This is a genomic window from Polaromonas sp. AER18D-145 (assembly GCF_002379095.1).
Taxonomy (GTDB): domain Bacteria; phylum Pseudomonadota; class Gammaproteobacteria; order Burkholderiales; family Burkholderiaceae_C; genus Polaromonas.
On record NZ_NBZV01000035.1, the window covers coordinates 1 to 56,565 of the forward strand.

Sequence of the window (56,565 nt, forward strand, 5' to 3'; positions counted from 1 at the left end):
GGCAAGTCACGCACCGCCGAGCCGCTGTACCCAGGCTCGTCTGTAGGCAGGTGCCTTGTCCACGGCGGGCGGGATATCTAACCCACTGGAAAATCCATGTCGTTATCCCCAAACCCTCAGAAACTACCCACAGATTCCCCGGACGAGCCGTATTTCTTTTCCTTGCTGGCGGGCAATGGGCAGACCATTCTGGCCAGCGAGATGTACGACACCAAGGCCAGCGCCCTGGCAGGCATCGAATCCGTCAAGAAAAATGCCGCGGACGAAGCAAAGTATGTGCGCCTGGACGGCAAGGACGGATCGCCCTATTTCACCCTGCGCGCCGGCAACAACCAGGTGATCGGCCAGAGCCAGATGTACGCCAGTGCCGCCGCGCGCGACAGCGGCATCGCATCGTGCAAAACCAACGGGCCGGGTGCGGCAATCAGCGACCTGAGCGCCTGATCACCGCCAGCGGCGGCCGGTGTCTGGGGGCGTGGCCCGTCCAGGCGGACAGAAGCCTTGCGGGGGCGGGGCCGGGTCAGACTGCCTACAATGACCGCATGACCTCACTCAAATCCTCGCCGGCCTCGGCACGCAAGCCTGCCTTTACCGCCGCCCGCGCCGCCCGTCCCAACTCCGACGCCACGTCGGAGCGTCTGGCGATAGCGCAAAAGCTGCTGCTGGCGCCTTTCGGGCTCACCGAGGCCCATTTGAGCCGGGCCCTGGGGGAAATCACTTCGCACGGCGTCGATGACGCCGACCTGTATTTCCAGTACACGCGCAGTGAAGGCTGGAGCCTGGAAGAAGGCATCGTCAAGACCGGCTCCTTCAGCATCGACCAGGGCGTGGGCGTGCGCGCGGTCAGCGGTGAGAAAACCGCGTTTGCCTACTCCGACGACATCTCCGAGGCCTCGCTGCTCGACGCGGCGCGCACCGTGCGTACCATCTCGGCGGCCACCCGCGCCGGCCGTGTCAAGGTGCCGGCGCGCAAGGTCGCGCCCGGCCGCTCGCTGTACCAGGACATGGACCCGATCGCAACGCTGGGCAGCACGGCCAAGGTCAAGCTGCTCGAGCGCGTGGAAAAACTCGCCAAGGCCAAAGACCCGCGCATCGTGCAGGTCATGGCCGGCCTGGCCAGCGAATACGACGTGGTGATGGTCGCGCGTGCCGACGGCACGCTGGCCGCTGACGTGCGGCCGCTGGTGCGCCTGTCCGTGACGGTGATTGCCGAGAAAAAGGTCGCCGGCGTGAGCCGCCGCGAAATGGGTTCCGGCGGTGGCGGCGGGCGTTTCGGCCTGGCCTACTTCGACGAGGCGCAGATCAACGAATATGTCAATGACGCGGTGACCGCGGCCCTGTCCAACCTCGAGGCGCGTCCGGCCCCGGCCGGCGAAATGACCGTGGTGCTGGGCCCCGGCTGGCCCGGCATCCTGCTGCACGAGGCGATTGGCCACGGGCTGGAGGGCGACTTCAACCGCAAGGGTTCGAGCGCGTTCTCGGGCCGCATCGGGGAGCGTGTGGCCGCCAAAGGTGTCACCGTGCTGGACGACGGCACGATTGCCGACCGGCGTGGCTCGCTCAACGTCGATGACGAGGGCAACGCCAGCCAGCGCAATGTGCTGATCGAGGACGGCATCCTCAAGGGCTATATCCAGGACTCGCTCAATGCGCGCCTGTCCGGCGTCAAGCCCACCGGCAACGGCCGCCGCGAAAGTTATGCCCATGTGCCCATGCCGCGCATGACCAACACCTACATGCTCGGTGGCGACAAGGCGCCGGAAGAAATCGTCGCCAGCATCAAGAAAGGCCTGTACGCCACCAATTTCGGCGGCGGCCAGGTCGACATCACCTCGGGCAAGTTCGTGTTTTCCGCGAGCGAGGCGTTCTGGGTTGAAAACGGCAAGATCCTCTACCCGGTCAAGGGCGCGACGATTGTCGGCAACGGCCCGGACGCGCTGACCCGCGTCACCATGATGGGCAATGACCTGCAGCTCGACAGCGGTGTCGGCACCTGCGGCAAGGAAGGCCAGAGCGTGCCGGTGGGTGTCGGCCAGCCGACCCTGCGCATTGACGGCCTGACCGTGGGCGGCACCGCCTGATTTTCCTGCTTGGTTCAGTTCGCTGAAAGCAGGCGCTCGCGCAATTCTCGCTTGAGGAGTTTGCCGTTGGCGTTGCGGGGCAGCGGCGACGGCATGATGCTGATCGCATCGGGTACCTTGTAGTCCGCCAGGTCACGGCGGCACAGGTCCTTGAGCTCTTCCGCGAGCGCCTCGCCGGACACACCGGCGGCGCTGACATGCACAAACGCATGGACCCGTTCACCCAGAACCGGGCAGGGCACGCCGACGGTAGCGGCCTCCAGCACGCGGGGGTGTCCCATCAGGCAGTTTTCCACCTCGACCGAGAACACCTTGTAGCCGCCCCGGTTGATCATGTCTTTCTTGCGGTCGTGGATGCGCAGAAAGCCGTCCGCATCCAGGGTGCCGATATCGCCTGATTTCCAGTAACCGCCACAAAACGACAGCGCGGTGGCTTGCGGGTTGTTCCAGTAACGGGGAACCACCATCGGCCCGCCAATCCAGACTTCGCCGCTCTCGCCAGGCGGCATTTCGCGGCCTTCGTCGTCCATGATGCGGATGTCTGCGCAGGGCAGGGCGACGCCTACCGCGTCCAGCACCCGCGAGCCTGGCGGCGTGATGGTGGCCGGAGAGGTGGTTTCCGTGGCGCCGTAGGCATTGAAAAGCTGCACGGTCGGGCAGTGCTGTCCCAACTGCCCGATGGTGCTCACTGGCATGGGGGCGCCGCCGAACCCGCCCAGGCGCCAGGCGCTCAGATCGAGTGCGGCGAATCCGGGTTCGCGCAGGCACAGCGCATACATGGCCGGCACCATGAGGGTGTAACTCATGCGTTCGCGCGCGGCCAATTGCAGAAATGCCCCCGCCTTGAACTCGCGCAGGATGATCACACATCCCGCGACCGCGCCCATGGCCGCAACGATGGCAATGATGCCGGTCACATGCGAGCCGGGCACCGCCAGCACCGCGCGTTCGCCGGCCTCCAGGCCCAGGCAGGTCTGGTAGTGCAGGGCCGAGTGCACCACATTGAAGTGCGTGATGACCGCGCCTTTGGGCTGCCCCGTGGTCCCCGAGGTGTAGAGAATGATGGCGGGTGCTTCCTCGGCCTCACCCTCACCCTGCCATAAGGTGGCCAGGGGCGGATCCAGAAGGCTGTTCCACGCTGTTGACAGCATGGTCTTCGGGACTGCAGACCCGTCGGCGCCGGTGCACAGCACCTGAATGATCGGCGCGCCGTCGTCGAGTTGCGTTGGCAGCAGGCGCACCAGGTCGGCCTGCGCAATCACGGCCCGCGCCCCGCACTGATGGAGGATGAAGCCGATGCCTTTGGCCGAGTCCCGCGTGCTCATGGGTACCGCCACCGCACCGAGCTGCGCAATGCCATACAGCGCCAGCACGAACTCGGCCCGATTGCCCATCAGCAGCGCCACCCGGTCACCCGGGTTCACTCCCAGGCGCTGCAGGCCCTGGGCAATGCGCAGGCCGGCGTCTTCCAGCTGCCGCCAGGTCCAGCGCTGATCACCGTCCACCAACGCCTCGGCTTGCGGATGGCGCGCCGCGGCCTCATGCATCATCGTGGCAAGCCCCGGAGGGCGGGATGCGAAGCAGGCGACGACGCGTGAATCGAAATGGGCCTCGCGCCGCAACACCTGCGGGGCGTGCAGCTGCCAATGCGTCAGCGTGGTGCTGCGGTCGTCCACGGTTGCCGCCGCGGGTTCAATGCCCGTTTGCGCCACGCTCGATCACAATCTCAGTGTCGAGCAGGTGGCGCGAGTGGTTCAGGTCCGATTGACTGATCAGTACCGAGAGACCGCTGCCGCGCATTTTGCCCACGACCTCCGAGAGCCTTTGCGACAGGGCGGGTGCCACGCCCTCGAAGGGTTCGTCCAGCAGCAACAGGCGCGTGCCCACCGCCAGTGCACGGGCCAGCGCGACCAGCTTTTGCTGCCCGCCGGACAACAGCAGGGCTTTGCGCGTGCGCATTTCAACGAGTTCCGGCAAGACCGAGTAGACCAGTTCCAGGCGTTCGGAAACACGCAGGCTGGGTGACACCCAAAGCGGCAGGCAGATGTTTTCCTCAACCGTCAGCTCCGGCACCAGCCCGCGGTCTTCCGGCATGTAGCCAATACCCAGGGCGGCGCGCTCGTGGCTGGCCAGGGTGCTGAGGTCCACGTCGCCAAAGTGCAGAGTTCCTTCGCGCAGTGCGAGATGGCCCATGATGGTCCGCATGACACTGGTCTTGCCGGCGCCGTTGCGTCCGACCAGGCCGACCAGACTTCCGGGCTCCACCGTGATGGAAAACTGTCGCAGCACATCAACGTTCTGGATGGCCACGACGGCCTGCGAAAGCCGGATCATGCTGCAGCCTCCTCGGTAGGTCGCACGGAGCCGGTCACGTAGCGCTGCACCTCGGTGTCCCCCAGCACCGCCGACGAAGAGCCGTCAGCGATCACACGTCCGCTGTAAAAAGCAATCACACGCGAGGCATAACGCTCCACGATGTCCATGTCGTGTTCAACAAACACCACGGTCACCGGCCGGCCCTGCGCGCCGCGGTCAATCGCGTTCATGACTGTGTCCATGGTCATGAACTTTTCCTCGGCGCTGACGCCGCTGGTGGGCTCGTCAAGCATCAGGAGTTTGGGGTGTCCGGTCAGCGCCATCGCAATGTCCAGAAGTTTGCGCACGCCGCCCGGCAGTTCCATCACGGGCCGCGACGCGTGTTTTGCCAGGTCAAAACGCTCCAGCAGGCTGAGGCATTCGGCCACGGCGGAGGGCTCCCGGCCCGAGCGCAGAAACGAGCGTTCACCGCGACTGCAATGCAGCGATGCCAGCATGTTGTCCAGCACCGGCATGTGCATGCACAGCTGTGGAATCTGAAATGACCGGGCCACGCCCCGGCGCGTGATTTCCCGTGGGGCCAGCGCGGTGATGTCTTCGCCGTCCAGAACGATCTGCCCCGACGCCGGTTTCAGGTAACCGGTGATCATGTTGACGAACGTGGTCTTGCCGGCGCCGTTGCTGCCGATCAGGCACAGGCGCTCGCCGGTGGCAATGTCGATGGAGATGTCGGATGCCGCGACCACGGCACCGAAGCTGCGGTTCAGGTGTTGGGCGGACAACAGGGCTTGTTTGACGGGGTTCACGGCGACTCAGTCCTTGTTGTTGCGTTTGGGAAGCAGCCGGTACATCTGCGAGCCCAGTCCGTCGGGCAGAAAACGGATCACCAGCAACAGGAAGATGCCCAATGCCAGCTGCCAGGTGTTGGGGAAATAGGCACTGGAGAATGAACGCACCAGCTCCAGCAGCAAGGAGCTGACGAGCACGGCGGTCACGCTCTGGTAACCCGCCAGAATGGCCACGAAGACAAATTCGCCGGAGGTTGTCCAGTAGCTGAAGTTGGGGTCGATGTGGCCGAGTGCGAGCACGCTCAATGCGCCGCCCAGCCCCCCCAGAAACGCGGCCAGCAGGTAGTTCCACGCCACGATGTTGACGACCGACATGCCCAGGTATTCCACCCGCAGTTCGTTTTCCCGAACCGCCAGTGACAGCAGGCCGCGCGTGGAATCACAATAGAGGCGCGCCAGTCCGGCCATCAGGCAGGTGATGCCCGAGGTGACGCCCCACAGCAGCAGGGTGGATTGCGCCGCCTCGGGTTTGAAGCCGAACAGGGTCGGGCGCGTGACGTTGAAGCCGTCCGAGCCGCCCAGCGTGTCGGTTTTCATCAGAATCCCGTACAGCACCATCGACAGCGCCAGCGTCAGCATGGCAAAGAAAATGCCGCGGTAACGCGCCAGCAGGGGCGCAAAAGGCAGGGCGACAAAAAAGGCCGTCACCCCGCCCATCAAGGACAGTGCCAGTGCGTCGGTGATGCCCAGCCGGTTGAACAGCAGGGCGGCGGTGTAGCCGCCGGCTGCAAACACCAGTCCCTGGCCGAAGGGCACCGCGCCGCTGCGCATCATCAGCATGATGCCGAGCGACACCAGGCCATTGGCCAGGGCAATGGTGCCCAAAAAAACCAGCCACTTGGGCAGTACCAGCCCGAGCCCGAGCAGCAGCAGAAAGACCAGGACAGAAACCAGAAAAACGCGCTTGGCAGAAGAAACAATCAAGACAAAATCCTCCGGGCTTTATAGGGACGGCGGCTTGCCATCAAATCTTGCGGGCCTGGATGCGCTGGAACATTCCTTCGGGGCGGAACATCAGGATCACGGCCATCACGACGTAGATGCTGAACAGCTCGGCCGGCGGCCAGATGTGCACAGCCGTCGCTCGAGATAGCCCGACGATCAATGCACCTATGGCTGCCCCCTCGATGCTGCCAAGCCCGCCGATGATGACCACTGCAAACGACACGATGATCACGCCAACGCTCAAGCCTGGCTGCACTGAAATCATCGGTGCCGTGAGCGCTCCCCCGAGCGCCGCAAAAAACACGCCGCCCATGAAAGCCAGGGTGTAGATCCGCGACACGTTCACACCCATGCTGGACGCCACCTCCGCGCTGTGAATGACTGCCGTCACGATCTTGCCCTGACGCGTGCGGTTGAGCACCCACCATGTGAGCAGTCCGCATCCGATCGCGAGCCCGATCAACAGCACGTCATAGCCGACGTAGGATTGACCGGCAATATTGAGGATGCCGAAGGCCTGGTAGGTATCCGACACGTAATAGGGATTCACGCCCCACAGCAGTTTGGTGATGTCTTCCAGCATCAAGAACATCGCGTAGGTCACCAGCACCAGCAGCACTTCGTCTCGGCCATAAAACATTCTCAGAATGCCACGCTCCGTCAAGGGCGCCAGGAGGACGGAAACACCCACTGCCGCCGCAAACAATGCGACCACGGTGAAGGCCGGCGCCATCTGCATGGACAGCATCCAGCCCACCAGGCTGGCGCCAGCATATGCGCCCACGGCATAAAAGCTGCCGTGGGCGATGTTCAGGATTTTCAGCACGCCGAACACAAGCGTCAGCCCCAGCGCCACGATGAAAAGCCATGACGCATAGGTGATGCCGTCAAACAATATAGTGAGAAGCAGGTTCATGTGCAGCGTGCAGAAAATTGAATATCAGGGGGTCACGGGCCTCACGGGCACTTGGCGCCCGGGAAGCCGGCCTTGATCCAGTCTTCGCTCTTCATGTTGGCCGGCGGGTTGACGCAAGCAGCGCCGAACCGCTGGATGTCATCGAGCATCACCATCTTGCGGGCGGCGTCGTAACGGGTCTTGCCGATGGCGGTGTCCTGGATCGCCTGCTGGCCGTCGCCGAGCGCCATCCGGATGGTGCCGGCTGGGGATTCCCACTGGCTGCCTTTCAGTGCCGCGGCGAGCTGTTCCTGCGTCGGCTTTTTGCCGCCATTGGCCGCCATCGCCTTTTCTGCGGCAGCCTTGAGTCCGAACAGGGCCTGGGCCATGCGGTAGGGTGCCTGCACCGGGTACACGTTGTTGGCTTTCTCATACAGGCTGAACCACCAGTCGTTCAGGGCTGACTTCGGCGACATCAGGCCATAGGCACCACGCGCGCCGAGGATGACGCCATTGGGCATCTTGTCCCCCAGGGCGGGCAGCACGTGGTCTGCGGCTGAAAACACGCCCTGCTGCTTCTGGAACACGCCGCGGGCGTTGGCTTGCAGGATGAAGGCTTGCAGGTCGCCGCCCCAGAGGCTGGAGTGCAGAATGTCTGCCGGCTTGGTGGAAAGTGCGGAAATTTCGGTGCCATACTGGCCGGCGCCAAATTTCGGCAGCAGGTCGGCTTCGACTTTGGCACCCTTGTAGAGCTGCTCCATCGACAGCACGAAGTCCTTGCGCGAGTCCTGTCCCCAGGCGTAGTCCTGGTTGATCAGGTTGTAGCGTTCTACCTTGACATTGCGCATCTTCAGATAGCGGGCCAGCGCCACGTTGTCCATGGTCGCATGGGATGCCGTGCGGAACACGTACTGGTACTTGTTTTCCTCAAAGATACGGGGCGTGCCGCAGTCGTAGAGGATGAGAAACCGCTTCATCTCTTCAGCGACGGGGGCGACGGCCAGGCAGTCGCCGGACCCGACGTATCCCACAACGGCATCGACTTTCTCACGCTCGTACAGGTTGCGCATTTCCTGAACCTGCTTGGTCGCGCCGCCGGCTTCGTCGACATACACGGCTTCGATTTTCATCCCGGCAAAGCCGGGCTTGTTGTAGGGCGCGGGCGCCTGCCCCTTGTTGAAGGCATCAATGAGCACCTTGGCGCCATTGACCGCCGGCACGCCGAAGCTTTCCGCCGCCTGGCCGGAAAGAAAGCTGACGATGCCGATCTTGAAGGTTTCCTGTGCCAGTGCCGGCGCCGCCGCGATCGCCACGGCAGTCGCTAGAAGTGCATGACGCCACTGGGGCCGGAAGCGGCACTGCCATTTTTTTTCTGCGATTTCCATCGTTGTCTCCTATTGGTTGAACAGGTAAAAAAACCGGTCGGGCCAAGGCCTCGCCGTTACTCCAGGTGATGCGTCTCAATGGGCGTGTTCATCGGAATCCTGGCCAGCGTATAGCCACGCTGAAAATCAATCAAGTGCTTGCGCGTCCACTCCTGCGCCTGCCCGGCATCGCCCGCGGCAATGGCCTTGAAAATGCGCTTGTGGGCGTCAAGATTGCGTCGCTCCAACTGCGGCAAGACGGCCTGCAGCCTGGTCAGGGACGGACGGTAAAGCAGGTTGATGGGCTCCCGCGCCAGCATCAACACCCGGTTGCCGGAGGCGCGCGCCACGGTGGCATGAAACTCGATGTCGATCTGCGCGTGCTCCTGCATGGAGCCGCCATTTTTGTGGTGCGCCTTCAGGCGATCCACATTGGCCGCGAGCTGCTCGATGTCCGCGGCTGTTGCTGACTGGGCCGCCAGACGCGCGGCCTCGGGTTCGAGCACCACCGCAACCTGCCACAGTTCGGCAAAGGTGACCTGTTGCAGCATCAGCGAGCGCGCGGCGCGCGGGGCCGCGTCATAAATGCCGGGCATCGTGACCTGCAGGCGCTTGGAGCTGCGGCGCTCGACCAGACCCTCCTGCTCCAGCTGGCGGATGGCCTCGCGCACGGTGGAGCGGTTGACGCCGAACTGCTCAGCCAACTCGACCTCGGTCGGCAGCAGGGTGCCGGGCGACAGCTTCCCGCTCAGAATCTGCTTTTCCACGACCCCGGTAATCATCTGGTAGGCAGGCGTGACCTTGACCCGCTCAAACAGAGGTTCGCTGGATTCGGAGGCTACTTCGGCAAGCATGCAGGTGGCGGACATCATGAAGTTTGTCGGACAAACCAACTGTTGCATAAGCGGGCTGCGCCATTAATAAGTACTTTCCCTTGATCGCCAAAATCGCCCGTGACAAGGCTCATGCGCGCTGCTGGATTCGGCGGGTTGACGCGATCAAGACCCATCCCGTCTCCTTATCCTGAGGAGACAGCCATGCAGTTTCGGATTTTGTTCAGGCCAACGGATTGAAAAAGCTGGGCGTCGAAAAAATCCCCCCATTCGTGACGCGCGGCATCGTGCTGGACATGACGGCCTACTACGGCATACCCATGGTCAAGGAAGGTACCGCATTCAACCGCAAAGAGATCGATGAACAAGCCAAACGCCAGGGCCTTGAGATCAGAAAAGGTGATGTGGTGCTGTTCCATACCGGCTGGCAGGCGCTGGAAGGCAAGGACAACAAACGGTTTCTTGCGGGCGAGCCTGGTCTGGGCAAGGACGGCGCGCTCTACCTGGCTTCGAAAGAGGTGGTGGCAATCGGTGCCGACACCTGGGCGCTGGAAGCCATTCCCTTTGAAAAAGATGTGGGGGTGTTTGAAGTTCACCAGATTCTGCTGGCCAGAAACGGCATTTACATTCTGGAGAACATGAACACGGATCCTCTGGTGCTGGACAAGGCCTACGAATTCATGTTCGTGCTCGGCGCCTCCCGCATGACCGGTGGGTTGCAGGCAATCATCAACCCGGTGGCGATTCGTTGATGGCGTTTGGGCCGGTTGCGGCGGCCTTGTGCCGAGTGGGCGAAAATACAGGGAAATGAAACGACGTCTTTTCCCTTTTCCGCTTTCCGCCCGCTCTCTCTGCCTCGCCGGCTACGATCGCGGGTTTACCCATCCATACAGCCTCATGCCAGCGGGGCTGTCGGTGCATTTCCTGGCGGGACGGCTTGGGAGCGGGCCCTGCCGCCTGGCTGTTCCAGCGCGGCAGACGAGCACAAACATGCGTTCAAGCAAGTCATGAGTGCTGCTTCCAACTCGCGCCTTCCGATTGACCCGACCACGCTGCTTCCCAGCATCCAGAGTTTTGGTGAGCTCAGCCATTTCCTGCGTTCGGCGATGGCCGACGAGGAGTCGCTGCAGCTGGCTGACGGCATGGGCGGTCTGGCGGTGGGCATCGAAGCCGTGCTGTCAGGCCTGAAGCGCGAACCCGATTTGCAGGCGCTGGCCGCGCCCCTGATGGACCTGATGACCATCCTGCGCGAGCATCGTGCGCTGGTGATTGCCCTTTCGCCGGCATGGCGCGGCCTCTATGAATACGCGGCCTACCTGGCGGCGCTGAACAACTTTCGCGTGCTGATTGGCCAGTGGCTTCTGGCGGCCGGTCCCCAGGACAAGCCCGGTCCGCCGGAGCCGCAAGCCATCCATTTTGAGGACTTCGAACTGGTCGGATGGCGGACGCTTGGGGAGGGCATGCTGCTGATCGATATGTATGAACAGCTCAGCGGCCGGGAAACGGGCGAGTCCGGCGGTGCGGCGCTTGATGAGGCGCGGGTGGAGCGGGCCAGAACCTGGTGGGAACGTCTGCGCGGCTAGACTGGCCCCCACGGTCGCGCACTGCGTGTCGCTTCCTGCCCCCCGAGGGGGCCGCTGCGCCTGCCGGCCGGCAAAGCCGGACCCGCGGCCCCTGCTTGAAAGGAGATACCTTCCCGCGATCTCGGATGGTGTGGAGAAGGCCCGCGCGCTTGTTGTTTTGCCGCGTCGCGGCTTGTGCTACATTCCACCCATGACCTCCGCGAAATCTTATTTTGCTTACTTTTGGTTCTCAAGCGCCTCCGGCGGTAGAGAGATCCTCGCGTAAGCAGAAAAAGACGCAACAGATTCTTGAAAACCGCCGGGCTCCCGGCGGTTTTTTTTTGCCCATGCCATTTGCCGAATCGATTCTTGAACGTTCTAAAAGGAAGCCAGCCATGAATGCCAAAGCCACCCAAGCCAGCGATGCCTGGTATGCGAGTCCTGTCGACAAAACCAGCCAGACCGACGACGAACGCATCAAGGACATCACTGTGTTGCCACCTCCCGAGCATTTGATCCGCTTCTTCCCGATCAGCGGCACCCCGGTGGAGTCGCTGATCACCCAGACGCGCAAAAACATCCACAACATCATGGCCGGCAAGGACGACCGCTTGCTGGTGGTCATTGGCCCGTGTTCCATCCACGACCCGGCGGCGGCGCTCGACTACGCGCGCCGACTGGCCGAGCAGCGCAGGAAATACGCCGGCACGCTGGAGATCGTGATGCGTGTGTACTTCGAAAAACCGCGCACCACGGTCGGCTGGAAAGGCCTGATCAACGACCCTTACCTGGACGAGACCTACCGCATCGACGAAGGCCTGCGCATCGCACGCCAGTTGCTGATCGACATCAACCGCCTGGGCCTGCCGGCCGGCAGCGAGTTTCTGGACGTGATTTCGCCGCAGTACATCGGCGACCTGATCGCCTGGGGGGCCATCGGGGCGCGCACGACGGAAAGCCAGGTGCACCGCGAACTGGCGTCCGGCCTGTCGGCGCCCATCGGCTTCAAGAACGGCACCGACGGCAACATCCGCATCGCGACCGATGCGATCCAGGCGGCTGCCCGCGGCCACCATTTCCTGTCGGTGCACAAAAATGGCCAGGTGGCGATTGTGCAGACCAACGGCAACAAGGACTGCCATGTGATCCTGCGTGGCGGCAAGACGCCCAATTACGATGCCGCCAGTGTCGGTGCGGCCTGCAAGGAGCTGGAGGCGGCCAAACTGCCGGCCACGCTGATGGTCGACTGCAGCCACGCCAACAGCTCCAAGCAGCATGAGAAACAGCTGGAGGTGGCGCGCGAGATTGCCGCTCAGGTGGCAGGGGGCTCGCACCAGGTCTTCGGCCTGATGGTCGAGAGCCATCTGCAGCCGGGTGCACAGAAGTTCACGCCCGGCAAGGACGATGCCAAAAACCTGGAATACGGCAAAAGCATCACGGACGCCTGCCTGAGCTGGGAGGATTCGCTCAATTTGCTCGATGTGTTGTCCGAAGCCGTCAAGGCCAGACGCGCGCGTTGACGACGCCTCCCCCAATTGGGGGATGGCATGTTAAGCATTAGGTGCTAAATTTGGAACTTCTGGTTACACTTCCACCCCATGCCACGACAGCGGTTGTCACATGGAGGAACCGGTCGTCCAAGAAAGCGCCATGTCTTCCGAGCAACCTCTTCTCTGCCTGGGTCTGGCTGGTTTCACGCCCGAACAACGCGAGCGGCTCCATCTGCTGCTCGGCCAGTTGCCAACCCGGGGCGCGGTGTGGCGTGTCGGTCCGTTTGCAGAGGCTGATGCCTGGCTGGTCAGTGGTGAAAAATGCCGACTGGTGGCCGCCGACACCCTGAAAATTCTGGCCGGCCTGCCCACCGAGCGCACCGTGCAGCTCGATCTGGACGAGGTCGACCGCCCGATCGCCTTCTCGCTGCCGCTGTCCTCTGACGATTTTGATCCCAAGCACACCTTCGACCTCAGTGCGGGTGCCAGCCTGTCCGGGGTGTTGCAGCATTTCGAGGGCTGGTTGCGGCCTTTGCGTTCCCAGTTTGTGTTGGGCGGGCAACTGATCGCGCGCGAGAACGAGTTGCTGCCCGGCATTTATCACGTCAGCCACAGGGGCCAGCTGCTGGCGGTGATGGATTTCCACGAGTGGCGCATCGGCATTTTGCGCAAGGCCGACCCGGTCGATTTCGAACTGGCCCACTGGGACCGGCGTCCCCTCGAGGCGCACGACATCCCGAGCCATTTTCTGCGCAGCAGCCTGACCCATTTGCGCTGGATTTACGCACAGCGCACCGAGCGCGACGTGTTGCCTTCGCGCTACCGCAGCAAGCCGGTCTATTTTCGCCATGCGCCAGCCGTGCCCATGCGCTGGATCAGGGACTCGCAGCTGATCTTGTTGCGCGAACTGTCGCAGGCAGCGGGAGACTTTGACGCCCTGCTGCAGCGCACCGGGCTGACGCACGCCCAGCTGACGCGGGATCTGGCCAGCCTGTATTTCGCCGGTGCGGTCACCACGACACCCGACAAGGCCGGGACCGGCGCCTTCACGGGCGGGGAGGACAGCCTTCCCGGGAAAAGCCGCAACGGGCCGGCACAGGCGCTGCCGGGCGCACCTGCGGGGCCGCCGACCCTCCCCGTGCGCACGCATGACCTGACGGCGCCGGCGCAACTGGGCCGCAGATAAACCTGCGGGCGCCGCCTGCGCGGGTTTTAGCCGATTGCCGGACCGGACGGCGGCGTTCATGCTGGCGGGCATCCCGATTCGATACCGAGGAAACCATGTACAGCGAAGTCACCGTCACCTTCAAAAACAGCCCGCCCCTGCGGATAGACCTTAACGAGGTTCAGCCCATGCCACACGAGGCCGCCAGGGCCTGGCTCGATGAGCAGTTCACCCAGATGGGCTGCGAGCCACTGCGGCCCACCGGCAAGTTGCTGATGGCCGACAAGGTGCTGGTGGTGGCCCAGGCTGCGGGTCCGCAGCAGTTTGCCGACGCCGCCTGGGCTCAGGCCTTTGCACGTGCGGCCAGCGCCTCGCTGGCCAAACCGGTGATTCACATCGATGTGCCGGCGATGGCGATCAGCTACTGAACTTATGGATGATTTTGACCTGCAGCCCTTGAGGGGAAAGCGCAGGTAGCTATCAAAAAAGTAGCAAATCAGCCTGCCTGCAGCGCCTCCAGTAACCGGACGTGGATGCCACCAAAACCGCCGTTGCTCATGCACAGCAAATGGTCGCCGGGACGCGCGGCGGCTTTGACCTGCGCCAGCAACTGGTCGAGGTTGTCGGCCACCTGCGCGCGCGCGTCCATGGGCGCCAGCGCGGCCCGGGCGTCCCAGTCGAGTCCGCCAGCATGGCAAAACGCCAGGTCGGCCTGCTCCAGGCTCCAGGGCAGTTGCGCCGTCATGGTGCCCAGCTTCATGGTGTTGCTGCGCGGCTCGAAGATCGCCAGGATGCGCTGGGCCCCGCCCTGACCAGTCAGTTGACGGCGCAAGCCGTCTATGGTGGTGTGGATTGCCGTCGGGTGGTGCGCAAAGTCGTCATACACCGTGATGCTGCCGCCGGGGCGCGCCACCACGCCGCGCACTTCCATGCGGCGCCTGACGTTTTCAAAACTCGCCAGGGCCTCAGCCGCCAGCGCGGGCGCCACACCCACATGTTCGGCAGCAGCCATGGCGGCCAGCGCGTTGAGCTGGTTGTGTACGCCGCTGATGGCCCATTCGACACGCGCGACTTTCTGGCCGCGTGCCAGCACGTCAAAAGCATCTGGCTCGCCGTGCGCCGAAAACCCGCTGGATGGATCGCCGCCGAAGAGTACCTGCTCACTCCAGCAGCCCTGGGCCAGGACACGGGCCAGGCTTTCCTCCCGCGCGTTGACAACGATGCGGCCAGAGCCGGGCACGGTGCGCACCAGGTGGTGAAACTGCCGCTCAATCGCGGCCAGGTCGTCAAAGATGTCGGCGTGGTCAAACTCCAGGTTGTTCAAAATCGCGGTGCGGGGCCGGTAGTGCACAAACTTGCTGCGTTTGTCAAAAAACGCGGTGTCGTATTCATCGGCCTCAATCACAAAGGTGTTGCCTGTGCCCAGCCGGGCCGACACGCCAAAATTGAGCGGCACACCCCCCACCAGAAAACCGGGCTGCAGGCCGGCGCACTCCAGAATCCAGGCGAGCATGGCGGTGGTGGTGGTTTTGCCGTGGGTGCCGGCCACCGCCAGCACATGGCGCGGACCGGTGGGGTGGTGCGTCGGATGGTGCAGCACATGGCCGGACAGCCACTGCGGGCCGCTGGTGTAGGGCACGCCGGCGTCCAGAATGGCCTCCATCAGGGGGAATTTGGGCTTTCCGCTGGCGTCATGCGCGCGGGACACCACATTGCCGACCACAAAAACATCGGGCTGAAAGGCCATCTGGTCGGCGCCATAACCTTCAATCAGCTCGATCCCCAGTGCGCGCAGCTGATCGCTCATCGGGGGGTAGACGCCCGTGTCGCAACCCGTGACCTTGTGCCCGGCCTCGCGGGCCAGCGCGGCCAGGCCCCCCATGAAGGTGCCGCAGATTCCCAGAATATGTATGTGCATGCAGGTATTCTAGGAGCCTGTCGGACTTGGGAATCGTCGGCTGCAAATCGACCGCAGCGGTCCATTTTTCACCGCCTTTTTATCCCATAGCTGGGCTATGGGCCTGCAAATCTGGCAAAAACTGTCCTCGCTGGGGTCGATTTTCGCTTTCGACGCCCCAAGCCCGACAGACTCCTAGGAGGCCCGCGGCTGGTCGGGTGGTCCTGGCACGCAACTGTTTTTGGCTCGGAGTTTTTGACGAAACAGGGCGGTGGCCCAAACAGATCATGCGCAAGCAGCTATTTATTTCATAGCGCTGTGGGGTGTGTGGGCTTTGGCGGGAGGCTACCGTGCCCCTCGCATGCAACTTTATCGCCAGCGGGCGGGTCAACCCCATGCAGAATCCAGAGGCCGCCGATTTGCTGGCGGCCCATTGTCGAGAACCACACCGTGAACCCCCACACCCTGAAACTGGAAATTGCCGCCACCGCCGCAGCGCTGGTCGTGGAAGAAGGCCTGGAATACGGTCCGGCAAAACGCCGTGCCGTCAAGCAGATGGACCTGTCCGGCCGCAGTGAGCTGCCGGGCAACGACGAGGTCGAGGACGCGGTGCGCGAGCACATCGCGCTGTTCTGCGCGGACACCCAGCCGTTCGAGCTGGCCGCGCTGCGCGCGCTGGCCCTGACCTGGATGCAGCGCATGGCGCAGTTTCGCCCCTACCTGGGCGGCGCCGTCTGGCACGGCACGGCCACACGGCTGTCCGACATCTATATCCAGCTGTTCTGCGACGACCCGAAATCCGCCGAAATTGCGCTGATCGACCACGACGTGGACTACGAACCCCGTACCGTCACCGGCTTCACCGGCGACAGCGTCGAGGCGCTGAGCGTGCGCAGCCTGTGCAAGCCGCTGCAGGAAACGGTGGGCGTGCATCTGATGGTGTACGACCACGACCATCTGCGCGGTGCGCTGCGGCCCGATGCCAAAGGCCGCAAGCCGCGTGGGGATCTGGCCGACGTGCAAAAATTGCTGATGACCAGCCAGGAGCCCGATTCATGAACCGCAGGAAATTGATGTTGGGCGGGGTGGCAGCGGCCGCCGCTTTTGCCGGCGCGGGCGTGGCCTGGCGGCAGCTCCAGCCGCATGGTGCACCCGTCGCTGCGGGCGGGCAGGGCGCTGCGTTGGACCCGTTCTGGTCGCAGGCCTTTGACACGCCCGACGGTGCCAGCCTGACGCTGGCCAGTTTTTCCGGCAAACCCCTGCTGGTCAATTTTTGGGCCACCTGGTGTCCGCCGTGCATCGAGGAGTTGCCTCTGCTTGATAGCTTTTATCGGGAAAACAAGGCTAAAAGCTGGCAAGTTCTGGGTTTGGCCGTGGATCAACCCAGTGCGGTGCGGGCCTGGCTGCAGCGCAAACCGCTGGGTTTTCCGGTGGCCATGGCTGGTTTTTCCGGCACCGAGCTGAGCAAGTCCCTGGGCAACCTGTCCGGGGGGCTGCCATTCACCGTGGTGTTTGGGGCGTCCGGTCAGCTGCTGCATCGAAAAAGCGGCAAGGTGACGCCCGAGGATCTGGCCCAATGGGTGCAACTGGCCTGAGAGGCCGGGCCGAGTTGAGTCCTGGTCGGCGGGCGGATATCGGGTGGATATGGGGTAAAGTTCGGGCTTGCCCGGCGGCCGGCCGGAAAGGAGACAGCGTTGATGAGCATACTGGTATTGCATGGACCGAATCTGAACCTGCTGGGCACCCGCGAGCCGCAGGTTTACGGGGTGACGACGTTGGATCAAATTAACGAAGATTTGGTCAAATTCGCCGCAGATCGCGGCACATCGCTGCAAACTTTTCAAAGCAACCATGAGGGTGCCTTGGTAGACCGCATCCAGCTGGCGCGCACCGACGGCACGCAGTTCATCGTCATCAACCCGGCGGCCTTCACGCATACCAGCGTGGCCATCCGCGATGCCCTTGCCGGGGTGGCCATTCCGTTTGTGGAGGTGCATCTTTCCAACGTCCACCGGCGCGAAGCCTTTCGCCACCACTCCTATTTTTCGGACGTGGCTGAAGCCGTGATGGCGGGTTTTGGGCCGGCTGGTTACCGCTATGCGGTAGACTTCGCCCTTTCGCGTTTGGCTAAAATAGCCTGAATTAATAAAATTAGCTGATTTTTAGGAGCCGAAGGGTGTAAAAAGCGGAATTTAGGCGCAAACCTGCGCCGTCGCCCGCCAGTCACGCCGTCGGCAACATGAATATCAGAGGTGCCGCCTCTAGGCCCCCCACCGTCGTTGGAGAAACCATGGATTTAAGAAAACTCAAGACACTGATTGACCTCGTTTCCGAGTCCAATGTGTCCGAACTGGAAATCACCGAGGCCGAAGGCAAGGTTCGTATTGTCAAGTCGGGCGGCACGCCCATGGTGATGCAGGCCCCCGTGGCCATGATGCCGGCACCGGTGGCCGCCCCGGCGGCCGGCGTGCCGGCTGCGCCTGTCGAGCCGGCGGCGCCGGCCGGCCATGCGGTCAAGTCCCCGATGGTTGGTACCTTTTACCGCTCGTCCAGCCCCGGCGCCAAGGCCTACGTGGAAGTGGGCAGCCAGGTCAAGGAGGGCGAGACCATCTGCATCATCGAGGCGATGAAAATCCTCAATGAGATTGAAGCGGACAAATCCGGCACCATCACCCGCATCCTGTGCGAGAACGGTCAGGCGGTGGAGTACGGACAGCCGCTCTTCATGATCGAGTGACCGCCGCATGTTCAAAAAGATACTGATCGCCAACCGCGGCGAAATTGCGCTTCGCATCCAGCGCGCCTGCCGGGAACTCGGCGTCAAGGCCGTGATGGTGTACTCCGAAGCCGACCGAGAGGCCAAGTACATCAAGCTCGCGGACGAGTCGGTTTGCATCGGCCCGGCGCCGTCGGCGCTGAGCTACCTCAACATGCCGGCCATCATCTCGGCCGCCGAGGTGACGGACGCCGAGGCGATTCACCCCGGCTACGGTTTTCTGAGCGAAAACGCCGACTTTGCCGAACGGGTTGAAAAAAGCGGCTTCAAGTTCATTGGCCCGTCGCCCGAATCCATACGCATCATGGGCGACAAGGTCTCGGCCAAGCAGACCATGATCAAGGCCGGCGTGCCCTGTGTGCCGGGCTCCGAAGGCGCCTTGCCGGACGACGCGGCAATCATCAAGCGCACGGCCAAGCAGGTCGGTTACCCGGTCATCATCAAGGCGGCCGGTGGCGGTGGCGGGCGCGGCATGCGGGTGGTGCACACCGAGGCGGCGCTGCTGCACGCGGTGCAAACCACCAAGGCCGAAGCGGGCGCTGCCTTTGGCAATCCCGAGGTCTACATGGAGAAATTCCTGCAGAACCCGCGCCATATCGAAATCCAGATCCTCGCTGACCAGCACAAAAATGCGGTCTGGCTCGGCGAGCGGGACTGCTCCATGCAGCGCCGTCACCAGAAGGTGATTGAAGAGGCGCCGGCCCCGGGCATCCCGCGCAAGATCATCGAGCGCATCGGCGAGCGCTGCGTCGCAGCCGTCAAGAAGATCGGCTACCGCGGTGCGGGGACCTTCGAGTTCCTGTACGAAAACGGCGAGTTCTACTTCATCGAGATGAACACCCGGGTCCAGGTCGAGCACCCGGTGACCGAGTGGGTCACCGGCGTGGACATCGTCCGGTCGCAAATCCAGATAGCGGCCGGTGAAAAACTGCCTTTCACCCAGCGCCAGATCGAAATCAAGGGCCATGCGATCGAATGCCGCATCAACGCGGAAGACCCCTACAAGTTTGTTCCGTCGCCGGGACGCATCACCACCTGGCACATGCCTGGCGGGCCGGGTGTGCGGGTGGACTCGCACATCTACACGAACTACTTTGTGCCGCCGAATTACGACTCCATGGTCGGCAAGATCATTGTTCACGGCGACACCCGCGAGCAGGCCCTGGCCCGTATGCGCACCGCGCTGGCCGAAACCGTGGTCGAAGGCATCAACACCAACATTGCGCTGCACCGCGAACTGATGGTGGATGCCAAGTTCATGGACGGCGGCACCAACATCCATTACCTTGAAGAGTGGTTGTCACAACGTGACCGCTGAACCGGGCGCGCTCCAGCCCAAGAGCATGTTTGAACTGGTGTTGCTGGCCCCGGTGGACAGCGTGGAAACGCTGAGCGAGGCGCTCGATGCGCTGGACGCACTCAGTGTGTCGGTCGAGGATGCCGATGCACAGACGCCTGCCGAGCAGGCCCTGTTTGGCGAGCCCGGCATGCCGCCGCCCAAGGCCGGCTGGGAGCGTTCGCGCGTGGTGTCGCTTTTTTCGGATGAAGCCGGTGCGCGTGACGCCGCCAGCGTGCTGTCTGCGCAGGACTTTTTTGCCGGCTGCCAGCTGGTGGCCATTCAGGCGGTGCCCGAGCAGGACTGGGTGCGGTTGACGCAGTCGCAATTCACACCGGTGGAGATCACCCCCGAGTTCTGGATTGTCCCGACCTGGCACGAGCCGCCCGCGCAGGCCCGGCAGGTGATCCGGCTGGACCCGGGGCTGGCTTTTGGCACGGGCACCCACCCGACCACGCGCATGTGTTTGCGCTGGATTGCTGAAAATGGCGCTGCGGGCAAGTCCCTGGGTCGTGTGCTGGACTACGGCTGCGGCTCCGGCATTCTTGCCATTGGTGCGGCCAAGTTCGGTGCGTCCAGCATTGATGCGGTCGATATCGACGAGGCGGCCGTGCAGTCCACGCTGGCCAATGCCGAGGCGAACCATGTCAGTCTGCGCACCGGCCTGCCCGACAAGGCCGAAGGCACTTACCAGACCGTGCTGGCCAACATCCTGGCCACGCCGCTCAAGGTGCTGGCGCCCCTGTTGTGTGCGCGTGTGGTTCCCGGCGGCGCGCTGGTGCTGGCCGGCATTCTCGAGCGGCAGGCCGACGAGCTCAAGGCCGCTTATGCGCCTTACTGTCAGCTGCAGGTGGCGGACCAGGAAGACGGCTGGATACTGATGACCGCCCGGCTCTGAGCGGGCCCGCGCCCTGTCACGCCCCGTACAATAAGGCGCTAAATGAGCCTGATTACGCGCTGTTCTGCCTGCGGCACGATGTTCAAAGTCGTGGCCGACCAACTCAAGATTTCCCAGGGCTGGGTGCGCTGCGGGCACTGCTCCGAAGTTTTTGACGCAGCAGCCAATCTTCAGCCCTACGCACCCCAAGCAACCGCGTCGTCCACCGATGCTCCGGTGTCCCCTGCACCCGATGCCCTGCCTGACCTGCAGCAGGACAGCGGCGGGGCGGCATCCGTGGCCCCCATGCTGGTGGCGCCTTCTGCGGAGCCGGAGGCCGACTGGTCTGATCCCGTGCCGGCGCAAGAGGCAGCACCGGTTGCCGCGTCCGCATCGGTGCCGGAAGTCCAGGTGTCGCCGTCGCCAGACCTCGCCGCCGACGTGTTCGCCTTTTCGGTGAGCCCGGAGCCATCCGACTTTTCCGGAGCGGCGGCACCCGCAGCGCGAGCGGGCTACACGGAAAGTGCCTTTGGTGAATCAGCGTCGGAGATGCTTGAACCCGGTCATGTTCACGAGGTGTCATTTGTGCGTGAGGCCAGGCGCGATGCGTTCTGGCGCCGGCCCGCGGTGCGTGTGGCGCTTGGATTGGCGGCATCGGTGCTGCTGGCCGTCTTGCTGTTGCAGGTCGCCCTGTTCCAGAGACATACGCTGGCCGTGTCGCAGCCCTGGCTGCGTCCGGCCCTGTACACGCTGTGCGCCTCGCTGCATTGCGAGATCAGGCCGCCGCAGCAGATTGAATCGGTGGTGATCGAGAGTTCGACTTTTAACAAGCTGTCCGCCGACGCCTACCGGCTCAAGGTGGTGATCAGGAACGCAGGCGCGATCCCCTTGGCCTTGCCGTCGCTGGAGCTGACACTGACCGACACCCAGGACCAGGCGCAGCTGCGGCGTGTGCTGACCCCGGTGGAACTGGGCGCCACCGGCCCCACACTGGCGGCAGGCGCCGAATTTTCCGGCGTGCTGGCCATCAGAATTTTGAATTCCCCAGCCGACGCCAGCGCGTCCCAAACGCCGCCCGCGCGGCCTTCCGCGCCCTTGCGGATTGCCGGCTACCGGGTCCTTGCTTTTTATCCCTGACTGAATCGAGATCCATCCCATGCCTGCTGTAATTTGTGGTTCCCTGGCCTTTGACACCATCATGACGTTTGAGGGGCGCTTTGCCGAGCAGATCCTGCCCGACCAGCTGCACATCCTCAACGTGTCCTTTCTGGTGCCGGCCCTGCGCCGGGAGTTTGGCGGCTGCGCCGGCAACATCGCCTACAGCCTGCAGCAGCTGGGCGGAACGCCCTTGCCCATGGCGACCGTGGGTACCGATGGGGCCGAGTATGTGGCGCGCCTGAACACACTGGGCATCAGCACCGAGTTTGTCAGGGAGGTGGGAGACACCTACACCGCCCAGGCCATGATCATGACGGACCGCGACAACAACCAGATCACCGCCTTCCATCCCGGGGCGATGGGCCAGGCGCATACGACAAAAATTGCGCCGCGTGCCGATATCAGCATCGGCATCATCTCGCCGGACGGGCGCGACGCCATGCTGCAGCATGCCGAGCAGTTCAAGGCCGCCGGTATTCCTTTTGTGTTCGATCCCGGCCAGGGCCTGCCCATGTTTGACGGCCAGGACCTGGCCCATTTTGTCGAGCTGGCGAGCTGGGTCACGGTCAACGACTACGAAGCCAAACTGCTGTGCGACCGGACCGGTTTGTCCTGCGCCGAGATATCGAAGCGGGTGCAGGGCCTGGTGGTGACGCTGGGTGCACACGGTTGCGAGGTCTGGGTGGACGGCGACAAGACGCTGGTTGCGCCGGTGGTGGCCACGGAAGTGGTGGACCCGACCGGTTGCGGCGACGCTTTTCGCGGGGCCCTGTTGTTCGGCCTCGAAAAAGGCTGGTCGCTGGCCCGCTGCGCCGAACTGGGCAACCGCGTCGGCGCCCACAAGATTGCTTTCCGCGGCGGCCAGAACTACACACTCACGTCCGCTCAGACTGGCCTGTAAGCGCCGATTAAAAGCCAAAAAGGATTCCAGCCCATTTTTTATGGGTGGACTCAGCTACTGAATTTATAGCGAATGGGGGCGCCTTCAACGGGGCCGGCTGCCCTGAAGAAGGTGCACTCGGTGCCTTTCACCACACGCCGAAAGTAAAAAAGCCCGGCATCTTGCGATGTCGGGCTTCAGGCCAAGTGCCTTACTGGTTACGGCTTGCTGGCTGTCGGAAACGGCCAGGCAGCTTGCGGGTTCAGAGTTGTCTGAGCCGCAGGGGCAGCCGGTGCAGCAGGAGCTTTGGCAGCGGGTTTTTTCGCGGCTTTCTTCGCAGCGGGTTTTTTCGCTGCTTTCTTGGCTGCTGGCTTTTTGGCAGCGGCTTTCTTCGCAGCAGCTTTCTTCGCTGGCGCTTTTTTCGCTACTTTTTTCGCCGCAGGCTTTTTAGCTGCTGCTTTTTTTGCAGCAGGCTTTTTGGCCGCTACTTTCTTGGCCGGGGCTTTTTTCGCTGGCGCTTTTTTCGCAGGAGCTTTTTTAGCTGCTACTTTTTTCGCTGGCGCTTTTTTGGCCGGGGCTTTTTTCGCTGCTACTTTTTTCGCAGGGGCTTTTTTAGCCGCTACTTTTTTCGCAGGGGCTTTCTTCGGAGCAGCTTTTTTAGCCGCAGTTTTTTTCGCAGTTGCCATAGTTTTCTCCTTGATTACATTGCAAAGATCACTTCACGTCTGGAGTACGCGAAGCGATTCACGGCGTTGGGCTGTCGGCGAACCGGGCCCAGCGCCGCGAACACGGGAGCAAAGCCCAACGCGCGCACTTCTGCGGTGCGGTCACTGGTCAATGCAAGTCTGGAAATCATTGTTGTGTCGGCTTGTCTGTCAGTCCCAGGAGAGAGCGCCACCGGACTGGTACTCGATCACACGGGTTTCGAAGAAGTTGCGTTCCTTTTTCAGGTCGATCATTTCGCTCATCCAGGGGAACGGGTTTTCCTCGTTCGGGAACAGCGTCTCCAGGCCGATCTGCGTGGCCCGGCGGTTGGCGATGTAGCGCAGGTAACCCTTGAACATGGACGCGTTGAGGCCCAGCACGCCGCGCGGCATGGTGTCCTCGGCGTAGCGGTATTCGAGCTCGACCGCCTTCATGAACAGGGCCTTGATCTCGGCCTTGAACTCGGCGGTCCACAGCAGCGGGTTCTCGAGCTTGAGCTGGTTGATCAGGTCGATGCCGAAGTTGCAGTGCATGGACTCGTCGCGCAGGATGTACTGGTACTGCTCGGCGGCGCCGGTCATCTTGTTCTGGCGGCCCAGCGCCAGGATCTGCGTGAAGCCGACATAGAAGAACAGGCCTTCCATCAGGCAGGCGAACACGATCAGGGACTTCAGCAGGGTCTGGTCCGCTTCCTGGGTGCCGGTCTTGAAGTTGGGGTCCGAGATGGCATCGATGAAGGGAATCAGGAACTGGTCCTTGTCCCTGATCGACTGCACTTCGTTGTAGGCGTTGAAGATTTCGCTTTCATCCAGGCCCAGCGATTCGGTGATGTACTGGTAGGCGTGGGTGTGAATGGCTTCTTCAAACGCCTGGCGCAGCAAAAACTGGCGGCACTCGGGCGCCGTGATGTGCCGGTAAGTGCCCAGCACAATGTTGTTGGCGGCCAGCGAGTCGGCGGTGACGAAGAAACCGAGGTTGCGCTTGACCAGACGGCGTTCGTCTTCAGTCAGGCCGTTCGGGTCTTTCCAGAGCGCGATGTCGCGCGTCATGTTCACTTCCTGCGGCATCCAGTGGTTGGCGCAACTGGCCAGGTATTTTTCCCAGGCCCATTTGTACTTGAACGGAACCAGCTGGTTCACGTCGGTCTGGCCGTTGATGATGCGTTTGTCGGCGGCTTTGACGCGATGGGCGGTGGGTGCCACGGTGGCCGGTGCTGCACGCACGCCTGATGAAGTCAGGGCGCTGTCGTCGAGCATGCGGGCTGCAGCATGGGGCTGCAAAGAAAGAGGCGGAAGTTCCATCGAGCGGCCTTCGGGAAGGGCGCTGGCAAGAGGTTTTTGCAACGATGGTTTAGCTTCTTCGTCCCAGGTCAACATAGATGTTTCCAATAAGTTGGATTATGAAAGCAGCGATACAAAATGAAAAGTGTTCATTCACATCGCTCTGAATTAGTGTTGCTCAATTACATCGAATCAGGCGCCGGATTTTTCCGGCGCCGTGATCCGTTTTTTTATTGGCAGGCCTCACATCCTGGATCGTCGATCGCGCAAAACTTGATGTCCGTCGCAGGTGATGCGTTCATCTGCGCCTGCGCTGTGGCTGCTGCCGCATCGAGTGCGTTCATGCTGCCGGTGTCATCGGTGTTGCCGGAAGCCACGGCATTCATCTTGCCGGCTTTCACGGTGGACTTTTCTGCATGCGTCGCGCTCATGGTGCGCAGGTAGTAGGTGGTCTTCAGGCCGCGCAGCCATGCGAGCTTGTAGGTGTCGTCGAGCTTCTTGCCCGAGGCGCCGGCCATGTAGATGTTGAGCGACTGCGCCTGGTCGATCCACTTCTGGCGGCGCGACGCGGCTTCAACCAGCCAGGTCGCGTCGACTTCGAACGCCGTGGCGTACAGCGCCTTGATGTCCTGCGGCACGCGGTCGATGGGACGCAGCGAGCCGTCAAAGTGTTTGAGGTCCACCACCATCACGTCGTCCCACAAACCCAGGCGCTTGAGGTCGCGCACCAGGTAGTGGTTGATGACCGTGAATTCGCCGGACAGGTTGGACTTGACCGAGAGGTTGCCGAAGCAGGGCTCGATGCAGGCATCCACGCCGATGATGTTGGAGATGGTGGCGGTCGGGGCGATAGCCACACAGTTGGAGTTGCGCATGCCGTCCAGAGCGATCTTCTGGCGCAGCGCGTCCCAGTCCAGCGTCGCCGAGCGATCCACTTCCAGATAGCCGCCGCGCTGCTTGGCCAGCAGGTCCAGCGTGTCCAGCGGCAGGATGCCCTGGTCCCAGAGCGAGCCCTTGTAGCTGGTGTACTTGCCGCGCTCTTTGGCCAGTTCGGTCGAGGCCCAGTAGGCGTGGTAACACACCGCTTCCATGGACTTGTCGGCAAACTCGACCGCAGCATCCGACGCATACGGGATGCGCAGCTCGTACAGGCAGTCCTGGAAACCCATGATGCCCAGGCCGACCGGACGGTGGCGCATGTTGGAGTCGCGTGCCTTCTTGACGGCGTAGTAATTGATGTCGATCACGTTGTCCAGCATGCGCATGGCCGTGGTGATGGTCTTCTTGAGCTTCTCGTGGTCCACCGCGCCATCTTTCAGGTGCTGGACCAGGTTCACGGAGCCGAGGTTGCAGACCGCGGTTTCGGTGTCGCTGGTGTTGAGCGTGATCTCGGTGCACAGGTTGGACGAATGCACGACGCCGGCGTGTTGCTGGGGCGAACGCACATTGCAGGCATCCTTGAAGGTGATCCAGGGATGGCCGGTCTCGAACAGCATCGACAGCATCTTGCGCCACATGTCGATGGCCTGCAGTTTGCGCGCCGGCTTGATCTCGCCGCGCTCGGCCTTGGCTTCGTAGGCGGTGTAGGCCTTTTCGAACTCGATGCCGAACTTGTCGTGCAGGTCGGGCGTGTCCGATGGCGAGAACAGCGTCCAGCTGCCTTTTTCCATCACGCGGCGCATGAACAGGTCGGGAATCCAGTTGGCGGTGTTCATGTCATGCGTGCGGCGGCGGTCGTCGCCGGTGTTCTTGCGCAGTTCCAGGAACTCCTCGATGTCCAGGTGCCAGGTTTCCAGGTAGGCGCAGACGGCGCCCTTGCGCTTGCCGCCCTGATTGACCGCCACGGCGGTGTCGTTGACGACTTTCAGGAACGGCACCACACCCTGGGACTCGCCGTTGGTGCCCTTGATGTGGGCGCCGAGTGCGCGCACCGGCGTCCAGTCGTTGCCCAGGCCGCCGGCGAACTTCGACAGCAGCGCGTTTTCCTTGATGGCATCGTAAATGCCGCCCAGGTCATCGGCGACCGTGGTCAGGTAGCAGGACGACAGCTGCGAACGCAGCGTGCCGGCATTGAACAGCGTGGGTGTGCTCGACATGAAGTCGAACGAGGACATGATTTCGTAGAACTCGATGGCACGGGCTTCGCGGTCGATCTCGTCGAGCGAAAGGCCCATGGCCACACGCATGAAAAAAGCCTGGGGCAGCTCGATGCGCTGCTTGCGCACGTGCAGGAAGTAGCGGTCGAACAGGGTCTGCAGGCCGAGGTAGTCAAATTTCAGGTCGCGCTCGGGCTTGAGCGCAGCGCCCAGGCGCTCCAGGTCAAACTGCTGCAGTCTTTCGTCGAGCAGTTCGTTGGCCACACCCTTGGCAATGAACTGGGGGAAGTACTCGGCGTACCGGGTGCCCATGTCTTCCTGGGTAACTTCCTCACCCAGCACTTCGCGGCGGATCGTGTGCAGCAGCAGGCGCGCGGTGGCGTAGGTGTAGTCCGGGTCTTTTTCGATCAGGGTGCGGGCCGCCAGGATGGACGCCTTGTAGACCTCGTCGATCGGCACACCGTCGTACAGGTTGCGCATGGTTTCCTGCACGATCGGGTCGGGCTTGATTTCGGCGCCCAGGCCGGCGCAGGAGGCCTCGATCAGCGCCTGCAGCTTGCCGATGTCCAGCGTCACCTTCTTGCCGCCGTCCAACACGTGCAGCTGCGGCGCCTGGGTGGCTGGCGTCTGCGGCTGGCGCGCGCGTTCCTGCGTGCGTTTCTCGCGGTACAGCACATAGGCGCGGGCAATCTCGTGGTGGCCGCCGCGCATCAGGCCGAGCTCGACCTGGTCCTGCACGTCTTCTATATGAAAGGTGCCGCCGCCCGGGCGTGAGCGCATCAGGGCGCGCATGACGGCCTGGGTCAGGCCGTCCACGGTTTCGCGCACGCTGGCCGAGGCCGCGCCCTGGGTGCCGTGCACCGCCAGAAAGGCCTTCATCATCGCCACAGCGATCTTGTTCGGCTCAAACGGAACCACCGCGCCGTTGCGGCGGATGATCTGGTAGTGGGCCAGGGAACTGGCGTGGGCGCTGCTGGCAGGGGACTGGTGTGCGGCAGGCGCACCGGCGGGAGTGGGGGCTGCGTGTTGGGCTGTTTGCATGTTTTCCTCGTTGTGCTTTGTTGTTGGTGAGTTCGATGTGATTCAGGACAGGAAGAAGGGCTGACGGTTGCCTGTGGCTGGCTTGGTGGCGGGCTTTCCTTGGGCTGTTGGGCACCTGAATCCATCCATCGGTATTAGGGCTAAGACACTATACCTAGGGTCTGGAGTGATTTCAAGCACTACAGGTAGTGTATCGGTCCTGAATCGCTGCGTCACGTTCCGCTTACTTTTTGTGGCTTTTTTTTGCAGGAAAAAATGCACAAGCTTGGGTCCTCATGGGCGCCCCGAAGCTCGGCATCCATCGGCCGGACGCGTGCCGATCACGTGTTCACGCGCCTTGCAAGGCGATCAGTGGGGTCGATGGTCGCGGAGGTTCACGCACGGCGCCCAAGCCGGCACCGCCAGGGTGGTCAGGGGTTTGCGGGAAAACACTTGGCCGGCAAGCCCAGCGAATCCTGCAGCCGCGACCATTCGAAGCCGGGGCCCGGGTCCTGCTTGCGGCCGGGTGCGATGTGTTCATGACCGGTCAGGTGCATGACCGGGTACTGACGCAGCAGCGCCGCGCAGACGCTGGCCAGGGTTTCGTACTGGGCGGATTCGAACCGCCCGCCTTCCAGGCCCTCGAGTTCGATGCCGATCGAGTCGTCGTTGCAGTTGTTTTTGCCGCGGTAGCCGGACTCCCCGGCATGCCAGGCGCGCGCATCACAGCTGACAAACTGCCAGAGTTCCCCGGACCGGGTGATGAAAAAATGGGAAGACACCTGCAAGCCGCGTATCGACTGAAAATAGGGATGGGCGTCCCAGTCGAGTTGGTTGGTGAACAGGCGTTGCACCTGGCCATTGCCAAATTCACCCGGTGGCAGGCTGATGGAGTGGATGACGATCAGGTCGATGCAAGCCGACGCAGGTCGCGGACCGAAGTTCGGCGAGGTCAGTGCCCTGGCGTAGCGGTACCAGCCTTGCTGCCACAGTGCGGACACGGCCTCAGGAGGGCTCATCGGCCGCTTCATCGCCCTGGGGCGTCACGATGTTCAGGCGGGCAATCCGGTAACGGATCTGGCGCAGGCTGATGCCCAGCTTGGCGGCGGCCGCCGTGCGGTTGAAGCCGGTTTCCTGCAGGACCTTGGACAGGATGTTGCGCTCCTGCCCGTCAAGAAAGTCCTGCAGGTTTTCCGGCACAGCGACATATTCGGCCGGCGGCGACTCGAGATGCAGGTCACCGCCTTCCCCGAGGGCAATGGCCCGGTGCAACAGGTTCTCGAGTTCCCTGACGTTGCCGTTGAAGGGGTGTTGTTGCAAGGTGGCCAGGACCTGGCCGGAGAGGTCCGGCATGTGAAAGCCCGACTCCCGGCAAATCCTTCCAAGCAGGTCCCGGCACAGGGCGGGCAGGTCCTCGCGGCGCTCACGCAGCGGCGGGACGCTGATTTCAATGACGTTGAGCCGGTAGTACAAATCCTGGCGGAAGGTGCCGGCCGCCACTGCGGCGGCCAGATCCTTGTGGGTGGCGCTGACAACGCGCACATCCACCGTGTCCTCCTGGGTGGAGCCCAGCGGACGGACGACCCGCTCCTGGATGGCACGCAGCAGCTTGGACTGCATCGCCAGCGGCAGGTCGCCAATCTCGTCCAGGAAAAGGGTGCCGCCTTTGGCCGACTGAAAATAACCGAGCCTGTCCTGTGCCGAGCCGGTGTAGGCGCCTTTGCGGGCCCCGAAAAATTCGGCTTCCAGCAGGTTTTCCGGAATGGCGCCGCAGTTGACGGCGACAAAGGGACCTGCCGCGCGATGGCTGCAGTCGTGCACGGCCCGCGCCACCAGTTCCTTGCCGGTGCCGGACTCGCCCTGGATCAGCACCGGTGCCATGCTGCTGGCAACCTTGACGATGCGGGCCTTGACCGCCTGCATCACGGCCGATTCGCCGACCAGGCGCTGCAGTGTCAGTGAGGCATCCGCGGGCCGGGCGGCCCTGGAGGCGGCTGTTCCGTCCTCGCTGCCGGGCCTGCTGCGCTCCTGGATGGCCGTGGTGCTCGCCGGGCCCTGGATGGCCGACGCCACCACGCCGCGAAACTGCTTGAGGTCCACCGGTTTGGTCAGGTAGTCAAATGCGCCGGCCTTCAGCGCTTCCACTGCATTTTCGGCGGACCCGTGGGCGGTGATGACCACGCAGCGTTCGGGACGTTGCTGGGCGACCATCTCCCGCAGCAGTTCCAGGCCCAGCCCGTCGGGCAGGCGCATGTCGGTGATCACGGCATCAAAGCGTTTTTGCTGCAGCTGGGCGCGCGCCTGCGCCAGGTCGGCAGCGGCCTCGACCCGGTAGCCTTCGCGCAGCAGGGTCAGCTCGTAGAGGGTGCGCAGGTCGGGCTCATCGTCAATCACCAGTATGTGCGCTTGCGTCGGGAGAGTCATGGTGTTCCCTGGATGTCAGACCACATTGTGTCAAAACCCGTCTGGGACAAAGTTTGCGCGGCGACGGCTGGCCGGAAGAGGACAAAAAACTCGTTGCCTTCCACCGCGTTGTGGACGGCCCGCTGGTAGCCTATGAGTGCACCATGACGTTCGCAGAGCTCCCTGCATATATACAGGCCCAGCCCGCTGGAGCGGCTCTCTGAAGAGAAAAACGGCTCGAACAGATGCGACTGCACCGTTTTTTCGAGCGGTTGTCCGTCGCTCCAGACCGACAGCCGGGGCTGCCCGGTGGCGGTGATTTCGGTGGTGACCTGTATCGCATCGCCTGCAGCGCTGGCATAACGCAGGGCGTTGTCCAGCAGGTTGACCATCAGGCGCCGCAGGTGCTCGCTCTCGAACAACACGCCAGTCCGGCCGGCGCCTGCGCGCAGGCGCAGACGCTGGCCCGATGCTGTTTGCTGTGTCCAGTCCGAGCAGATGCGCTGCACCATGTCATCGAGCGGCAGGGCGCTTGTCTGCACCTGGGGAGCCTGCTCCTGAACGCGGGAGATGTTGAGGATTTCCTCGACGATCCTGGCCAGCCGCTGCGCGTTCTGGCTGACCATGCCTGTGAGCTGTCGCTGTCCGGGGTCCTGCAGGTCTTCTTCCAGCAGGGCATTGGCTTGCGTGATGGCCGCCAGCGGGTTCCTGATTTCATGGGCCACCGCGGCCGACATGCGCCCCATGGCCGCCATTTTTTCGGTGCGCACCCTGGCTTCCATTTCCCGCAAGTCTTCCAGGAACATCACGCACAGGCTCTCGTGCGAGCCGTCGCGCGAAGCGGCCAGCCGGGTACGCACCTGCAGGCGACGGGCGTGGCGCGAGGCATGCTCCAGGCTCACATCGGCCTGCTGCGGCTTGCGCTGCTCAAACGTCAGCTGTGCCAGCGCTGTCAGTGGTTGCCAGGCCGTCTCGGCGGCCAGCACAAAGGGGGCGGCGCGCGCCGCGTCCTGGATGGCCAGCAAACGCAGGGCGGCGGGGTTGGCCGCGCGCACGATGCCTTTGGTATCGATCACGAGCACGCCGTCGACCAGCGTGTCGATCACCAGTTCATTGACCTGGGTCTGCATGCGTGCGGCCGAGTGGCTGCGTTCTGCCCGCTTTTGTTCCCGCGACAGGCGCAGGGCCAGCTGGTTGGCCAGCAGGGCAATGATGAAAAAGCCCGAACCGCTCAGACCGGCCTGCAGAAAGCGCGCCGTGGCGTCGCCCGGCAATTGCAGCGAGGCCCACCAGGCATCGGCCAGCAGCAGCAGCGCCACGCTGGCGGCGGTACCGAGGGCCAGCAGGATGGGGCCCAGCACGGAAGCCAGCAGCACCGGCAGCGCGAACAGCGCCGTGTAGTTGATCGCTCCTGATTGCAGGAAATTGAGCGCCGAAAACGCCAGCACATCGACGCCGACCGTGGAGAGCCACTGGGCGTCGAAGGTACTCCCCGGTGGTTTCGGATGGGCCCAGACACGGACGACGAGCGCTGCAACAAAATAGGCCATGCACAGTGCGATCATGGCCTTGCCGACGGGCTGGCCCAGCGCATAAATGGAGGCTTGCAATGCAAGCAGCACACTGGCCAGCGTCACGCGCGCCGCCATGAACGCCCGCCACAGCCGGCCGAAGGACTCGCCGCCGGCGTCCGATTCCCAGACGCCGGATTTTTCTGCCGGTCCGAACCAGGAATTTCCGGAGTCCGGCGCCGCCCTGGTCATCAACCCTCGGCCTGGCGGCGATGCGCGTCGTTGCAGTAAAACCCCTTGCCGCCGGGCAGGGCGTCCGAACGGGGCAGATGCACGGCGCAGACGGCGCAGGCCACGACTTCGGTGGCCGGCTTGCCGGGTCGGCCGGCCGGCGGCGCGGGGGGCCGACCCGGCTGTCCGGTGCGCCGGTTGCTCCGCCAGAGCCAGAGGACCACCAGCGCCAGCACAATCACCAACAGGTATTTCATACGCGCTTCAAAATGACTTCAAGGACAAAACGCGAGCCCACATAACCGAGCAGCAGCAGACCCGAGCCCAGATACAGCACCCGCACCGCCTGCCGCCCGCGCCAGCCCAGGCGTGCCCGGCCGACCAGCAGGCCGGCGAAGGTGATCCAGGCCAGCACCGAGAAAATGGTCTTGTGGTTCCATTGTCCCGCCAGGCCCGGGCCGTACAGGGTTTCGGCAAACAGCCAGCCCACCAGCAGCGTGGCCGTCAGCAACACAAAACCGGCCTGTACAAAACGAAAGGTCAGCCGTTCCAGGGTCAGCAGAGGCACGCCGGTGTCGGGCTGCGTGGCAGAACGGATGGAGCGCTCGGAACGGTTCATCAGCCAGCCATGCACCACGGCGGCGGCAAACAGGCCGTAGGACGCAATACCGAGTGCCCAGTGCAAAGGCAGCCAGGGCGATGCAATCACGTGGTAGCTGGTACCGGGAAATACCACCGCCAGCAGGACGGCGGCGCTGCCCAGGCCGGCCAGCGTCCAGCGTGCCTTGAGCTGCGGAAACAGCCGGCTTTCCACCGCGTACACGCTCAGCACCAGCCAGACGGTCATGGACAGGGCCGGTGCAAACCCGAACCGCGGCGGTTCGCCGAGCAGTCCCTCGGCCAGGGCGAGCGCGTGCAGCAGCCAGGCCAGCAGAAGCACGCCACGCGTGGTGGTTTCGCTCAAACGCGCGGTGGCCAGCGCCAGGATGGCATAGGCCAGCGCGGCGCCGATGGCCGTGGCCAGACCCCACCAGGCGCTCAAAGTTAAAATCATGGCTACAGTTTAGCTTCTGCGCCAGACGCCTGGTCCTTCTTTCACTTCCTTTTCGCTCCAGTTGTGGAGCTTATTCATGGCCTCTGCCCTTACCGACAAACTATCCCGCCTCGTCCAGGAAATGCGCGGCCAGGCCCGCATCACCGAATCCAATGTGCAGGACATGCTGCGCGAGGTGCGCATGGCGCTGCTCGAAGCCGACGTGGCGTTGCCCGTGGTGCGCGACTTCATTGCCCGCGTCAAGGAGAAGGCGCTGGGCCAGGAGGTGATGAGTTCGCTGTCGCCGGGGCAGGTGCTGGTCAGCATCGTCAACCGGGAACTGGCCGCGACCATGGGCGAGGGCGTCAGCGACATCAACCTGGCGGCCCAGCCGCCGGCGGTGATCCTGATGGCCGGTCTGCAGGGCGCGGGCAAGACCACGACCACCGCCAAGCTGGCCAAACACCTGATCGAAAAACGCAAGAAGAAGGTGCTGACGGTCTCGGGCGACGTGTACCGCCCGGCAGCCATCGAGCAGCTCAAGACCGTCACGAAGCAGGCCGGCGCCGAATGGTTTCCGAGCACGGCCGACCAGAAGCCGGTGGACATCGCGCTGGCCGCGCTCGACTACGCGCGCAAGCATTTCTTCGATGTGCTGCTGGTCGACACCGCCGGCCGCCTGGCGATCGACGAAGCACTGATGGCCGAGATCAAGGCACTGCATGCGGCGCTGAACCCGGTTGAAACCCTGTTTGTCGTGGACGCGATGCAGGGCCAGGACGCGATCAACACGGCCAAGGCCTTCAAGGAAGCGCTGCCGCTGACCGGCATCATCCTGACCAAGACTGACGGCGACTCGCGCGGCGGCGCGGCATTGAGCGTGCGGCAGATCACCGGCGCACCGATCAAGTTTTCGGGCACCAGCGAAAAAATCGACGGGCTGGAAGTCTTCGATGCCCAGCGCCACGCGGGCCGCATTCTCGGCATGGGCGACATCGTCGCGCTGGTCGAGCAGGTCACGGCCGGCGTGGACATGGCGGCGGCGCAAAAGCTTGCCGCCAAGATGAAGGCCGGCAGCGGCTTCGACCTCAACGACTTTTTAAGCCAACTGCAGCAGATGAAAAGCATGGGCGGCCTGTCCAGCCTGCTCGACAAGCTGCCGGCGCAGATGGCGGCCAAGGCCGGCCAGGTCGACATGGACAAGGCCGAAAAAGACATCCGCCGCAAGGAAGGCATCATCCAGAGCATGACGCCGCTGGAGCGCCGCAAGCCCGAACTGATCAAGGCCACGCGCAAGCGCCGCATTGCCGCGGGCTCAGGTGTGCAGGTTCAGGAGGTCAACCGCCTGCTCAACGAGTTCGAGCAGATGCAGACCATGATGAAAAAGATGAAGGGCGGCGGCATGATGAAAATGATGAAGCGCATGGGCGGCATGAAGGGCATGCCGAAGTTCTGAGGTACACCTCGGTTCTTCATGAAAAATGCCATTTACCCAATAAGAACGGGCGCTATCAGCTATCAAAAAGATAGCTGATAGCGCCCGTTTGCTTTCACTGGCCTAAATGGCCCTGAGCCGTGGCCGCACCTGCTGGCTGGCATGCAGCCAGGCGCGACGCAAAACAGCCGGTGATTTTGTTTCTTCGGGAATCAGCAGATAGTTGTTGGTGCGCATGGCCATCCCTACGCCGACCTTGCTGGTCAGCACGGTCATCGGGATGGCCAGCAGCAAGGGCAGACCGACCGGCAGCAGCCAGACCAGCGCGCTGGCGTCAATCAGCGTGATGCCGGCGGCGAGCAGCACAATCACTGCGCTCATGGGGGCCAGCTGCTGCAGGGCAACACGCCAGGGTACGGCCGCCGCTTCGCGCGGAGGCGACTTCCATTCCAGCTTGAGCCCGGTCAGCGCGACCAGCACAAACAGCGAGTGCGCCAGCATGCGGATCGGCGCCTGCAGCAGGGCGATCAGCGTTTCCAGCAGGGCGCTGCGCAGCAGGCTGGCGGTGCCGCCGTAGGCCTGCTGCTGGCGGTTGATCAGTACCGCAGCAATGCCCAGCAGGCGCGGCAAAAACAGCATGGACAAGGTCCATGCCCACAAGGTCAGCAGTTCACCAGGCAGCAGCGCCCAGTCGCTGACCATGGGTGTGCCGGAGAGCCACAGCGCCGTTCCCAGCGTCAGGAAACACAGCCACAACGGTGCCGAGAGGTAGGCCATGGCACCCGTGCCGAACATCGAACGGTGCACCGGGTGAATGCCGGGCTCGGCGATCAAGCGCGAGTTTTGCAGGTTGCCCTGGCACCAGCGGCGATCGCGCTGCAGTTCGGCCAGCAGGTCGGGCGGCTGCTGTTCATAGCTGCCCACCAAGTCGGCCACCAGCCAGACGTGGTAACCGGCACGGCGCATCAGCGCGGCTTCCACAAAGTCGTGCGACATGATGCTGCCCGACATGCCGCCCGAGCCTTTGATATGCGCCAGCGCGCAGTGCTGCATGAAAGGCGCGATCCGGATGATGGCGTTGTGGCCCCAGTAGTGCGACTCGCCCATCTGCCAGAACTGCATGCCCAGCGTGAACAGGCGGCCCGTCACGCGCGAGGCGAATTGCTGCGCGCGCGCGTGCAGCGTCACATGGCCGATGGCCTGGGTGGCGGTCTGGATGATGCCGGCGGTCGGGTTGGCTTCCATCAGCTTGACCATGGCCACCAGGCAGTCACCGCTCATCACGCTGTCGGCATCAAGCACCACCATGTAGCGGTAGTCCTTGCCCCAGCGGCGGCAGAAGTCGGCCACGTTGCCGGCCTTGCGGTCGGTGCGGCGCTTGCGCAGTCGGTAGTAGACCTCGATCCGGGGCTGGTCGGGCTGGGCGGCCAACTGGGTGCGCAGGTCTTCCCAGGCGGCGCGTTCGGCCTTCTGGGTGGCCGGGTTGCTGGTGTCGGACAGCACAAACACGTCGAAGGCTTTCACATGGCCGGTCGCTGCGACGGATTCGCAGGTGGCACGCAGGCCCGCGAACACGGTGCGCACATCCTCGTTGCAGATCGGCATGATGATCGCCGTCCTCGTTGCGTCGTCCAGCGCATGGTGCTGGACGTTTTTCGCCGACAGGGCATGTTTGTCGCCGCGTATCGTCACGTAAAACCCCATCATCGCGGTCATGAACCCGGTGACCACCCAAGCGGACAGCAGCGCAAACAGCACGAGCTGGCCATACTGCAGCCAGGCACTGTCGTAGGCGGGCTGCATGTCGGCAAACAGGCTGGTGGCCAGCACGGTGCTGAGCAGCGTCAGCAGCACGAAGACGGCCCGGCGCCGCGCAGCAGCCTGTTGCCAGGGTGCGCGTGCCGGGAGGGGGGCAGGATGGACCTGCCTGGACCGCGCCAAGCCCAGCGCGGCCGTGCCCAGGCTGTTCCAGAAACCACGCCAGGGGCGCGGCACCATCGATCCGCGGTGTAGCGGCGGCGCGGTGACCGAGTTCGGATGACGTTCTTCGCGCAGCAGGCTGCGGGGGGTCAGGGTGTGATCAGGTTGGTCCATGTTTCAGTCAGGGTGTGGGTGTTATGTTGGAGAAAGGCGCGCAGCTCGATGGGCTGGGCGCTCTGGTTGGCAGGGGCGGCGAGGCGCTGCACACGCAGGCTCATGCGCCAGGTGCCTGTGGCCGGGTTGCGGTAAGCGATGCTTTCGACGACACGGGCGTTGCTGCTGGCCGTGGTGATGGCCGCCACCCTGGCGCCCTCGGGCAGCGCGTCCAGGGCCGGCCCGGCAAAGTCGATGACAAACTGTGTCTGCTGGCCCAAGGCCTCGGCGCTGAGCTTGCTGTAGCCGGTGCCGCGGCGCGACTGGGTGACCCAGCCGTTGGGCGGGCGTTGCTGGTTGTTGCCCTGCCAGCCAATCTTCCACGCGAGGTTCAACGACTCGCCGGGGGCAGGCATTTTTTCCGGCACCCAGTAGGCGGCCACGTTGTCATGGGTTTCATCCGGCGTCGCAAACTGCAGCAGCTCGACGCGGCCCGCGCCCCAGTCGCCCAGCGGGGTCACCCAGGCGCTGGGCCGCAGTTCGTACCGGGCTTCGGTGTCTTCGTAGCTGGAGAAGGCGCGGTCACGCTGCATCAGGCCAAAACCCTTGAGGCTTTTCATGCTGAAAGAGGTCACCAGCGGGGCCGCCGGGTTCTGCAGCGGACGCCACAGCCATTCGCCTTCCCCGGTGGCAACCATCAGGCCGTCGGAGTCATGCACTTCGGGCCGGAAGTCGCCCGCGCGGGGCTGGTTTTCACCGAAGAAAAACATGCTGGTCAGCGGCGCCACACCCAGGGTGGCGACGCGGGGGCCGGCGCCTGCGCGCATGAAGATACGGGCATGCACCTCGGTGACGGTCTCTTCGCCCGGACGAATGTCAAAGCGGTAAGCGCCGGTCATTCGCGCCGAATCCAGCAGGGCATAGACCGTGACCTGCTTCGCATCGGGGGCCGGCTTTTCGAGCCAGAAATCGGTGAAACGCGGAAACTCTTCCTGCTTCGCGCCCGTGGGGTCCACTGCCAGGCCGCGGGCCGACAGGCCGTAACGCTGGCCGGCACCCAGGGCGCGGAAGTAGCTGGCGCCCAGAAAGGCAATCAACTCATCCTTGTAGGCGGGCGAGTTGAGCGAGGTGTGGAGGCGGAACCCGGCATGGCCGATGTCCCCCCAGCGTGCCGGATTCAGCTGGTTCTTGCCGTAGCTGAAGTCGTCGGCGCTGTAGCGCAGGAGCTTGTTGCCCTGGGCAGACAACTCGTGGATGTGCACAGCTTCGGTCTGCCGGCCGACGTGGAAAAATTTGGCTTCGTAGGGCAGCTGGTCGGCGCGCCACAAGGCCTTGTCATCCTTGAAACGGATGTCACGCAAACCGTCGTAGTCCAGGGCCGCCAGTTCGGCGGGAATAGCGGCACGTGGTTGCTGGTAAGGGGTTTGCGCACGTTTTTGCGCCAGGGCGGCTACGTCGTCCAGGGTCCAGGCATGGGCACTGGCCAGTGCTGCACACAGGCCCAGGAGGGCAAAAAAGCGTGCTGGCAGTGCGTGCAGGAAAGGCGCGGTAAAACGGGAGAAAACAGCTTGCATGGGTTGACTAGGGCAAACCCTGTGCCAGCCTGGAAAAGTTGTTTTAAATCAACGGTTTGAACGGATTTCACGGATGAATCGTGGATCCCGACCGTAAAAGAGGCGGATGGACCCCTGTTTTTGTCGCCTCGGGGCGACAACTATCCCCGGGGTGAGGAATTTAGTATTTGGAATCAGGGACTTGGCCCTGTCGCTCGTCGGCGACAGGATCAGAGGAAGAATGCGCTGGGTCGATTTTGAAGTGGCCCGGTGTCAGCTTGTGCTTTTGCAGCAGGCGGTAAAACTCGGTGCGGTTGCGGTCGGCCAGCCGGGCGGCATCGGCTACGTTGCCGTCGGTCAGCTTGAGCAGGCCGACCAGGTACTCGTGCTCGAAACGCTGGCGTGCTTCGGCCAGGGTGAGCACCTGCACACTTGGCGAGCGCAGTGCGCGCTGAATCAGGGTCAGGGGGATCAGCGGTGTGCTGGCCAGCGCGCACACCTGTTCGACCACGTTGTAAAGCTGGCGCACGTTGCCCGGCCAGGCGGCCGTGTTCAGGGCCTTGATCGCTTCCGGCGCAAAGCCGCTCAGGCGCTTGCCGTATTTTCCGGCCAGCTTGACGAGAAAATGATTGGCCAGCAGCGCGATGTCTTCGCGCCGTTCGGACAGGGGGGGCAGGGTCAGCGTGACCACATTGAGCCGGTAATACAAGTCGGTGCGGAACTGGCCTTCGGCCATGGCCGCTTCGAGGTCCCGGTGGGTTGCCGAAAGAATGCGCACATCGACCGGGATGGACTGGCTGGACCCCAGCGGACGGACGGTGCGCTCCTGCAGCACCCGCAGCAGCTTGACCTGCAGGGCCAGCGGCATGTCTCCGATTTCATCGAGCAGCAGGGTGCCGCCCTCGGCGGCTTGGAACAATCCCTTGTGGTTGGCCGAGGCATCGGTGAAGGCGCCCTTGACGTGGCCAAAAAGTTCGGACTCGAGCAGGGCTTCGGGAATGGCGCCGCAGTTCACGGCGATGAACGGGCGGGCGGCACGCGGGCTGGCCTGGTGAATCGCCTGGGCCAGCAGTTCCTTGCCGGTGCCGCTTTCGCCGCGCAGCATCACGCTGGCGTCCGACTGGGCCACCATGCGCGCCTCGGCCAGGGTTTCGGCCATGCGGCTGGAACGGCTGATGAAACCGCTTTGCCAGGCCGGCGACTGGCCGGCCGGGACGGACGGCACCGGCGCGCTCAGCGACAGGGCCTGGGCGATCTTGTCGAGCAGGCCCTTGCCGTCAAACGGCTTGGTCAGGTAGGTGAACACGCCGCGTTCGGTGGCCTCCACCGCATCGGGAATCGTGCCGTGGGCCGTCAGCAGAATCACCGGCAGCGAGGGGTGCTGGCTGCGGATCTCGTCAAACAGCGCCAGGCCGTCCTTGCCGGGCAGGCGCACGTCGCTGAGCACCAGCTGCGGGCGCTCGATCTCGAGTTGGCTCAGGGCGGCTTCGGCCGAACTCACGGCGCTGACGCGGTAACCCGCCGCCGTCAGCCGCATGGTCAGCAGGCGCAGCATGTCGGCGTCGTCGTCGACGACCAGCAGGTGGGCATTTTGGCTTGTCATGGGCTTGGTGGCCTGCGGCCGCGGGGGGACGATGCCGGGGCCGCCGCAGGGCGGCTGCTCAGGCTGCGTTCGATTTCCTTGAGGGCGTCGAGTTTGTCCTGGGTCTGTTCGAGGCGGCGCTGCAGCTCGCGCAGTTGCTGGTTCTGCCGGTCCAGTTGCTCTTCGGCCCGCCGCTGCTCGGCAAAACGTGCGGCCAGCAGGCGCGCCAGGGCATGCAACGGCCGGGCCTCCTCGCTGGTGTTGGCCAGGGCGCGCTGCAGCAGGTCCTGCGCGCGCACCAGATCGGGGAGCTGCCGGGTCTGGCTCAGCGTGAGGGCCAGACGCAGCTGGTCGCCCGCTGACGCAGCGTTGCCCAGCCGGGTGATTTCCTGGGCCAGTTCGGAGCCGGGCAGGCCGCGCAGCCGATCGGCGTAGGCCAGCAGGGGGGTGACGGCGTCTGCCTCCGAAGGCGCGGCGTTGGCCGGCGCTGGCGGCGCTGCAGGGGCCGGTTTCGTCACGGTCGGCTCCGGCCCGGCCGGCGCAGCGGCAGGCACGGTGCAGCCGGCCGCCAGGCTGAGGGCCAGCGTCCAGGGCAGGGCGCGGCAGAAAACGGGGCCGAAGGCCTCAAGACTTGAAAGCATGGGGAAGTTCTATCCTGAAATGTGCACCCGGGCCGTCCGGCAGCAACTGCACCCGGCCCCCATGGGCAGCAATGTACTCGTGAACGATGGACAGCCCGATGCCGCTGCCGCGCACCACTTGCGGGGGCTGTCGTTCGCCGCGGTAAAAGGGTTCAAAAATGCGTGCCTGGTCGTCGTAGGCGATGCCGGGGCCTTCGTCGTCCATGTCGATGTGCACGACGTCGGCGAACTGGCTCAGCCGGATGCGTATCCTGCCCCCGGCCGGAGAAAAACGGATGGCGTTGGACAGCAGGTTGGCGATGGCGGTTCCCAGCTTGTCGCGGTCCACCTCGGCCTGCAGCGCCGGACCCTCGACGCTGACCTGCAGATCGCGCGCGCGCCACTGCAGGCGCTGGCCTTCCACCTGTTCTTCAATGAGCTGCAGCAGGTCGGTTTTTTCCCGGCGCAACTGGCGGGCCTCGAAGGCTGCAGCGTTAAAGCGCAGCAGGTCCTCGATCTGGCCCTGCAGCAAGCCGGTGTTGTGGCGCAGGATTTTGGCCACTTCCCGCTGGTTGGCGCTGAGCTCGCCGGCCACGCCGTCTTCAAGCAGCGACACGCCCTCGCGCAGCGACGCCAGCGGGGTTTTGAGTTCGTGCGAGACATGGCGCAAAAACCGCGACTTGTCGGCGTCCAGTTCCACCAGCCGCAGCCGCAGCCATTCCAGCCGTTGTCCGACCAGTTGCAAGTCGGCCGGGCCGTCGATGCGGATGGCCTCGTCCAGGCGGTTTTCGCCGAGGCCGATGATGGCCTTTTCCAGGCGGTTGAGCGGACGCGTGAGCCAGATGCCGAATGCCAGCGCCATCAGGACGGCCAGCGCGATCGCGCCCAGGACCTGTTGTGTCAATTGCCGGCGGCGGTTTTCCAGCGTGTCGAGCAGGCTGCGGTTTTGCCTGGCAATGGTTTGCCGGACCTGCTGCGCAATGGCTGCGTTGATGCGGTCCAGTTCGCGGAATTCCTGCGCGACCTGCCGGTCCCGGTCGAGCGCGGTATCGGGCGAGCCGGACAGCAGCGTAGTGACGGCCTGCAGGTGGTTCTTCCAGTCGGTGACCAGGGCAGCGGGCACGTTTTGCGGACCCAGCCGCGCCAGCACGGTTCTGGCATCGGCGGCGGCCTCGTCGAAGCGCTCGCGCAGCACACGGTCGGACAGCACCAGTGACTGGCGCGCGGTGCGTTCCATCGCCACGCTGCGTTCGTCCAGGGACTGGGCGGCCGCACTGAGGTCGAGCGCGCGCACCGCGCCGTCGCGGCTTTGCATCGTGAGTTGCTCCAGCGTGAACACGGCGCGCAGCGAGGCGGCCGCCAGCAGGCCGGCAATCAGCAAAAAGGCGGCCACCAGCAGCTGGCGGAAGGAAACGCGCTCAAGCATGGGGGGTCCTTGCCGGCGGGGGTACTGCGCGTGGGTTCAAACGGTCAGGGCGGGCTCTTCATGGTGCAGCACTTCGCCGCGCAGGGAGCGTTGTGAGGCTTCGGTGATGGTCACGTCCACCATCTGGCCGATCAGCCGGGGCTGGCCCCTGAAGTTGACAACGCGGTTGCATTCGGTGCGGCCCATCAGCTCGGTCGGGTCCTTGCGGGACGCCCCTTCGACGAGGATGCGCTGCACCGTGCCTTGGCGGCTGGCGCTGATGGCGCGCACGCTGTCGTCGATGGCGGCCTGCAGGCGCTGCAGCCGCGCGAGCTTGACCTCGTGCGGCGTATCGTCGGGCAGGTTGGCTGCGGGCGTGCCGGGCCGCGGGCTGAAGATGAAGCTGAACGAGGTGTCGTAGCCGACGTCGTCGATCAGCTTCATCATCTTGCCGAAGTCGTCCTCGGTCTCGCCGGGAAACCCGACGATGAAGTCGCTGCTCATGGCCAGGTCGGGGCGGATCGCGCGCAGTTTGCGGATGGTGCTTTTGTATTCCATCGCCGTGTAGCCGCGTTTCATGGCCATCAGGATGCGGTCGGAACCGTGCTGCACCGGCAGGTGCAGGTGGTTTACCAGCTTGGGCAGCTTGCCATAGGCATCGATCAGGCGTTGGGTGAACTCATTGGGGTGGCTGGTGACATAACGGATGCGCTCGATGCCGGGAATGTCGGAGACGTATTCGAGCAGGGTGGCGAAATCAGCGATGTCGGCGGTGTTGCCCATGGGCCCGCGGTAGGCGTTGACGTTTTGCCCCAGCAGCGTGACTTCACGCACGCCCTGGTCGGCCAGGCCCGCCACTTCCACCAGCACGTCCTCGAACGGGCGCGAGACTTCCTCGCCGCGCGTGTAGGGCACGACGCAGTAGCTGCAGTATTTGGAGCAGCCTTCCATGATGCTGACAAAGGCGCTGGGGCCTTCCACGCGGGCCGGCGGCAGGTGGTCGAATTTTTCAATCTCGGGAAAGCTGATGTCCACCTGCGATTTGCCCAGGCTGATGCGCCTGGCCAGCAGGTCGGGCAGGCGGTGCAGGGTCTGCGGGCCGAACACCACATCGACATACGGCGCGCGCTCGATGATGGCGTCGCCCTCCTGGCTGGCCACGCAGCCGCCGACGCCGATCAGCACGCCCTTTTTCTTCAGGTGTTTGACGCGCCCGAGGTCGCTGAACACCTTTTCCTGCGCCTTTTCGCGCACCGAGCAGGTGTTGAACAGGATCAGGTCGGCCTCGTCCACATTGCTGGTGGGCTCGTAACCTTCGGCGGCGTGCAGCACGTCGGACATCTTGTCCGAGTCGTACTCGTTCATCTGGCAGCCGAAGGTTTTGATAAAGACTTTTTTGCTCATGGATTTGCTATCAAAATGGGAGCTTATTGCGACCGTCAATAAAGGGCTAGGGGCCTGTTTTGTTCGAAAAACGGCTGGCGGGCCGGCGCGGAGCCGGCTACTGCTTGTAGCGGGGCAGCTGGTTGTAGGGGGTCTTGCCGTCGTCCTGCGGTGCGGCTTCGCCCTCGAAGCTGAAGAGGAAATTGCGCGTGGACAGGCCGGCGCGTTTTTCCCTGGCTTCCTCAGCAGTCAGCACCCAGACCTCGTGCACCAGACCGGCGCTGTCGCGGGTGTAGTTGACCAGCAGCTCCTGGCCCAGCAGGGCGCCCGACAACACATAGTTGTTGTTGACGTTGCGGATGCGGGCACCGGCAGACAGGCGGTCGGCCTTGCCGTTCAGGCTGATGTCGGGCGGTGCCCGGACCACCAGCAGGCCGCGCAGGGCGGCCTTGGGGAAATTGCGCACGCTGGGGACTTCATCGGTCTGGGCCAGCGCCGGCATGGCGAACAGGCTGACCAGCGTCATCACGATGGCGATCAGTGCGGCGGGCAGGGGCAGGGAGGGCAGGCAGCGTTTCATGGTTTATGTCCAGAGGCTGTGAAGTAACAAAGCCCCAGAGGATCACACCTCTGGGGCTCCGCGAAACCGTGGTGGTGATAGGTGGACTTGAACCACCGACATCAGCATTATGAATGCTGCGCTCTAACCAACTGAGCTATATCACCGCGCGACCGATATTATAGCGGCTCTTTCATAAGTCTAATTGCCGGGCGCATGGCGGCGTTGCGCGGTGCTCGGAATCCTCATGCACCCAAGTGCATTCCGGTGTCCTGCGCTCCGTGCGCCTTGCCCTGCATCCCGGTAATTAAACTTCTGAAAGCGCCGGGAGTCCCCGTTACGCTATCGATTTGTAAACACTGGCTTGCGCTTGTTGACAAAAGCGTCCATGCCTTCCTTCTGGTCCTCGGTGGCAAAGGTCGCGTGGAACAGGCGCCGCTCGAACATGATGCCGTCGGCCAGTGTGCCTTCGTAGGCGCGGTTCACGGCTTCCTTGGCGGCCATCACGGCGATCTGTCCGTAGTCGCAGATCTGCAGCGCGGCGGCCAGCGCTTCCGCCATGAGCTTGTCCAGCGGCACGACACGGCTGACGAGCCCGCTGCGTTCGGCCTCAAGCGCATCCATCATGCGGCCGGTCAGGACCAGGTCCATGGCCTTGGCCTTGCCGACCGCACGCGGCAGGCGCTGCGTGCCGCCCGAGCCGGGGATGATGCCGAGCTTGATTTCAGGCTGGCCGAACCGGGCGTTGTCCGCGGCAATGATGAAGTCGCACATCATGGCCAGCTCGCAGCCGCCGCCAAGTGCAAAGCCGCTGACAGCGGCGATCACCGGCTTGCGGATGCTGCGGATCTGCTCCCAATTGCGCGTGATGTAGTCGCCCTTGTAGACGTCGGCAAAGCTGTAGCTCGCCATCGCACCGATGTCGGCGCCGGCCGCAAAGGCTTTTTCGCTGCCGGTCAGGATCATGCAGCCGATGGTGTTGTCCGCATCGAAAGCCTTGAGCGCAGCGCCCAGCTCGTCCATCAGCTGGTCGTTGAGCGCATTGAGTTGTTTGGGCCGGTTCAGGGTGACGATGGCCACGCGGCCTTCGGTGGTGGTCTGGATCAATTCATAAGTCATGGCGGGTTCCTTTTGAGGCTGAATCATGCCACGATCCTTTTGCCTGGCCGGCGCGCCACAAGGTGGAAAAGCAAGGGAAAACATTAACCGACCTGACGGTCGGTTAATGCTAGATTCGAAGCAGGAGATGCTTATGACCGATGTCCCTTCCGAACCTGCCGTGCTGTTGTCCGCACGGGGCGCCGTGGCGCTCGTGACGCTGAACCGGCCGCAGGCCCTGAACAGTTTTACCCGCCAGATGCACCAGCAACTCTGGACCGCGCTGGACGCCGTGGAGGCCGATCCAGCGCTGCGTGCCCTCGTGATCACCGGCGCCGGCCGCGGTTTCTGTGCCGGTGCCGATCTGGCCGAGTTCGACTTCGCGCCCGGCCCCAACCTTGTCGAACGTGCCGACCCCGGCCCCATCATCGACCAGGCCTTCAACCCGACGGTGCGGCGCCTGCAGAAGCTGCGCGTGCCGACGATTGCCGCCGTGAACGGCGTAGCCGCCGGGGCGGGCGCCTCGCTGGCCATGACCTGCGACCTGGCGATTGCGGCGCCCGGTGCCAGCTTCATCCAGGCCTTCAGCAAGATCGGCCTGGTGCCCGATGCGGGCGGCTCCTGGTTTCTGGTCAAGCGCCTGGGCCTGGCGCGGGCGCTGGGACTGGCCATGCTGGGCGACAAGCTCAGCGCGAAGGATGCGAAAGAGTGGGGGATGATCTGGGACGTGGCCGCCGAGGGCGAAGACTGCCTGGACAAGGCGATGGCGCTGGCTGCGCGCCTGGCCGTCATGCCGACCCGCGCCCTCGTCGAAACGCGGCGCCTGCTCAGCGAGGGCGCCAGCCGGGGCCTGGATGCCCAGCTGGACCAGGAGCGCGACACCCAGTCGGCGCTGGGCCGCACCCACGATTACATCGAAGGCGTGATGGCCTTCCTCGAGAAGCGCCCGGCAGCGTTCAGGGGCGACTAGATGGATGCCCAAGAGCTGGCCCGCGCCGTGGGCGAATCCATGTTTGCCGCCGACAGTGCCTCGCGCGACTTCATGCAGATGGAACTGGTGTCCTGCGCGCCCGGCCGTGCGGTGATGCGCATGGCCGTGCGTGAGCCCATGCTCAACGGCCACAAGATCTGCCATGGCGGACTGATCTTCACGCTGGCCGACTCGACTTTTGCCTTTGCCTGCAACAGCCGCAACTTGGTCGCGGTGGCGGCGGGTTGCAGCATCGAGTTCCTCAAACCCGGCCAGCTCGGCGATGTGCTGACCTGTGAAGGGGTGGAGCAGACGCTGCAGGGCCGGCATGGGATTTACGACATGAAGGTCAGCAACCAGCGCGGCGAGGTGGTTGCGATGTTCCGGGGCAAGAGTGCACAGATTGCAGGTACCGTCATCCCGGTGACCGGTGCGGAGGCCGCATGACAAGTTTTCCGCTCGAACCGATTGAAAAGGCCAGCCTCGACGAACTGCGCGCCCTGCAGCTCAAGCGCCTGCAGTCCACGCTGCAGCATGCGTACCGGCATTCCCCGGTCTACAAGGCCAAGTTCGATGCTGCGGGCGTGCATCCGGGGGACTGCAAGTCGCTGGCCGACCTGGCGAAGTTTCCCTTCACCACCAAACACGACCTGCGCGCCAGCTATCCCTTCGGCATGTTTGCGGTGCCGCGCGAGCAGTGTGTGCGTATTCACGCGTCCAGCGGCACCACCGGCAAGCCGACCGTGGTGGCCTACACAAAGAATGACGTGGACATGTGGGCCGGCTGTGTCGCCCGCAGCATACGCGCGGCGGGTGCGCGCCCCGGCGACCTGGTGCACATCAGCTACGGCTACGGCCTGTTCACGGGCGGGCTGGGCGCGCACTACGGTGCCGAGAAACTGGGCCTGACCGTCGTGCCGTTTGGCGGCGGGCAGACCGAACGGCAGGTGCAGCTGATCACCGATTTTAAGCCCGACATCATCATGGTGACGCCCAGCTACATGCTGGCGATCGCCGATGAGTTTGAAAAGCAGGGGCTGTCCGCCGCCGACGCCAGCCTGCGCATCGGCATTTTTGGTGCCGAACCCTGGACCAACGACATGCGCCTTGCGATTGAAAAACGCATGGGTATCGATGCCGTGGACATCTATGGCCTGAGCGAGGTCATCGGCCCGGGCGTGGCCAGCGAGTGTGTGGAAACCAAGGACGGCCCGACCATCTGGGAGGACCATTTCTACCCCGAGATCATCGATCCCGTCAGCGGTGAACTGCTGCCCGACGGCGAGATCGGCGAGCTGGTGTTCACCAGCCTGAGCAAGGAAGCGCTGCCCATCATCCGCTACCGGACACGCGACCTCACGCGCCTGTTGCCCGGCACGGCGCGCAGCATGCGCCGCATGGAGAAGATCACGGGCCGCAGCGACGACATGATGATTGTGCGCGGCGTCAACGTGTTTCCAACGCAGATCGAGGAGTTGATTCTCAAGCGCCATGAGCTTGCGCCGCATTACCAATGCATTCTGACCCGCGAGGGCAACATGGACAGCCTGCGTGTGGCGGTGGAGACCCGCCCCGGCCTGGCGCCCGACAGCCCGTCCGCGCGGGCAGCGGCTGATGTGCTGCAGCATGAGATCAAGGCCTACATCGGGACCAGTGTGGATATCGAGTTGCGTGCCGAGGGCGGTGTGGAGCGCAGTCTGGGCAAGGCCAAGCGGGTGCTGGACCGCCGGAACTGAGCGCCTCTTTTTCCGGGTTTTTCCGGGGTAAGCACCCTCTCGACGTTGTACTGTTTTGGTTCTAGACTGGTTTGACAACTAGTTACAGGAGGTTGCCATGCCCGACAAGCAAGTGATTTATCACAAGACACAGAAGGGGACGGAGGCGATTGCAGACCGGCATTCAGGCCTGGCCCCCAGACTGCGCTCCCTGTTGATCATGGTTGATGGCAAAAGAACCTATGCAGAACTGACGACCATGGCCTCGGCGTTGGGCGATCCGGGGCGTCTTTCAGAACTTGAAGCCGAGGGTCTGGTCGAGCCGGCAGTGGTCGAGGGAAAAACCATGCCGGCCGCGCTGGAACCGGCCGGTGCCCCGCAGCAGCCGGCAGCGGCCGCACCGCCGCAGCGCGCGGCCAACCTGGCGCAGGCGCAGCGTTTCTCCTCGCATTTGCTGGAGCACCTGCTCGGTCCGATGGCCGAGCCGCTGTGCATCAAGATCGAGGGCGCGCGGGACCTCGCCGATTTTGTCGCCGTGATCAAGCGGGCCCGCGAGATTGTTCGCGAGATCAAGGGCAGTGCCGAAGCAGAGCGTTTTGTGGCCAAAATCGAAGCGCAGATGCCTGTTGGCTGAGGCCCGGGCTCAGGCGGCGGACACCAGCCACTTTTTCACCAGGGCCGCGTCCTTGGCCAGCAACCGCCAGGTGGTTGTGTCTGGCGGCATCGTCAACTCGAGCCGAAGCAGGCGCTTGTCGCGCGCGACCAGCGCCGTGATCTTTTTGGTGGGTCCGGCGTAAAACGGCAATTCATCGAGCTTGCCCAGGCGCCAGCCCGGGGTGGACGGCTGGGCCGATTTCCGGCTCTTGCCGGTCACAGGTGTTTCAAGGCCTAGCCACTCGTCGCCGGCGGCAAACCCGGCACGTTCGGCCGCACCGCCGCGCAATACCGTCTTGATCTGGATGCCGCCCGTTTCCTGTACCCGCAGGCCCAGCGCCTGCGCCAGCTGCGCCGGCTCCTCCAGCACGGCGACGCCGTGGCGTTGCAGCAGGTCTTTCAGCGGCAGCTCGCCCGTCCCATGCACCCAGCTGGCGATTTCCGCCGCGTAGGAGCGGCCGCCGACCTCCAGCAGTGCGGCGGCGAAATCCGCTTCGCTCATCACGCCGCCGCGGCAACGCAGCCACAGGCTGCGCATCACGTCGTCCAGCGTGGCCGGTGTGGCGCTCTTGCTTTCAGCGCGCAGGCTCAGGTCAAAACACAGGGCGACCAACGCGCCCTTGGTGTAATAGCTGACCGTGGCATTCGGCGTGTTTTCATCCTGGCGGTAATACTTGACCCAGGCGTCAAAACTGGCCTGTGCCACCGACTGCACCAACCGCCCCGGGGTCTGCATGACCTGGTTGATGGTCCTGTTCAGAAGTTTCAGATAGGCCGCTTCATCGATCAGGCCGGCGCGGCACAGGACCAGGTCGTCGTAGTAACTGGTGAAGCCTTCAAAAAACCAGAGCAGCTGCGTGTAGTTTTCACGGCCGTAGTCGTAGTTGCCGAACTCTGCGGGGCGCAGGCGCTTGACGTTCCAGGTGTGGAAATATTCATGGCTGATCAGCCCGCGCAGCGTGGTGTACCCCTCGGGGAGCTTGCTGCTGCCCAGGCGCGGCAAGTCCTGGCGTTTGCAGATCAGCGCGGTGGAATTGCGGTGCTCCAGCCCGCCGTAGCCGTCGTCCACCGCATTGAGCATGAAAAGGTAATTTTTGTACGGCGGCTTTTTGCCGCCGTGCCAGAAGCGTATCTGGGCTTCGCAGATTTTCCGGGCATCGGCAAGCAGCCGGGCGCCGTCAAAGCTGGCCGTGGCGCCGGCCACCACAAAGCGGTGCGGCACACCGCAGGCCACAAAAGAGCCGCTCCAGAAGCTCCCCATCTCGACCGGGCAATCCACCAGCTCGTCGTAGTGGGCGGCCAGGTAGCTGCCAAAACCCTGCTTGTTGACCTTCAGCGGGCTCAGTCCGGTGGCCACGGACCAGCCGCTGATGGCCGGCGCGGCCACCACTTCAAGCAGGTGCGGCGCCTGGTCCTGGCCATCGACCCGCAGGCACAGGGAGCTGCCGTTGAAGAAGCCGCGTCCCGCGTCCAGCGAGGCCGTGCGTACCGAGTTGTCGTTGGCATAGACCTCGTAGACCAGCACCAGCGACTTGTCCGCGTTGCAGCGGATCTGCCAGCCGCATTTGTCGAGCTGCGCGATCTGGCCGGCAGGCAGCGCCCGGGCACCTTGCCGTGCCCGCAGGCCCTGCAGGTTTTTCGAAAATTCGCGCACCAGGTAACTGCCGGGAATCCACACCGGCAGCGCCACCCGCTGCAGCGCGGCGGGCCGGGCAATGGTCAGGGTGACACGGAACAGATGGGCGTGGAGGTCGGCGATCTCGACGCGGTAGTGGACCCCGACGGATGGCGTTCCGGAGGGCTTGGCGGAAGGTTTAGGCATAGGCGCAAAGAATACCGTACCGGCCGGAGCGCGCCCTGGTGTCCCGGCGGCTGGATTGATTGCTATTGAAAAAAGAGCGGCTACCGCCCGACTGCAAAGGGCGGAAGGTTTGTTTTGTGCATGAACCCAGGCGGTGCGGGCCGGGTTTACTGGACCTTGGCGTCGGTCAGGTATTTCTCGACCTGCTGGGCGCTGATGGCGCCAGGCACGCGCGAGCCGTCGGCAAAAATCAGCGTCGGCGTGCCGGTGATGCGGTATTTTTTGCCGAACTCGACGTTGCGCGCCACCGCGCCGGCGTCGCAGCTGGCATTGGCCACCGGCTGGTCACGCACCATCAGGTCCTGCCAGGCCTTGGCCTTGTCCTTGGCGCACCAGATGTTTTTGGACTTTTCCGCCGAATCCGCACTCAGGATGGGATACAGGAACATGTAGATGGTCACGTCGCTGACCTTTTGCATGTCACGTTCAAAACGCTTGCAATAGCCGCAGTTCGGGTCCTCAAACACGGCCACCTTGCGCTTGCCGTTGCCGCGCACAATGGTGAAGGCGTCTTTCAGCGGGAGCGCATCAAAAGACACGGCGTTGAGCTTGTCGACGCGTTCTTCCGTCAGGTTGCGCCTGACCTTGGTGTCGATCAGGTTGCCCTGGATCAGGTAGTTGCCTTCGGCATCGGTGTAGAAAATATCGCTGCCGTTGACGCGCACCTCATACAGGCCGGCCATGGGTGTCTTGTTGATCTCGTCGATCCTGGGCAGGTTCGGCAGGCGCTCGGCCAGGTTCTTGCGGATGGCCGCTTCCTGCGCAAAGGCGCCCAGGCTCAGGGCCAGCAGTGTGCCGGTCAGGATGGTCTTGAACAGTGTCATTGTTTTCCAGTCTGTGTGATGAACTCTCACGCTTTTCACAGCGCTTCTTTCCGTGTCTTGCCCCGCCCCGCCCAAGGGCCGCTCATCCCGGGCGGTGCGGCGATGAACCCATGGCCTGACGCGTGACCCATTCCTTCAGCGGTCCGCTGCGTGCAAAGCCCTTCATGCCCCAATTGCGCAAAGCCTGCCAGCGCGCGTCGTTTTGCGCGAACAGGCCGTGTAATCCATCCGTCACCGCGCCCATGGCCGCCACATCGGCCTTGCGCGAACGTTCATAACGCCGCAACAGCTTTTCGTCGCCCAGACCGCGCCAGTATTCGCGCCCGTGAATCACGGCCGCGAGTCCGGCCGCATCGGCCAGGCCCAGGTTCAAGCCCTGGCCCGCCAGCGGATGCACGGCATGGGCGGCGTCCCCGGCCAGCGCCCAGCCCGGACCGACCCAGCGTTCGGCCCGCGACAGCGCCAGTGGCCAGCTCGACAGGCTGCTCGCCAACTGCAGGCAACCTGCTTCGGCGCCGCAGACGGTTTGCACTGCTGCGGAAAATTCTTCCGGATTCAACTTCTCAAGCGCGGCTGCGCGCTCTACAGAGACAGACCAGACCAGCGCCACAGAGTTCCCGTCGGCACCGCCAATCGGCAAAAGAGCCAGAATTTCGCCGTTGTGGAACCACTGGCGGGCCACACCCCGGTGCGCCACGTCGCTTTGCAGGCGGGCGGCAATGGCTTTTTGCGGATAGGGCTTGATGATCCATTGCACACCGAACTCGTTGCGGCTGGTGCTTTTCTGGCCCTCGCAAATCACCGTGAGCGCGGCCTTGACAGGCGCCTCCACGGTTTCTATCTGCGGCTGGTAACGCACGGCTTCGGCCAACTGCTGCTCCAGCGCCGGTACATCGACGATCCAGGCCAGGGCCGGGTCGGTGCTGCCTTGCGGGGCTGCAAAATCAAGCCGGCCCCCGTCGTCGCCCCAGACGCGCATTTCCAGCACCGGCGTGGCTGCAGGCGCATCGGGCCAAGCCCGCAGCGAGGCCAGCAGTTGCCGCGAGGCGCTGTTGAGGGCGTAGGCCCGCACATCCTGCGGGACGGCGGGTTCCGCCGGGTTGCCGGCCGGCGCGGGCCGGGCAACCAGCGCCACGTGCAGGCGCTCGCGCGCCAGCAGCAGCGCCAGGGTACGGCCGACCACACCGCCACCGCGGATACACACATCAAAAGGCTTGGACATGGCTCATTTTAGAAGGCAGGGCAAAATCGTCCCCAGTCAGTGCATCTTGAACTGAATTTTTGAAGGGTTTGACACGTGCGTGAATCAATGAGCGAAACATCGAGCCCCGCGTCGGGTGACGTCGGGGCGGTGATTACCGGGCTGTGGGTTTATCCCGTCAAGTCCTGCGCCGGGGTGCAGGTGCAGGAAGCACTGCTGACGGAGACCGGGCTGGAGTTTGACCGGGCCTGGATGGTGGTTGATGCGCAAGGCGCCTTCCTGACGCAGCGTGAGCTGCCGCGCATGGCGCTGATTCAGCCCCAACTCAAGTACCACGACATGGTTCTGCGCGCACCTGGCATGCTGGCGCTGCATATCGCCCTCGACCAGGTAGAGGGGCCGGTGCGCGTGACGATCTGGGACGACGAGGTCAAGGCTTACGACATGGGGCCCATCGCTGCCCAGTGGTTCAGCGATTTTCTCGGCGCCAAGGTCAGGCTGGTCCGTTTTGATCCTGATGAGAGGCGCGCGTCCCAACCGCAGTGGACCGGAGGCGTGGAAGCCCTCAACCAGTTCAGCGACGGCTACCCGGTGCTGGTGCTCAGCGAGGCCTCGCTGGCAGGCCTCAATGACAAACTGCGGGCCGGCGCTCATGCCGCCGTCGGCATGGCACGCTTCCGGCCGAATATCGTGATCGGCGATGCGCCCGGTGCCAGCGAACTGGCGCCGCACGATGAAGACCGGCTCGACCTGCTGGAGATCGCGACGGAACAGGGCGTGGCGCAGCTCAAGCCGGTCAAGCCCTGTCCGCGCTGCCCGATTCCCAACATCGACCCCGCCACGGCGCAGAGCAGCCCCGAGGTCGGCGACACCCTGCAGAACTACCGGCAGGACCCGCGCCTCAAGGGAGCGGTGAGTTTTGGCATGAATGCCATCGTGCTGCAGGGCAACGACCACCTGCTCAGGGTGGGGCAAAGCGTCACGGCCAGCTACAACTTCGACTGAGCCTTGCCGGTGCCTAGGAGCCTGTCGGGCTTGGGGCGTCGAAAGCGAAAATCGGCCCCAGCGAGGACAGTTTTTGCCGCATTTGCAGGCCCATAGCCCAGCTATGGGACAAAAAGACGGTGAAAAATGGACCGCTGCGGTCGATTTGCAGCCGACGACTCCGCGCCGCCATGGCGGTGATCACCTCGCGCGAGGAGACGCCTTCCATGATCAGGCCAAAACATGCTTCATCGACCCGGCCCGCGGTGTCGATTTCGCGCATGATTCGGCGCAGCTTGATCACGCTGCGCAGCAGGCTTTGCTCCGCTACGGCGATACCGTAGTTACGTTTGACGTAGTCGTAGTTCACCAGTTTCACGTACACCACGGCGACCGGTTCCCTGTGGCGTTTGGCGCGGGACACGACCTGCTTGAGCCGGTCTTCAAAGAGATGCCTGGCCAGCAGGCCGGTAAGCGCATCCTGGCTGGCCATGGCCTGCTCGCGTGCCTCGACCCCATGCCTTTCGCGTGAACGGATGTTCAGGGCCACCAGCAGCAAGGGCACCTCGACGGCGAGCGACAACATGAAGGCATATTGCGACGGCCAGGAAGTCGGCACCCAGCCAAAAATCCGGGCCGCTGCCAGCGCGGTGCTCAGTGCCAGCGGGGTGCAGGCCACCAGCACCCAGGCGCCCACCACGTCCTGGCGCCGCCACGTGGTGTAGGCGGTCGCCAGTCCCAGCACCACGATCACCAGCAGGTAGGCGCCGATCAGGTGGACGCCCCATTGCCGGTCCAGCCCGACGTAGGCAAAAGCCAGAAACGGGCCGGCCAGGCCGGTGGCGTAAACCGTCTGGTCAAACCAGCGGTGGCGGCCGGCGATGCCGCACAGCTTGCGAACGGCCAGCAGGGCCGCGCTGCCGCCCAGCAGGCCCAGCACGCCTTGGGCGGCGTTGTTCCAGTCCGCAAAGTTGCTCCACAGAAGGTGACCGGCCATGCCACTCGTGGTCGCGACGACCAGGGCCATGATGGTGGCGTAGATGGCGTACCAGCCGTAAGCCCAGTCGCGGTAGACCCAGCTTTGCCCGGCGCCGGCCACAATCAGCAGAAGCAGGGTACCGAACACCACGCCAATGACCATGTAGTCGAACTGCAGCTGATGGCTGCGGGCCTGGCCGGAGATGGCATTGACCGGAAAATGGGCCGGCGTCACATGCTTGATGCGGACATACACGTCATGCGCTGTTTCGTTTTCCAACGCCAGGTGAAATTGCGCATGGCGGCCCGGTTCGGGCCAGCTGGAGACAGCCACAGTGTCGCCTGCCGTCTGGCTGGTCCAGCGACCCGCGCGGTCGCGCTGAAACACGGTCACCAGGTCGAGCATGGGAAAGGGGAACTCCAGCAGCCAGTCCTGCCTGGAGTCGACTGACCTTTTGAAGCGGAAATGCTGCCACAGCGCAGCTTCGGGGCCGAGGGTGTAGTGGACGTTTGTCCGGGCAGGGCGCATCAAACGTCGGAAGTCGCCCGCGACCATCTGTTCGATCGTTGCACCGGCATCGGCATCCACCCACACCAGGCTGCTTGCCTGCAGGTCAGCCACAGGGGTGTTGTCGTCCAGAACGACCAGCGGCTGGGCCTGGCTGGTCGTACCCAGCAGGCTGAGGAATGCAGCCAGAAGCAGGGCTGTCAGCAAGCCGATTCCCCGGCCTGCTGCGTATCGCATACACTTCTCAGCCTGTTTTTGAAGGTTTTTCATGAGTCTGAAGTGCGGTATTGTAGGCTTGCCCAACTCGGTAAATCGACCCTGTTCAGCGCCTTGACCAAGGCGGGCCTTGCAGCGGAAAACTACCCCGTCAGGCTGGACGATCTGAAAAGGCCAATGGTCTCAAGCCCTTCCGGGAACTCATCAAGATCAGGCGACAAAGCCAGGACAAAAGCGCCAGTCGAAAACGCATCAACTGGAAGAGGCCATCATGAAAGAGAGGCTGTTTTTGGGACTTGTCGGCCCCGAGTGGCCTGCCGAAACAACTGATCCGCAAGGGGCAAGCGCACTCCGCCGGACTTCGCTTATCCACGACAACTTCATCAATTCAGTCCAACAAGGATATATATGGATTTTCTGGGTCTTTTTCAAAAGTACTGGCCATTCATGGCTCTGGTTCTTTGGTTTTCGTACAAGTGGTGGAATTCAAAAAGAGTCATTGCCATGCTGCCAGAACTCAAGAAGAGCGGCGCGATCTTTGTTGACGTCAGATCAGCCGGGGAGTTCGCAAATGGGCACGCCCCTGGAACAATCAACATCCCCCTGCAGGAGTTGGGCGGCAGGCTCGGTGAGATACCCAAGTCCACCCCGGTTGTTCTCTGCTGTGCCAGTGGAACACGAAGTGGAATGGCAAAACTGATGCTGAGGAAGAAGGGCTACCGGAACGTTCATAACGTCGGAACCTGGAGCAAGTTATTGGGCTAATCTTCTTTTCCGAAGCCGCAAAGATCACCGATCCCTGAGGATGCGTCCATCGGTTGCGGTCGCGCGAAGTAGCCAGGATTCGCTGATCAGTACAATCGGCACCAGTTACCCCCAAGGCAAAACGAGGGCAAAAAATCGAGGAATTCGGGCATTTCAGGCTCGGTTTCTCGGTAAGTCAGGCCGGTTGCGCATCGCGCTCTTATCGGGCACTTCCATGCTGCCTGTGTTAGGTGCCATCGTGCAAAAGGGGTTTGATTTATAAGGAAATTTCATGAAATGTGGCATCGTGGGCTTGCCCAACGTCGGTAAATCGACCCTGTTCAACGCCTTGACCAAGGCCGGTATCGCGGCCGAAAACTATCCCTTTTGCACGATTGAGCCCAACGTCGGCATCGTGGAAGTGCCGGATTCGCGGCTGGCAGCGCTGGCGGCCATCGTCAAGCCCGAGAAGATCCAGTCCGCGATTGTCGAGTTCGTCGACATTGCCGGCCTGGTGGCAGGCGCCAGCACCGGCGAGGGTCTGGGCAACAAGTTTCTTGCGCATATCCGCGAGACCGATGCGATTGTGAACGTCGTGCGCTGCTTTGAGGACGATAACGTGATCCACGTGGCCGGCAAGGTGGACCCGATTTCCGACATCGAGGTGATCCAGACCGAGCTGTGCCTGGCGGATCTGGCGGCGGTTGAAAAAGCCCTTCACCGCGTGACGAAAACCGCGCGCTCGGGCGACAAGGAGTCGATCAAGCTCGTCGCGATTCTGGAAAAATGCCAGGCCGCCCTCAACGAAGCCAAACCCGTGCGCACGCTGGAGTTCAGCAAGGAAGAGCTGCCGCTGCTCAAGCAGTTTTTCCTGATCACCGCCAAGCCGGCCATGTTCGTCGGCAACGTGGCCGAAGACGGCTTTGAAAACAACCCTTTCCTGGACAAGCTGCGTGCCTACGCGGCGAGCCAGAATGCGCCTGTCGTGGCCATCTGCGCCAAGATGGAAGCCGAGATGGCCGACATGGAGGAAGAGGACAAAAAAATGTTCCTCGCCGAGATCGGCCAGGAAGAACCCGGGCTGAACCGCCTGATCCGCGCTGCCTACAAGCTGCTGGGCCTGCAGACCTACTTCACCGCCGGTGTGAAAGAGGTGCGCGCCTGGACCATCCATGTCGGCGACACCGGTCCGCAGGCGGCCGGCGTGATCCACACCGATTTTGAAAAGGGCTACATCCGCGCCCAGACCATTGCCTTTGACGACTTCATCACCTACCAGGGCGAGCAGGGCGCCAAGGATGCGGGCAAGATGCGCAGTGAAGGCAAGGAATACATCGTCAAGGACGGCGACGTGATGAATTTCCTGTTCAGCAGCTGATGAGCACACCCCTGCCTGGGCTCACTGCGTGTAGCCCATCCTCCCCTTGCAGGGGACGCCTCCTGTCGCCCGGCGAAGCCGGTTCGACGGTGGCGCTTGAAAGGACCGAGCAGATCGCATGA

At 63.6% G+C, this 56,565-nt stretch carries 52 protein-coding genes, 1 tRNA gene and 1 pseudogene (1 of these 54 only partly in view); 25 read left to right on the top strand and 29 right to left on the bottom strand.

Going from position 1 to position 56,565, the window contains the following annotated elements:
• Positions 1–96 precede the first annotated feature (96 nt).
• Positions 97–444: a YegP family protein gene (locus B7G52_RS16300; RefSeq protein ID WP_096698607.1), complete on the top strand. Its 348-nt coding sequence runs from the start codon at positions 97–99 to the stop codon at positions 442–444.
• A gap of 98 nt (positions 445–542) precedes the next feature.
• Complete coding sequence (gene tldD, locus B7G52_RS16305) at positions 543–2,081, top strand: metalloprotease TldD (RefSeq protein WP_240523492.1); 1,539 nt, start codon at positions 543–545, stop codon at positions 2,079–2,081.
• A 14-nt stretch (positions 2,082–2,095) separates the two neighbouring features.
• Here the strand turns inward: tldD and B7G52_RS16310 are convergent, their stop codons facing one another.
• From B7G52_RS16310 to B7G52_RS16340, 7 genes are read right to left on the bottom strand one after another with little or no spacing between them, the layout of a single operon-like run.
• Positions 2,096–3,757 carry a class I adenylate-forming enzyme family protein gene (locus B7G52_RS16310; RefSeq protein WP_240523493.1) on the bottom strand — a complete coding sequence of 554 codons (1,662 nt, stop codon included), beginning with the start codon at positions 3,755–3,757 and terminating at the stop codon, positions 2,096–2,098.
• 16 nt (positions 3,758–3,773) lie between these two features.
• Entirely contained in the window at positions 3,774–4,415 is a 642-nt protein-coding gene (locus tag B7G52_RS16315; protein WP_096698608.1) for an ABC transporter ATP-binding protein, read from the bottom strand.
• Positions 4,412–5,203 (bottom strand): ABC transporter ATP-binding protein, encoded by a 792-nt coding sequence (locus B7G52_RS16320; RefSeq protein WP_170954789.1) that lies wholly within the window; start codon positions 5,201–5,203, stop codon positions 4,412–4,414. Before B7G52_RS16320 ends, B7G52_RS16315 begins: the two co-directional genes overlap by 4 nt.
• Before the next feature lie 6 nt (positions 5,204–5,209).
• Positions 5,210–6,169 (bottom strand): branched-chain amino acid ABC transporter permease, encoded by a 960-nt coding sequence (locus tag B7G52_RS16325; protein ID WP_205853076.1) that lies wholly within the window; start codon positions 6,167–6,169, stop codon positions 5,210–5,212.
• A 40-nt stretch (positions 6,170–6,209) separates the two neighbouring features.
• Positions 6,210–7,106 (bottom strand): branched-chain amino acid ABC transporter permease, encoded by an 897-nt coding sequence (locus B7G52_RS16330; protein ID WP_096664448.1) that lies wholly within the window; start codon positions 7,104–7,106, stop codon positions 6,210–6,212.
• 41 nt (positions 7,107–7,147) lie between these two features.
• Positions 7,148–8,470, bottom strand: coding sequence for an ABC transporter substrate-binding protein (locus B7G52_RS16335; RefSeq protein WP_096698609.1), 1,323 nt, complete (start codon positions 8,468–8,470; stop codon positions 7,148–7,150).
• Between the two features lie 56 nt (positions 8,471–8,526).
• Positions 8,527–9,321, bottom strand: coding sequence for a FadR/GntR family transcriptional regulator (locus tag B7G52_RS16340; RefSeq protein ID WP_170954790.1), 795 nt, complete (start codon positions 9,319–9,321; stop codon positions 8,527–8,529).
• Positions 9,322–9,518: 197 nt separating this feature from the next.
• On the opposite strand from B7G52_RS16340, the gene B7G52_RS16345 reads away from it, so the two are divergent.
• The 5 genes from B7G52_RS16345 to B7G52_RS16365 all read left to right on the top strand — a co-directional run bounded on the left by B7G52_RS16345 (position 9,519) and on the right by B7G52_RS16365 (position 13,927).
• Positions 9,519–10,034 carry a cyclase family protein gene (locus B7G52_RS16345; RefSeq protein ID WP_096698611.1) on the top strand — a complete coding sequence of 172 codons (516 nt, stop codon included), beginning with the start codon at positions 9,519–9,521 and terminating at the stop codon, positions 10,032–10,034.
• Between the two features lie 255 nt (positions 10,035–10,289).
• Positions 10,290–10,865 carry a hypothetical protein gene (locus B7G52_RS16350; RefSeq protein WP_096698612.1) on the top strand — a complete coding sequence of 192 codons (576 nt, stop codon included), beginning with the start codon at positions 10,290–10,292 and terminating at the stop codon, positions 10,863–10,865.
• Between the two features lie 374 nt (positions 10,866–11,239).
• A complete protein-coding gene (locus B7G52_RS16355; RefSeq protein WP_096698613.1) occupies positions 11,240–12,364 on the top strand; it encodes a 3-deoxy-7-phosphoheptulonate synthase in 1,125 nt (374 codons plus the stop codon).
• A 130-nt stretch (positions 12,365–12,494) separates the two neighbouring features.
• A complete protein-coding gene (locus tag B7G52_RS16360) occupies positions 12,495–13,520 on the top strand; it encodes a hypothetical protein (protein WP_141397479.1) in 1,026 nt (341 codons plus the stop codon).
• 95 nt (positions 13,521–13,615) lie between these two features.
• Positions 13,616–13,927 carry a hypothetical protein gene (locus B7G52_RS16365; RefSeq protein ID WP_096698615.1) on the top strand — a complete coding sequence of 104 codons (312 nt, stop codon included), beginning with the start codon at positions 13,616–13,618 and terminating at the stop codon, positions 13,925–13,927.
• Positions 13,928–13,995: 68 nt separating this feature from the next.
• Here the strand turns inward: B7G52_RS16365 and mpl are convergent, their stop codons facing one another.
• Complete coding sequence (gene mpl, locus B7G52_RS16370; RefSeq protein WP_096698616.1) at positions 13,996–15,417, bottom strand: UDP-N-acetylmuramate:L-alanyl-gamma-D-glutamyl-meso-diaminopimelate ligase; 1,422 nt, start codon at positions 15,415–15,417, stop codon at positions 13,996–13,998.
• Between the two features lie 429 nt (positions 15,418–15,846).
• Between mpl and B7G52_RS16375 the strand changes: the two genes are divergently transcribed.
• From B7G52_RS16375 to B7G52_RS16410, 8 genes are all read left to right on the top strand, one after another.
• Positions 15,847–16,455 (top strand): hypothetical protein, encoded by a 609-nt coding sequence (locus B7G52_RS16375; protein WP_240523495.1) that lies wholly within the window; start codon positions 15,847–15,849, stop codon positions 16,453–16,455.
• Positions 16,452–16,991 carry a TlpA disulfide reductase family protein gene (locus B7G52_RS16380; RefSeq protein WP_096698617.1) on the top strand — a complete coding sequence of 180 codons (540 nt, stop codon included), beginning with the start codon at positions 16,452–16,454 and terminating at the stop codon, positions 16,989–16,991. Before B7G52_RS16375 ends, B7G52_RS16380 begins: the two co-directional genes overlap by 4 nt.
• Positions 16,992–17,090: 99 nt before the next feature.
• A complete protein-coding gene (aroQ, locus tag B7G52_RS16385; RefSeq protein WP_096698618.1) occupies positions 17,091–17,537 on the top strand; it encodes a type II 3-dehydroquinate dehydratase in 447 nt (148 codons plus the stop codon).
• A gap of 149 nt (positions 17,538–17,686) precedes the next feature.
• Positions 17,687–18,133 (top strand): acetyl-CoA carboxylase biotin carboxyl carrier protein, encoded by a 447-nt coding sequence (gene accB, locus B7G52_RS16390; RefSeq protein ID WP_096698619.1) that lies wholly within the window; start codon positions 17,687–17,689, stop codon positions 18,131–18,133.
• A gap of 7 nt (positions 18,134–18,140) precedes the next feature.
• Entirely contained in the window at positions 18,141–19,490 is a 1,350-nt protein-coding gene (gene accC, locus B7G52_RS16395; protein ID WP_096698620.1) for an acetyl-CoA carboxylase biotin carboxylase subunit, read from the top strand.
• Between the two features lie 25 nt (positions 19,491–19,515).
• Positions 19,516–20,406 (top strand): 50S ribosomal protein L11 methyltransferase, encoded by an 891-nt coding sequence (gene prmA, locus B7G52_RS16400; protein WP_096698657.1) that lies wholly within the window; start codon positions 19,516–19,518, stop codon positions 20,404–20,406.
• A gap of 42 nt (positions 20,407–20,448) precedes the next feature.
• Positions 20,449–21,522: a DUF3426 domain-containing protein gene (locus B7G52_RS16405; protein WP_096698621.1), complete on the top strand. Its 1,074-nt coding sequence runs from the start codon at positions 20,449–20,451 to the stop codon at positions 21,520–21,522.
• Between the two features lie 19 nt (positions 21,523–21,541).
• Positions 21,542–22,444, top strand: a complete 903-nt coding sequence (locus B7G52_RS16410; RefSeq protein ID WP_096698622.1) for a carbohydrate kinase family protein — start codon at positions 21,542–21,544, stop codon at positions 22,442–22,444.
• 197 nt (positions 22,445–22,641) lie between these two features.
• Here B7G52_RS16410 and B7G52_RS16415 read toward each other — a convergent pair whose 3' ends face one another.
• From B7G52_RS16415 to B7G52_RS16450, 8 genes are all read right to left on the bottom strand, one after another.
• Entirely contained in the window at positions 22,642–23,109 is a 468-nt protein-coding gene (locus tag B7G52_RS16415; RefSeq protein ID WP_096698623.1) for a histone H1-like DNA-binding protein, read from the bottom strand.
• Between the two features lie 189 nt (positions 23,110–23,298).
• Positions 23,299–24,504, bottom strand: a complete 1,206-nt coding sequence (locus B7G52_RS16420; protein WP_096698624.1) for a ribonucleotide-diphosphate reductase subunit beta — start codon at positions 24,502–24,504, stop codon at positions 23,299–23,301.
• A 134-nt stretch (positions 24,505–24,638) separates the two neighbouring features.
• The gene (locus B7G52_RS16425; RefSeq protein ID WP_096698625.1) at positions 24,639–27,545 is read right to left on the bottom strand and encodes a ribonucleoside-diphosphate reductase subunit alpha; all 2,907 of its coding nucleotides are present in this window, start codon (positions 27,543–27,545) and stop codon (positions 24,639–24,641) included.
• 410 nt (positions 27,546–27,955) lie between these two features.
• Positions 27,956–28,543, bottom strand: coding sequence for a 1,6-anhydro-N-acetylmuramyl-L-alanine amidase AmpD (ampD, locus tag B7G52_RS16430; RefSeq protein ID WP_240523496.1), 588 nt, complete (start codon positions 28,541–28,543; stop codon positions 27,956–27,958).
• Positions 28,530–29,948, bottom strand: coding sequence for a sigma-54 dependent transcriptional regulator (locus B7G52_RS16435; protein ID WP_096698627.1), 1,419 nt, complete (start codon positions 29,946–29,948; stop codon positions 28,530–28,532). The genes ampD and B7G52_RS16435 overlap by 14 nt, the downstream gene beginning before the upstream one ends.
• On the bottom strand, positions 29,945–31,690 hold the full coding sequence (locus B7G52_RS16440; protein ID WP_096698628.1) for an ATP-binding protein: 1,746 nt from the start codon (positions 31,688–31,690) through the stop codon (positions 29,945–29,947). The genes B7G52_RS16435 and B7G52_RS16440 overlap by 4 nt, the downstream gene beginning before the upstream one ends.
• Entirely contained in the window at positions 31,690–31,926 is a 237-nt protein-coding gene (locus tag B7G52_RS16445) for a PP0621 family protein (RefSeq protein ID WP_096698629.1), read from the bottom strand. The genes B7G52_RS16440 and B7G52_RS16445 overlap by 1 nt, the downstream gene beginning before the upstream one ends.
• A complete protein-coding gene (locus tag B7G52_RS16450; RefSeq protein ID WP_096698630.1) occupies positions 31,923–32,723 on the bottom strand; it encodes an inner membrane protein YpjD in 801 nt (266 codons plus the stop codon). The genes B7G52_RS16445 and B7G52_RS16450 overlap by 4 nt, the downstream gene beginning before the upstream one ends.
• A gap of 76 nt (positions 32,724–32,799) precedes the next feature.
• Between B7G52_RS16450 and ffh the strand changes: the two genes are divergently transcribed.
• A complete protein-coding gene (gene ffh / locus B7G52_RS16455; RefSeq protein ID WP_096698631.1) occupies positions 32,800–34,158 on the top strand; it encodes a signal recognition particle protein in 1,359 nt (452 codons plus the stop codon).
• A gap of 102 nt (positions 34,159–34,260) precedes the next feature.
• On the opposite strand, the gene mdoH is transcribed toward ffh, so the two are convergent.
• From mdoH to B7G52_RS16500, 9 genes are all read right to left on the bottom strand, one after another.
• Positions 34,261–36,231 (bottom strand): glucans biosynthesis glucosyltransferase MdoH, encoded by a 1,971-nt coding sequence (mdoH, locus tag B7G52_RS16460; protein ID WP_096698632.1) that lies wholly within the window; start codon positions 36,229–36,231, stop codon positions 34,261–34,263.
• Positions 36,207–37,784: a glucan biosynthesis protein G gene (locus B7G52_RS16465; RefSeq protein ID WP_096698633.1), complete on the bottom strand. Its 1,578-nt coding sequence runs from the start codon at positions 37,782–37,784 to the stop codon at positions 36,207–36,209. Before B7G52_RS16465 ends, mdoH begins: the two co-directional genes overlap by 25 nt.
• A gap of 160 nt (positions 37,785–37,944) precedes the next feature.
• Positions 37,945–39,366 carry a sigma 54-interacting transcriptional regulator gene (locus tag B7G52_RS16470; RefSeq protein ID WP_096698634.1) on the bottom strand — a complete coding sequence of 474 codons (1,422 nt, stop codon included), beginning with the start codon at positions 39,364–39,366 and terminating at the stop codon, positions 37,945–37,947.
• Positions 39,363–39,986, bottom strand: coding sequence for a hypothetical protein (locus tag B7G52_RS16475; protein ID WP_240523497.1), 624 nt, complete (start codon positions 39,984–39,986; stop codon positions 39,363–39,365). Before B7G52_RS16475 ends, B7G52_RS16470 begins: the two co-directional genes overlap by 4 nt.
• Complete coding sequence (locus tag B7G52_RS16480) at positions 39,970–41,391, bottom strand: sensor histidine kinase KdpD (protein ID WP_096698635.1); 1,422 nt, start codon at positions 41,389–41,391, stop codon at positions 39,970–39,972. The genes B7G52_RS16475 and B7G52_RS16480 overlap by 17 nt, the downstream gene beginning before the upstream one ends.
• Positions 41,392–41,427: 36 nt before the next feature.
• Complete coding sequence (gene miaB, locus B7G52_RS16485; protein ID WP_096698636.1) at positions 41,428–42,774, bottom strand: tRNA (N6-isopentenyl adenosine(37)-C2)-methylthiotransferase MiaB; 1,347 nt, start codon at positions 42,772–42,774, stop codon at positions 41,428–41,430.
• A gap of 97 nt (positions 42,775–42,871) precedes the next feature.
• A complete protein-coding gene (locus tag B7G52_RS16490; RefSeq protein ID WP_240523498.1) occupies positions 42,872–43,333 on the bottom strand; it encodes a hypothetical protein in 462 nt (153 codons plus the stop codon).
• 69 nt (positions 43,334–43,402) lie between these two features.
• Positions 43,403–43,479: transfer RNA gene (locus B7G52_RS16495), tRNA-Met, on the bottom strand.
• 175 nt (positions 43,480–43,654) lie between these two features.
• Entirely contained in the window at positions 43,655–44,431 is a 777-nt protein-coding gene (locus B7G52_RS16500) for an enoyl-CoA hydratase (RefSeq protein WP_096698660.1), read from the bottom strand.
• Positions 44,432–44,564: 133 nt separating this feature from the next.
• Between B7G52_RS16500 and B7G52_RS16505 the strand changes: the two genes are divergently transcribed.
• The 4 genes from B7G52_RS16505 to B7G52_RS16520 all read left to right on the top strand — a co-directional run bounded on the left by B7G52_RS16505 (position 44,565) and on the right by B7G52_RS16520 (position 47,729).
• Positions 44,565–45,380, top strand: a complete 816-nt coding sequence (locus B7G52_RS16505; RefSeq protein WP_096698637.1) for an enoyl-CoA hydratase-related protein — start codon at positions 44,565–44,567, stop codon at positions 45,378–45,380.
• Entirely contained in the window at positions 45,381–45,827 is a 447-nt protein-coding gene (gene paaI / locus B7G52_RS16510; RefSeq protein ID WP_096698638.1) for a hydroxyphenylacetyl-CoA thioesterase PaaI, read from the top strand. It abuts the gene before it with no gap.
• Complete coding sequence (gene paaK, locus B7G52_RS16515) at positions 45,824–47,116, top strand: phenylacetate--CoA ligase PaaK (RefSeq protein WP_096698639.1); 1,293 nt, start codon at positions 45,824–45,826, stop codon at positions 47,114–47,116. The genes paaI and paaK overlap by 4 nt, the downstream gene beginning before the upstream one ends.
• A 97-nt stretch (positions 47,117–47,213) precedes the next feature.
• Entirely contained in the window at positions 47,214–47,729 is a 516-nt protein-coding gene (locus B7G52_RS16520; protein WP_096698640.1) for a hypothetical protein, read from the top strand.
• 9 nt (positions 47,730–47,738) lie between these two features.
• Here B7G52_RS16520 and B7G52_RS16525 read toward each other — a convergent pair whose 3' ends face one another.
• The 3 genes from B7G52_RS16525 to B7G52_RS16535 form a co-directional block, all read right to left on the bottom strand.
• Positions 47,739–49,571 (bottom strand): M61 family metallopeptidase, encoded by a 1,833-nt coding sequence (locus tag B7G52_RS16525; protein WP_096698641.1) that lies wholly within the window; start codon positions 49,569–49,571, stop codon positions 47,739–47,741.
• A 146-nt stretch (positions 49,572–49,717) separates the two neighbouring features.
• Complete coding sequence (locus B7G52_RS16530; RefSeq protein WP_096698642.1) at positions 49,718–50,434, bottom strand: DsbC family protein; 717 nt, start codon at positions 50,432–50,434, stop codon at positions 49,718–49,720.
• An 82-nt stretch (positions 50,435–50,516) separates the two neighbouring features.
• Entirely contained in the window at positions 50,517–51,656 is a 1,140-nt protein-coding gene (locus B7G52_RS16535; protein WP_096698643.1) for an FAD-dependent monooxygenase, read from the bottom strand.
• A gap of 87 nt (positions 51,657–51,743) precedes the next feature.
• On the opposite strand from B7G52_RS16535, the gene B7G52_RS16540 reads away from it, so the two are divergent.
• Entirely contained in the window at positions 51,744–52,640 is an 897-nt protein-coding gene (locus B7G52_RS16540; RefSeq protein WP_096698644.1) for an MOSC domain-containing protein, read from the top strand.
• A 13-nt stretch (positions 52,641–52,653) separates the two neighbouring features.
• Here the strand turns inward: B7G52_RS16540 and B7G52_RS16545 are convergent, their stop codons facing one another.
• Positions 52,654–54,342 (bottom strand): 7TM diverse intracellular signaling domain-containing protein, encoded by a 1,689-nt coding sequence (locus B7G52_RS16545; RefSeq protein WP_170954791.1) that lies wholly within the window; start codon positions 54,340–54,342, stop codon positions 52,654–52,656.
• 31 nt (positions 54,343–54,373) lie between these two features.
• On the opposite strand from B7G52_RS16545, the pseudogene B7G52_RS23665 reads away from it, so the two are divergent.
• The 4 genes and pseudogenes from B7G52_RS23665 to B7G52_RS16560 form a co-directional block, all read left to right on the top strand.
• Positions 54,374–54,471 (top strand): annotated as a pseudogene (locus tag B7G52_RS23665) (GTPase); the annotation flags it as partial.
• A 258-nt stretch (positions 54,472–54,729) separates the two neighbouring features.
• Positions 54,730–55,086 carry a rhodanese-like domain-containing protein gene (locus B7G52_RS16550; RefSeq protein ID WP_096698646.1) on the top strand — a complete coding sequence of 119 codons (357 nt, stop codon included), beginning with the start codon at positions 54,730–54,732 and terminating at the stop codon, positions 55,084–55,086.
• Positions 55,087–55,357: 271 nt separating this feature from the next.
• A complete protein-coding gene (gene ychF, locus B7G52_RS16555; protein ID WP_096698647.1) occupies positions 55,358–56,443 on the top strand; it encodes a redox-regulated ATPase YchF in 1,086 nt (361 codons plus the stop codon).
• A gap of 118 nt (positions 56,444–56,561) precedes the next feature.
• Positions 56,562–56,565, top strand: partial view of an rRNA pseudouridine synthase gene (locus tag B7G52_RS16560; protein ID WP_096698648.1) — the beginning only. 746 nt of this gene lie beyond the right edge of the window; 4 of the gene's 750 nt are visible here — the first part of the coding sequence; it begins with the start codon at positions 56,562–56,564; the stop codon falls past the right edge of the window.

Bases quoted from the DNA above. Each gene is read 5' to 3' on its own strand.
- B7G52_RS16300 (WP_096698607.1), top strand. From the start codon at position 97: ATGTCGTTATCCCCAAACCCTCAGAAACTACCCACAGATTCCCCGGAC.
- tldD (WP_240523492.1), top strand. From the start codon at position 543: ATGACCTCACTCAAATCCTCGCCGGCCTCGGCACGCAAGCCTGCCTTT.
- B7G52_RS16315 (WP_096698608.1), bottom strand. From the start codon at position 4,415: ATGATCCGGCTTTCGCAGGCCGTCGTGGCCATCCAGAACGTTGATGTG.
- B7G52_RS16330 (WP_096664448.1), bottom strand. From the start codon at position 7,106: ATGAACCTGCTTCTCACTATATTGTTTGACGGCATCACCTATGCGTCA.
- B7G52_RS16335 (WP_096698609.1), bottom strand. From the start codon at position 8,470: ATGGAAATCGCAGAAAAAAAATGGCAGTGCCGCTTCCGGCCCCAGTGG.
- B7G52_RS16340 (WP_170954790.1), bottom strand. From the start codon at position 9,321: ATGATGTCCGCCACCTGCATGCTTGCCGAAGTAGCCTCCGAATCCAGC.
- B7G52_RS16350 (WP_096698612.1), top strand. From the start codon at position 10,290: ATGAGTGCTGCTTCCAACTCGCGCCTTCCGATTGACCCGACCACGCTG.
- B7G52_RS16355 (WP_096698613.1), top strand. From the start codon at position 11,240: ATGAATGCCAAAGCCACCCAAGCCAGCGATGCCTGGTATGCGAGTCCT.
- B7G52_RS16360 (WP_141397479.1), top strand. From the start codon at position 12,495: ATGTCTTCCGAGCAACCTCTTCTCTGCCTGGGTCTGGCTGGTTTCACG.
- B7G52_RS16365 (WP_096698615.1), top strand. From the start codon at position 13,616: ATGTACAGCGAAGTCACCGTCACCTTCAAAAACAGCCCGCCCCTGCGG.
- mpl (WP_096698616.1), bottom strand. From the start codon at position 15,417: ATGCACATACATATTCTGGGAATCTGCGGCACCTTCATGGGGGGCCTG.
- B7G52_RS16380 (WP_096698617.1), top strand. From the start codon at position 16,452: ATGAACCGCAGGAAATTGATGTTGGGCGGGGTGGCAGCGGCCGCCGCT.
- accB (WP_096698619.1), top strand. From the start codon at position 17,687: ATGGATTTAAGAAAACTCAAGACACTGATTGACCTCGTTTCCGAGTCC.
- accC (WP_096698620.1), top strand. From the start codon at position 18,141: ATGTTCAAAAAGATACTGATCGCCAACCGCGGCGAAATTGCGCTTCGC.
- prmA (WP_096698657.1), top strand. From the start codon at position 19,516: ATGTTTGAACTGGTGTTGCTGGCCCCGGTGGACAGCGTGGAAACGCTG.
- B7G52_RS16405 (WP_096698621.1), top strand. From the start codon at position 20,449: ATGAGCCTGATTACGCGCTGTTCTGCCTGCGGCACGATGTTCAAAGTC.
- B7G52_RS16410 (WP_096698622.1), top strand. From the start codon at position 21,542: ATGCCTGCTGTAATTTGTGGTTCCCTGGCCTTTGACACCATCATGACG.
- B7G52_RS16415 (WP_096698623.1), bottom strand. From the start codon at position 23,109: ATGGCAACTGCGAAAAAAACTGCGGCTAAAAAAGCTGCTCCGAAGAAA.
- B7G52_RS16420 (WP_096698624.1), bottom strand. From the start codon at position 24,504: ATGTTGACCTGGGACGAAGAAGCTAAACCATCGTTGCAAAAACCTCTT.
- B7G52_RS16425 (WP_096698625.1), bottom strand. From the start codon at position 27,545: ATGCAAACAGCCCAACACGCAGCCCCCACTCCCGCCGGTGCGCCTGCC.
- ampD (WP_240523496.1), bottom strand. From the start codon at position 28,543: ATGAGCCCTCCTGAGGCCGTGTCCGCACTGTGGCAGCAAGGCTGGTAC.
- B7G52_RS16435 (WP_096698627.1), bottom strand. From the start codon at position 29,948: ATGACTCTCCCGACGCAAGCGCACATACTGGTGATTGACGATGAGCCC.
- B7G52_RS16440 (WP_096698628.1), bottom strand. From the start codon at position 31,690: ATGACCAGGGCGGCGCCGGACTCCGGAAATTCCTGGTTCGGACCGGCA.
- B7G52_RS16445 (WP_096698629.1), bottom strand. From the start codon at position 31,926: ATGAAATACCTGTTGGTGATTGTGCTGGCGCTGGTGGTCCTCTGGCTC.
- B7G52_RS16450 (WP_096698630.1), bottom strand. From the start codon at position 32,723: ATGATTTTAACTTTGAGCGCCTGGTGGGGTCTGGCCACGGCCATCGGC.
- ffh (WP_096698631.1), top strand. From the start codon at position 32,800: ATGGCCTCTGCCCTTACCGACAAACTATCCCGCCTCGTCCAGGAAATG.
- mdoH (WP_096698632.1), bottom strand. From the start codon at position 36,231: ATGGACCAACCTGATCACACCCTGACCCCCCGCAGCCTGCTGCGCGAA.
- B7G52_RS16465 (WP_096698633.1), bottom strand. From the start codon at position 37,784: ATGCAAGCTGTTTTCTCCCGTTTTACCGCGCCTTTCCTGCACGCACTG.
- B7G52_RS16470 (WP_096698634.1), bottom strand. From the start codon at position 39,366: ATGACAAGCCAAAATGCCCACCTGCTGGTCGTCGACGACGACGCCGAC.
- B7G52_RS16475 (WP_240523497.1), bottom strand. From the start codon at position 39,986: ATGCTTTCAAGTCTTGAGGCCTTCGGCCCCGTTTTCTGCCGCGCCCTG.
- B7G52_RS16480 (WP_096698635.1), bottom strand. From the start codon at position 41,391: ATGCTTGAGCGCGTTTCCTTCCGCCAGCTGCTGGTGGCCGCCTTTTTG.
- miaB (WP_096698636.1), bottom strand. From the start codon at position 42,774: ATGAGCAAAAAAGTCTTTATCAAAACCTTCGGCTGCCAGATGAACGAG.
- B7G52_RS16490 (WP_240523498.1), bottom strand. From the start codon at position 43,333: ATGAAACGCTGCCTGCCCTCCCTGCCCCTGCCCGCCGCACTGATCGCC.
- B7G52_RS16500 (WP_096698660.1), bottom strand. From the start codon at position 44,431: ATGACTTATGAATTGATCCAGACCACCACCGAAGGCCGCGTGGCCATC.
- B7G52_RS16505 (WP_096698637.1), top strand. From the start codon at position 44,565: ATGACCGATGTCCCTTCCGAACCTGCCGTGCTGTTGTCCGCACGGGGC.
- paaI (WP_096698638.1), top strand. From the start codon at position 45,381: ATGGATGCCCAAGAGCTGGCCCGCGCCGTGGGCGAATCCATGTTTGCC.
- paaK (WP_096698639.1), top strand. From the start codon at position 45,824: ATGACAAGTTTTCCGCTCGAACCGATTGAAAAGGCCAGCCTCGACGAA.
- B7G52_RS16520 (WP_096698640.1), top strand. From the start codon at position 47,214: ATGCCCGACAAGCAAGTGATTTATCACAAGACACAGAAGGGGACGGAG.
- B7G52_RS16525 (WP_096698641.1), bottom strand. From the start codon at position 49,571: ATGCCTAAACCTTCCGCCAAGCCCTCCGGAACGCCATCCGTCGGGGTC.
- B7G52_RS16530 (WP_096698642.1), bottom strand. From the start codon at position 50,434: ATGACACTGTTCAAGACCATCCTGACCGGCACACTGCTGGCCCTGAGC.
- B7G52_RS16535 (WP_096698643.1), bottom strand. From the start codon at position 51,656: ATGTCCAAGCCTTTTGATGTGTGTATCCGCGGTGGCGGTGTGGTCGGC.
- B7G52_RS16540 (WP_096698644.1), top strand. From the start codon at position 51,744: ATGAGCGAAACATCGAGCCCCGCGTCGGGTGACGTCGGGGCGGTGATT.
- B7G52_RS16545 (WP_170954791.1), bottom strand. From the start codon at position 54,342: ATGCGATACGCAGCAGGCCGGGGAATCGGCTTGCTGACAGCCCTGCTT.
- B7G52_RS16550 (WP_096698646.1), top strand. From the start codon at position 54,730: ATGGATTTTCTGGGTCTTTTTCAAAAGTACTGGCCATTCATGGCTCTG.
- ychF (WP_096698647.1), top strand. From the start codon at position 55,358: ATGAAATGTGGCATCGTGGGCTTGCCCAACGTCGGTAAATCGACCCTG.